The organism is Companilactobacillus furfuricola, from assembly GCF_003946325.1.
Taxonomy (GTDB): Bacteria; Bacillota; Bacilli; order Lactobacillales; family Lactobacillaceae; genus Companilactobacillus; species Companilactobacillus furfuricola.
In genome coordinates this window covers 57,672-104,511 of sequence record NZ_RHNT01000003.1, presented here as the reverse complement: position 1 = coordinate 104,511, position 46,840 = coordinate 57,672, and the positions used below count along the sequence as shown (strand labels likewise).

General features: G+C 38.4%; 51 protein-coding genes and 1 other annotated feature (1 of these 52 running past the window's edge). Of the genes, 47 read left to right on the top strand and 4 right to left on the bottom strand.

Translation table 11 applies throughout. The annotated features are described in order from the left end of the window. Positions 1–1,119 (top strand): transposase (locus EKM78_RS02280; protein WP_211334323.1); only part of this gene is annotated, 1,119 nt, incomplete at its 5' end. A gap of 285 nt (positions 1,120–1,404) precedes the next feature. Here the strand turns inward: EKM78_RS02280 and EKM78_RS02275 are convergent. Continuing rightward, entirely contained in the window at positions 1,405–1,587 is a 183-nt protein-coding gene (locus EKM78_RS02275) for a hypothetical protein (RefSeq protein WP_125768773.1), read from the bottom strand. Positions 1,588–1,874: 287 nt separating this feature from the next. On the opposite strand from EKM78_RS02275, the gene EKM78_RS02270 reads away from it, so the two are divergent. The 14 genes from EKM78_RS02270 to recN all read left to right on the top strand — a co-directional run bounded on the left by EKM78_RS02270 (position 1,875) and on the right by recN (position 12,389). Beyond that, the gene (locus EKM78_RS02270; protein ID WP_125768769.1) at positions 1,875–2,135 is read left to right on the top strand and encodes a hypothetical protein; all 261 of its coding nucleotides are present in this window, start codon (positions 1,875–1,877) and stop codon (positions 2,133–2,135) included. A 92-nt stretch (positions 2,136–2,227) separates the two neighbouring features. Then, positions 2,228–3,922, top strand: coding sequence for a DUF6541 family protein (locus tag EKM78_RS02265; RefSeq protein ID WP_164507157.1), 1,695 nt, complete (start codon positions 2,228–2,230; stop codon positions 3,920–3,922). A 37-nt stretch (positions 3,923–3,959) separates the two neighbouring features. Next, positions 3,960–4,026: a sequence feature (ribosomal protein L21 leader region), on the top strand. Between the two features lie 10 nt (positions 4,027–4,036). Then, the gene (rplU, locus tag EKM78_RS02260) at positions 4,037–4,348 is read left to right on the top strand and encodes a 50S ribosomal protein L21 (protein ID WP_125768763.1); all 312 of its coding nucleotides are present in this window, start codon (positions 4,037–4,039) and stop codon (positions 4,346–4,348) included. A 5-nt stretch (positions 4,349–4,353) separates the two neighbouring features. Further along, positions 4,354–4,698: a ribosomal-processing cysteine protease Prp gene (locus EKM78_RS02255; RefSeq protein ID WP_125768760.1), complete on the top strand. Its 345-nt coding sequence runs from the start codon at positions 4,354–4,356 to the stop codon at positions 4,696–4,698. A gap of 12 nt (positions 4,699–4,710) precedes the next feature. Next, positions 4,711–4,983, top strand: a complete 273-nt coding sequence (rpmA, locus tag EKM78_RS02250; RefSeq protein WP_125768758.1) for a 50S ribosomal protein L27 — start codon at positions 4,711–4,713, stop codon at positions 4,981–4,983. Between the two features lie 130 nt (positions 4,984–5,113). Then, positions 5,114–5,677 carry an elongation factor P gene (efp, locus tag EKM78_RS02245; RefSeq protein ID WP_125768755.1) on the top strand — a complete coding sequence of 188 codons (564 nt, stop codon included), beginning with the start codon at positions 5,114–5,116 and terminating at the stop codon, positions 5,675–5,677. Positions 5,678–5,702: 25 nt separating this feature from the next. Then, positions 5,703–6,119, top strand: coding sequence for an Asp23/Gls24 family envelope stress response protein (locus EKM78_RS02240; RefSeq protein ID WP_125768752.1), 417 nt, complete (start codon positions 5,703–5,705; stop codon positions 6,117–6,119). Positions 6,120–6,124: 5 nt separating this feature from the next. Continuing rightward, a complete protein-coding gene (nusB, locus tag EKM78_RS02235; protein WP_245994738.1) occupies positions 6,125–6,532 on the top strand; it encodes a transcription antitermination factor NusB in 408 nt (135 codons plus the stop codon). A gap of 35 nt (positions 6,533–6,567) precedes the next feature. After that, positions 6,568–7,416, top strand: coding sequence for a bifunctional methylenetetrahydrofolate dehydrogenase/methenyltetrahydrofolate cyclohydrolase FolD (gene folD, locus EKM78_RS02230; protein ID WP_125768748.1), 849 nt, complete (start codon positions 6,568–6,570; stop codon positions 7,414–7,416). Then, the gene (gene xseA, locus EKM78_RS02225; RefSeq protein WP_125768745.1) at positions 7,409–8,761 is read left to right on the top strand and encodes an exodeoxyribonuclease VII large subunit; all 1,353 of its coding nucleotides are present in this window, start codon (positions 7,409–7,411) and stop codon (positions 8,759–8,761) included. Before folD ends, xseA begins: the two co-directional genes overlap by 8 nt. Then, positions 8,754–8,996: an exodeoxyribonuclease VII small subunit gene (locus EKM78_RS02220; RefSeq protein WP_125768742.1), complete on the top strand. Its 243-nt coding sequence runs from the start codon at positions 8,754–8,756 to the stop codon at positions 8,994–8,996. The genes xseA and EKM78_RS02220 overlap by 8 nt, the downstream gene beginning before the upstream one ends. After that, positions 8,996–9,844 carry a polyprenyl synthetase family protein gene (locus EKM78_RS02215; protein WP_125768739.1) on the top strand — a complete coding sequence of 283 codons (849 nt, stop codon included), beginning with the start codon at positions 8,996–8,998 and terminating at the stop codon, positions 9,842–9,844. The genes EKM78_RS02220 and EKM78_RS02215 overlap by 1 nt, the downstream gene beginning before the upstream one ends. Before the next feature lie 8 nt (positions 9,845–9,852). Continuing rightward, entirely contained in the window at positions 9,853–10,680 is an 828-nt protein-coding gene (locus EKM78_RS02210) for a TlyA family RNA methyltransferase (protein ID WP_125768736.1), read from the top strand. A gap of 23 nt (positions 10,681–10,703) precedes the next feature. Further along, a complete protein-coding gene (gene recN / locus EKM78_RS02205; RefSeq protein WP_245994736.1) occupies positions 10,704–12,389 on the top strand; it encodes a DNA repair protein RecN in 1,686 nt (561 codons plus the stop codon). On the opposite strand, the gene EKM78_RS02200 is transcribed toward recN, so the two are convergent. Further along, a complete protein-coding gene (locus tag EKM78_RS02200; RefSeq protein WP_125768729.1) occupies positions 12,381–12,713 on the bottom strand; it encodes a hypothetical protein in 333 nt (110 codons plus the stop codon). The genes recN and EKM78_RS02200 overlap by 9 nt on opposite strands. Positions 12,714–12,891: 178 nt before the next feature. Between EKM78_RS02200 and gmk the strand changes: the two genes are divergently transcribed. The 10 genes from gmk to EKM78_RS02150 all read left to right on the top strand — a co-directional run bounded on the left by gmk (position 12,892) and on the right by EKM78_RS02150 (position 23,677). Beyond that, a complete protein-coding gene (gene gmk / locus EKM78_RS02195) occupies positions 12,892–13,506 on the top strand; it encodes a guanylate kinase (RefSeq protein WP_125768726.1) in 615 nt (204 codons plus the stop codon). A gap of 1 nt (position 13,507) precedes the next feature. Then, positions 13,508–13,762: a DNA-directed RNA polymerase subunit omega gene (gene rpoZ, locus EKM78_RS02190; protein WP_125768723.1), complete on the top strand. Its 255-nt coding sequence runs from the start codon at positions 13,508–13,510 to the stop codon at positions 13,760–13,762. 243 nt (positions 13,763–14,005) lie between these two features. Beyond that, entirely contained in the window at positions 14,006–16,420 is a 2,415-nt protein-coding gene (gene priA, locus EKM78_RS02185; protein ID WP_125768720.1) for a primosomal protein N', read from the top strand. Positions 16,421–16,433: 13 nt separating this feature from the next. After that, entirely contained in the window at positions 16,434–17,387 is a 954-nt protein-coding gene (gene fmt, locus EKM78_RS02180; protein ID WP_125768717.1) for a methionyl-tRNA formyltransferase, read from the top strand. After that, a complete protein-coding gene (gene rsmB, locus EKM78_RS02175) occupies positions 17,380–18,702 on the top strand; it encodes a 16S rRNA (cytosine(967)-C(5))-methyltransferase RsmB (RefSeq protein WP_125768714.1) in 1,323 nt (440 codons plus the stop codon). The genes fmt and rsmB overlap by 8 nt, the downstream gene beginning before the upstream one ends. Positions 18,703–18,721: 19 nt before the next feature. Further along, positions 18,722–19,465 carry a Stp1/IreP family PP2C-type Ser/Thr phosphatase gene (locus EKM78_RS02170; protein WP_125768711.1) on the top strand — a complete coding sequence of 248 codons (744 nt, stop codon included), beginning with the start codon at positions 18,722–18,724 and terminating at the stop codon, positions 19,463–19,465. Beyond that, entirely contained in the window at positions 19,466–21,430 is a 1,965-nt protein-coding gene (pknB, locus tag EKM78_RS02165) for a Stk1 family PASTA domain-containing Ser/Thr kinase (protein WP_125768708.1), read from the top strand. A gap of 8 nt (positions 21,431–21,438) precedes the next feature. Then, a complete protein-coding gene (gene rsgA / locus EKM78_RS02160; protein WP_211334324.1) occupies positions 21,439–22,326 on the top strand; it encodes a ribosome small subunit-dependent GTPase A in 888 nt (295 codons plus the stop codon). A gap of 12 nt (positions 22,327–22,338) precedes the next feature. Next, positions 22,339–23,010 carry a ribulose-phosphate 3-epimerase gene (gene rpe / locus EKM78_RS02155; RefSeq protein WP_125768701.1) on the top strand — a complete coding sequence of 224 codons (672 nt, stop codon included), beginning with the start codon at positions 22,339–22,341 and terminating at the stop codon, positions 23,008–23,010. Between the two features lies 1 nt (position 23,011). Continuing rightward, positions 23,012–23,677, top strand: a complete 666-nt coding sequence (locus EKM78_RS02150) for a thiamine diphosphokinase (RefSeq protein WP_125768698.1) — start codon at positions 23,012–23,014, stop codon at positions 23,675–23,677. Positions 23,678–23,964: 287 nt separating this feature from the next. Here the strand turns inward: EKM78_RS02150 and rpmB are convergent, their stop codons facing one another. Continuing rightward, positions 23,965–24,150: a 50S ribosomal protein L28 gene (gene rpmB, locus EKM78_RS02145; RefSeq protein WP_048703405.1), complete on the bottom strand. Its 186-nt coding sequence runs from the start codon at positions 24,148–24,150 to the stop codon at positions 23,965–23,967. Between the two features lie 177 nt (positions 24,151–24,327). Here rpmB and EKM78_RS02140 point away from each other — a divergent pair, with 177 nt between their 5' ends. The 14 genes from EKM78_RS02140 to rplS all read left to right on the top strand — a co-directional run bounded on the left by EKM78_RS02140 (position 24,328) and on the right by rplS (position 39,642). After that, positions 24,328–24,696, top strand: a complete 369-nt coding sequence (locus EKM78_RS02140) for an Asp23/Gls24 family envelope stress response protein (RefSeq protein ID WP_125768695.1) — start codon at positions 24,328–24,330, stop codon at positions 24,694–24,696. 24 nt (positions 24,697–24,720) lie between these two features. Further along, complete coding sequence (locus EKM78_RS02135; protein WP_125768692.1) at positions 24,721–26,403, top strand: DAK2 domain-containing protein; 1,683 nt, start codon at positions 24,721–24,723, stop codon at positions 26,401–26,403. A gap of 82 nt (positions 26,404–26,485) precedes the next feature. After that, positions 26,486–28,525, top strand: a complete 2,040-nt coding sequence (gene recG / locus EKM78_RS02130) for an ATP-dependent DNA helicase RecG (protein WP_125768689.1) — start codon at positions 26,486–26,488, stop codon at positions 28,523–28,525. A gap of 12 nt (positions 28,526–28,537) precedes the next feature. Then, positions 28,538–29,542 carry a phosphate acyltransferase PlsX gene (gene plsX / locus EKM78_RS02125; RefSeq protein ID WP_125768686.1) on the top strand — a complete coding sequence of 335 codons (1,005 nt, stop codon included), beginning with the start codon at positions 28,538–28,540 and terminating at the stop codon, positions 29,540–29,542. A gap of 18 nt (positions 29,543–29,560) precedes the next feature. Then, the gene (gene acpP, locus EKM78_RS02120) at positions 29,561–29,803 is read left to right on the top strand and encodes an acyl carrier protein (protein ID WP_125768683.1); all 243 of its coding nucleotides are present in this window, start codon (positions 29,561–29,563) and stop codon (positions 29,801–29,803) included. Positions 29,804–29,888: 85 nt separating this feature from the next. Then, positions 29,889–30,578, top strand: coding sequence for a ribonuclease III (gene rnc, locus EKM78_RS02115; protein ID WP_125768679.1), 690 nt, complete (start codon positions 29,889–29,891; stop codon positions 30,576–30,578). 11 nt (positions 30,579–30,589) lie between these two features. After that, positions 30,590–34,135, top strand: coding sequence for a chromosome segregation protein SMC (gene smc, locus EKM78_RS02110; protein WP_125768676.1), 3,546 nt, complete (start codon positions 30,590–30,592; stop codon positions 34,133–34,135). 389 nt (positions 34,136–34,524) lie between these two features. Continuing rightward, positions 34,525–35,628: a signal recognition particle-docking protein FtsY gene (ftsY, locus tag EKM78_RS02105; RefSeq protein WP_425453519.1), complete on the top strand. Its 1,104-nt coding sequence runs from the start codon at positions 34,525–34,527 to the stop codon at positions 35,626–35,628. Between the two features lies 1 nt (position 35,629). Continuing rightward, positions 35,630–35,971: a putative DNA-binding protein gene (locus EKM78_RS02100; protein ID WP_125768669.1), complete on the top strand. Its 342-nt coding sequence runs from the start codon at positions 35,630–35,632 to the stop codon at positions 35,969–35,971. A gap of 12 nt (positions 35,972–35,983) precedes the next feature. After that, on the top strand, positions 35,984–37,423 hold the full coding sequence (gene ffh, locus EKM78_RS02095; RefSeq protein ID WP_125768666.1) for a signal recognition particle protein: 1,440 nt from the start codon (positions 35,984–35,986) through the stop codon (positions 37,421–37,423). Positions 37,424–37,589: 166 nt separating this feature from the next. Continuing rightward, positions 37,590–37,862 (top strand): 30S ribosomal protein S16, encoded by a 273-nt coding sequence (gene rpsP / locus EKM78_RS02090; protein WP_125708131.1) that lies wholly within the window; start codon positions 37,590–37,592, stop codon positions 37,860–37,862. A gap of 66 nt (positions 37,863–37,928) precedes the next feature. Further along, positions 37,929–38,444, top strand: coding sequence for a ribosome maturation factor RimM (gene rimM, locus EKM78_RS02085; RefSeq protein ID WP_125768663.1), 516 nt, complete (start codon positions 37,929–37,931; stop codon positions 38,442–38,444). Next, positions 38,444–39,172: a tRNA (guanosine(37)-N1)-methyltransferase TrmD gene (gene trmD, locus EKM78_RS02080; RefSeq protein WP_125768660.1), complete on the top strand. Its 729-nt coding sequence runs from the start codon at positions 38,444–38,446 to the stop codon at positions 39,170–39,172. Before rimM ends, trmD begins: the two co-directional genes overlap by 1 nt. A 116-nt stretch (positions 39,173–39,288) precedes the next feature. Then, on the top strand, positions 39,289–39,642 hold the full coding sequence (gene rplS / locus EKM78_RS02075; protein WP_125768657.1) for a 50S ribosomal protein L19: 354 nt from the start codon (positions 39,289–39,291) through the stop codon (positions 39,640–39,642). A gap of 442 nt (positions 39,643–40,084) precedes the next feature. Here rplS and lexA read toward each other — a convergent pair whose 3' ends face one another. Then, on the bottom strand, positions 40,085–40,708 hold the full coding sequence (gene lexA, locus EKM78_RS02070) for a transcriptional repressor LexA (protein WP_125768654.1): 624 nt from the start codon (positions 40,706–40,708) through the stop codon (positions 40,085–40,087). Between the two features lie 89 nt (positions 40,709–40,797). Between lexA and EKM78_RS02065 the strand changes: the two genes are divergently transcribed. From EKM78_RS02065 to purL, 8 genes are all read left to right on the top strand, one after another. After that, complete coding sequence (locus EKM78_RS02065) at positions 40,798–41,040, top strand: DUF896 domain-containing protein (RefSeq protein WP_125708141.1); 243 nt, start codon at positions 40,798–40,800, stop codon at positions 41,038–41,040. A gap of 60 nt (positions 41,041–41,100) precedes the next feature. Beyond that, positions 41,101–41,322 (top strand): YneF family protein, encoded by a 222-nt coding sequence (locus EKM78_RS02060; protein WP_125708143.1) that lies wholly within the window; start codon positions 41,101–41,103, stop codon positions 41,320–41,322. Positions 41,323–41,547: 225 nt separating this feature from the next. Then, positions 41,548–42,033, top strand: coding sequence for a 5-(carboxyamino)imidazole ribonucleotide mutase (purE, locus tag EKM78_RS02055; RefSeq protein ID WP_125768651.1), 486 nt, complete (start codon positions 41,548–41,550; stop codon positions 42,031–42,033). After that, positions 42,026–43,156: a 5-(carboxyamino)imidazole ribonucleotide synthase gene (purK, locus tag EKM78_RS02050; RefSeq protein ID WP_125768649.1), complete on the top strand. Its 1,131-nt coding sequence runs from the start codon at positions 42,026–42,028 to the stop codon at positions 43,154–43,156. The genes purE and purK overlap by 8 nt, the downstream gene beginning before the upstream one ends. Before the next feature lie 8 nt (positions 43,157–43,164). Continuing rightward, entirely contained in the window at positions 43,165–43,872 is a 708-nt protein-coding gene (gene purC, locus EKM78_RS02045; protein ID WP_125768646.1) for a phosphoribosylaminoimidazolesuccinocarboxamide synthase, read from the top strand. Beyond that, positions 43,873–44,127 carry a phosphoribosylformylglycinamidine synthase subunit PurS gene (gene purS, locus EKM78_RS02040; protein ID WP_125768643.1) on the top strand — a complete coding sequence of 85 codons (255 nt, stop codon included), beginning with the start codon at positions 43,873–43,875 and terminating at the stop codon, positions 44,125–44,127. Beyond that, entirely contained in the window at positions 44,127–44,804 is a 678-nt protein-coding gene (purQ, locus tag EKM78_RS02035; RefSeq protein ID WP_125768641.1) for a phosphoribosylformylglycinamidine synthase subunit PurQ, read from the top strand. Before purS ends, purQ begins: the two co-directional genes overlap by 1 nt. Continuing rightward, a protein-coding gene (gene purL, locus EKM78_RS02030; protein ID WP_125768638.1) for a phosphoribosylformylglycinamidine synthase subunit PurL crosses the window boundary here: on the top strand, positions 44,805–46,840 show its 5' portion. The gene runs 178 nt beyond the window's last position; only the first 2,036 of its 2,214 coding nucleotides appear in the window; the start codon lies at positions 44,805–44,807; the stop codon falls past the right edge of the window.

Here is a 46,840-nt window from a genome sequence, read left to right as displayed (position 1 = left end):
ATCAGTGAAGTCCTACCAAACTCGACCCAAATTGCAGATAGATTTCATTTAATCGACAATATAAGTTCCTATTTAGAAAGAATGCTTAGACCTGCACTTCCCAAATATATATTTATTAAAAACAATAAAGTACTCAAAAATGCCCCTAAAAAAATCCAAGTGAAGGATGAAACACAGTCATCAAAGGACTTGAAGGGATTGAATTACGATAACACTCCTCCAGTTGACGAAAATGGATCTATCGTCCACTATGATCGACGCGCAATTAGGACTGATTCATTGGAATATAGACGTGAAAGAAAGGATCGTAAGACCAAAAAGAAGTTAATTTTAAAAATCAAAAAAGAAGCATCTTTAAAGGGTATTACTGTTGAAAAAATCGCTTCTAAATATAGGATGAATGTCTCAATAGTCCATAGATATTTAAATATGACTCCCGAAAAGATCGACGAATTTGATACATACGTTGGAAAAAGAAGAAAAACTGCAGTCGATGATTATGCAAATATTATCTATAAGATGATGTCTGCAGGCTACTCAGATATGATAATTTTCTCTTATGTGTTGAGTAAAGGATACAATAAAAACCAAAGTACACTATGGTCTTACATGTATTGTATTAGTAAAAATAATTTCCCAGGAAGAGAAACGGAAAGTCAGCGTCACTTCGGGGGAAAATTAGGATATCTCGACGATATCACCGTAATCAAAAAGGAACATTTGATAGATAATCTGTTCAAAAACAACCCTAAATCTGAATATAAAGATATTATCGAATCAGCCTTTCCAGTAGTTAAAAGAGCTTCAGAGATCTATACAGAATTTCATTTCGCAATAATGGGAACAAACATCAAAGCAATGGATGATTTTTTGGATAAATATGAAACCTCCGAGATATCCTCATTTTGTACAAAAATAAAAGAAGATATCGCAGCCGTAGACGCCGCAATATCTTCACCAATAAGCTCTGGTCTTGTTGAAGGCAATAATAACAAAATCAAGCTTCTAGAACGAATTGTATACGGAAGGACTAATTTTATCAACTTTTTTAAAAAGTGTAGACTAGTCTTTTTGGAATCAACAGGCAACCTAGATCTTGATGAATTTCTTGATGGCTAACCAAAGTACAACAAGAACCGGTTTTACCGCTTAGAATAAGACTCGTATTTGAGATCGTCGAAGTGGTCTTCTTCGAGGAGCTCAAATCGACGTCGGCAGCGTTCCAGTGGCTGTATCCCCGGGCTCCGGAGTCGGCATTGAACGTAGCAACCAAAATACTATTACCACACCCCAACAACCAAACAAACTAACGGACTAACATCAAAGTAAAACGCTTCTGTCTGCCATAGCTCACTTACATCTATACAAAAAAAACAGCACCCAAAGTGCTGTCCATAAAAAATATCATTCTGAAATTTCATTACGACGAGTTCGTATCAATTTCTCCAGCTCATCAAGATCAGTAAGCGTAGACTTCTTACGAATAAAACTACGAGCCGAAGACCGCATAGCAATATAATTAGCTCTCTGCCGATGATTACGATGCCATTTCTCATTGGCTCTCTTTTGTGCTTCTGTTAGTACCATAATTACTCCCCTAAAACTTAGTAATGACAAGATTATAAACAGTTATTACCAAATAAAACAAGGAAATATAAAAATAATTATGTAAAATAATATAAAAAAGTAAAATATATAACAAAAAAATAAGCCAAAATGAATAAACATGCAAAATTGTATTAAATAATTCAATGAATTCTTTTTAATTTATAAAAATGATATTGCAATGTCCTAAAAAAAATTTTAATATGTACAGTGAACGTGTATAATAATAAAGTTGCATTACATTCTAGGGAATTTACGAGGTGGGATACTTGACAAGAAAGTATTCGTTTGTATTTACTGTTATATTTATTGTTGTGGACCTTATTTTTGCTGTACTAGCTAAGCTAGGAAAGATCGACGATCTATTAGGGATCATCATGGGGATTGTTTTGATCGTCGCTCTATACATTATTACGAGATTATTCGCACGGATCAACACTGAGAAAGGTCGGTTGGCTTTATCTTTTTTTAGTGCTATTTTCGTATTTTTAACAGTGGTACCACTTGCAGCAACTTCAATTGCTGTATAATTTGGAAATGTTGTTGGATTAAGACGTTTAGCCTTAATCCTTTTTTATTCCAGTCGTATAATGAATCTATCGAATTTAATTGGAGTATGATCATGAAAAACAAAACATTCAGAACAATAATCTTAGGCGTTATTTTTCTTGTTCTGAGTATTTTTTATACAGTTTTATTTGCACCAAATGGGAACATCCGCTTGATGGATAGTTACGATATGTTATTTCATCTCAATCGGATCGCTAGCCTGGGAAATATTTTCCAATCTCCAGTCAATTTCGACTATTGGGGACACGTTGGAAATATGACAAGTGAGTTTTATCCGTGGGTAATGGTGTTACCAGGATTTTTAATATTTCAGATTATTGGAAATCCAGTGATCGGATTTTTCGTCTTTTTAACACTTATTACTTTTGCAACTTTTGTTAGTGCTTATTATTTTATGAAAAAGTTTTCTGACAATACTTTGCAGTCATTCTTATTTTCAATTATTTACACGTTGTCATTTTTTAGGATGGCTAGTGTTTTTTATCGCGCAGGATTAGCGGAATATACGAGTTATATCTTTGTGCCGATGCTGTTTTATGAGTTTTATCAACTGCTTCGCGGCAATTTTAAGAAGTGGCCATTATTTGCTTTGAGTTTTACTTTAATAGTCTTAACGCATCCACTGACAGCATTTACTACAGTTATCCTGATGATCCCTTTGATCTTGTTGGTGTTATTTACTAAGACAGCGCATAGTTTCAGTTATTGGGGCAAATTGATATTGAGCGGGGTTGGTTCAATCGTCTTGGTTGGACTCACGACAGTTGGCTTCTTTTTGCCGATGATCCAGCAGCAACTTTATGTTTCTGTTAATCGACCAGCTCTCTTAGATTTGTCGGCGACCGCCAAAGTTCCAGCAGCATTGTTCAAAGATGCATTGGGGACAGATTTAAGAAATTATTCATTCGGTGCTATCATGCTGTTCGCCTTTTTACTGCTGGTGATTTTTATTTGGAAAGACAAAGCTAAATACCGGTTGATTGCTGCAGAAATGATCATAGCCTTGATTTTGTCGACAAACATCATTCCTTGGGATCAATTGCAAAATACATTTTTTAATTACATGCAATTTCCTTGGAGATTCTTGAATTTATTTACTTTCTTTGCATCAATTTATATCGCTTATGGAGTGACGAAAATTGTCGACAAACGTTCGCCATTATTGAAGTTACTAGTCATGGTCTTGATTTTAGCTGGATGCGTCAATCAAGTTTACGTCAGTGGGACACAGCTTAATCAAAGAATCACACTGGCCAAACATCCTAGCCATATTACGGTCAGTGATGGTGATAAATATATTAAGAAGTTTGCCCAAAAAGATTATTATCCAGTTCGTAGTCTTTATTTTGCCAAGGACCTCTCTAAACATTACTTTGTTGTTAACGGAGAACGCGAGAAACTTCCGTTTGAGACTACGCAGAATACCTATACTGTGAACTATTTCAGTCAGAAACCAGAGACGATCGATTTTCCAGTCTTGGTATACAAAGGGTTGGATGTTCGGATCAACAATGAGCCAGCCAAATATAAGATATCTGATCGAGGAACCGCTCTGATCGAAACTAAACCTGGACAAAACAAAATTGTCTTGAGATATCGATATTCGGCTGTGGCCAAAGCCTCGTTAGGACTGAATATAGTCGGCTTTATCTTGCTAGCTTGGTTAATTTATAATCAAGGAAGATTTTTACCAGTGAAAAAGGGTGAAACGGTCGAAGAAAAAAGCTTGGAAAAAGTTGAAAAATAAATTGATATCTGATATATTTTATTAGTTGCAATCACTATTGCATCTACAACCGCTCAAAATTAGGTTTAAGCGAAAGCACCTAATTGGCGAGTATTAGAAGGGAGTGTACAATTTATGTACGCAGTAATCAAAACAGGTGGTAAGCAATATAAGGTTGAAGAAAACGAAGCAATCTTTATTGAAAAACTCGATGCTAAAGAAGGAGACACAGTTACATTTGACGATGTAATCTTAGTTTCTGACGGAGATAGCGTTAAAGTTGGAGACCCAGTTGTTAAGGGCGCTTCAGTTACAGGTAAAGTTGAGAAACAAGGTAAGGAAAAGAAAGTCGTTACTTACAAATACAAACCTAAGAAGCACTCACATACAAAGACTGGTCACCGCCAACCATATACAAAAGTAACTATTAACGCTATCAAAGGTTAATAATTATGATCAAGGCAAGTTTTCATCGGAATGCCGATAAAGCGATCGATTCATTTTTGATCCTTGGCCACGCTGATTCCGGTCCTTATGGACAAGATTTAGTTTGTGCTGCTGTATCAGCTGTAACGATCGGTACTATCAACAATCTGGAGAAACTTACAAAGGTTCAGCCTCAAGTGGTTTCAGATGAGGTCAATGGTGGCCATCTTGGCTGCCGCATAACAGGAGCTGTTTCTCATGATACAGCGTTATTGCTTGATAATTTGTCAGAGATATTGAAAGATATCGCGGCTAGTTATCCGGATAATATTACTGTTAGTTCAACACAAAATACGATTGATTTTAATTAGGAGGTAAACTTCATGCTTAAGATGAATTTACAATTTTTCTCTCACCATAAAGGTGGAGGTTCAACAACTAATGGTCGTAACTCAGCAGGTCGTAGATTAGGTGCAAAGCGTGCCGATGGCCAAGCTATTACAGCCGGTGCAATTATTTATAGACAACGTGGTACAAAGATTCATCCAGGTGCAAACGTTGGCCGTGGTGGCGACGACACATTGTTCGCTCTTAAAGACGGTGTTGTTAAGTTCGAAAGACTTGGCAAAGACAAGAAGAAAGTTTCAGTATACTAATATATACCGTATAAAAGAGGACATGGTCCTCTTTTTTTATATAAACAACTACATATTATTGCCATAAAGCTATTAGTATTGGTAAAATAAAGGGAACGTTGCAAATTAACAATTAATTGAGGAGATCAGTATGTCTATTTCAGTAAACGAATTTAAAAATGGATTAACAATTGAAGTAAAAGACGGCATTTGGCGTGTTATCGAATTCCAACACGTAAAGCCAGGTAAGGGTAGTGCCTTTGTTCGTTCAAAGCTTAAGAACTTAAGAACAGGTGCTGTTCAAGAAATGACATTTAGATCAACTGCTAAGGTTGAAAAAGCTCAAATCGAGAACAAGAAGATGCAATACTTGTATGCTGACGGTACTAACCACGTATTCATGGATATGAATACTTATGAACAACTAACAATTCCTGGTGAACAACTAACTGACGAATTGAAATACTTGAAAGAAAACATGGAAGTTAACATTATGATGTACAATGGTGAAACATTGGGTGTCGATCTTCCTAATACTGTTGACTTAAAAGTTGTTGAAACAGAAGCTGGTATCAAAGGTGATACACAATCAGGTGGTTCCAAACCAGCTACAATGGAAACTGGCGTGGTTGTTCAAGTTCCATTCTTCGTTAACGAAGGTGATATGTTGACAATCAATACTCAGGATGGAACATATATTTCACGTGCAAATTAATTTTTAGTTATTGGAGATAAAGTTTATGGCTGATCAAAAATACGTAACACTACAAGATGACGGCAAAGTGCAAGGAAACGTTGAGATTTCTCATCAAGTGATCGAAATTTTATTAGGGATCGCAACGAATCAAGTTGAAGGCGTTTATGAAATGCGCGGTACAATATCTAACCGGATCAATTCATTGTTTGGTAGAATGAATCATGGAAAAGGTGTCGATGTTGTGTTTGAAGACGACAATGTCACTGCTGATGTATTTGTTTATCTTGAATATGGAGTTTCGATTCCTAAGGTATCATTAGAAATTCAAAAGTCAGCTATTGAACAACTTAAATTCATGACGGATATTGATATATCGCAAATTAATGTGCATGTTGTTGGGTTAGTTGCCAAGAAAACAAATGGCGACGTTGAACGTGTAACAACAGACAGTAAGGAATAATACCAGTGAGTATAAACAGACACGAAATCAGAGAACTAGCAGTACAATCACTATTTTCCATCGATACGACGAAAGCTGATGCTGAAACTGCTATCAAGTCGACTTTAGAATTAGCCGACCTTAGTGAGATTCAAGTACCAGATTATTTAACATTCCTAGTATCAGGAACACTCGAACACGAGAGTGAATTGGATTCAGAAATTTCTAAACAATTAAAGAACAAATGGACCGTAGCCCGTTTGTCTCGGATCGACCGTGCAATTTTACGCATGGGATTATTTGAAATGCAAAATAGTCTAGAAGTTCCAAAAAAAGTTGCAATTAATGAAGCCATTGAATTAGCTGGAGATTTTGGCGACAAGGATTCAAAGGCCTTTGTTAACGGCATCTTATCTAACTTTGTTGAAGGGTAGGCTGGTACATAGTACCAGCCTTTTTGGGTAAAATCATGATTAAATTAGATGGAAAAAAAGTCGCAAGTGCTTGCGATGAATCAATGTTAAAACGAGTAGCAGATTTAAAAGCTAAAGGGATCACACCTGGTATTGCTGTTGTTTTGGTAGGCGATAATAGTGCCAGTGCTGTGTATGTTAGAAACAAACAACGTCGTGCTGAAAAATTGGGCATGAAGTCACAATTGATCCACTTTAAGGCTGATGTATCTGAAGAAGAATTATTGACAAAAATCGATGAATTGAACGCTGATCCAGAAATTGATGGATTTTTAGTCCAGTTGCCATTACCAGATCACATCGACGAAGATCGTGTGATCAACGCGATCGATCCAAAGAAAGACGTTGACGGATTTGCTCCAGAAAATGTGGGACATCTTTGGATCGGTGAACCACAAACAAAACCTGCAACAGCAGCAGGTATTTTGATGATGCTTGATTATTATGATGTCGATCTTGATGGCAAGAATGTTGTGATCATTGGACGTAGTAACATTGTTGGTAAGCCAGTTGCAGCAATGATGCTCGATAAGAATGCTACGGTAACTGTAGCTCATTCACATACCAAGAATTTGAAACAATTGGCAAAGACCGCAGATGTTTTAGTTGTGGCAATTGGTCGTGCTAAGATGATCGATGCTGATTATGTCAAAGACGGTGCTATCGTCATTGATGTCGGAATGGATCGCGATGAAAACGGCAAGCTATGTGGGGATGTCGACTTTGATTCAGTTAAAGATACGGCTTCAATGATGACACCAGTTCCTGGCGGTGTTGGACCTATGACGATCACTGCTTTGATGGATCGAGTGGTCGAGCTTGCAGAGGAAAGGGCAAATGAATAACTCGGAACAATATTTAACAGTCACTGCTTTAACACAATACATTAAAAGAAAATTTGACGTGGACCCATATTTGGGCCACGTTTATTTGACTGGCGAACTTTCCAACTTTAAGATCCGTGAGAATGCTCATCAGTATTTCACGATCAAAGATGATCACGCTGTAATCAATGCTGTCATGTTTCGCGGCAATTTTAACAAGATCAAGTTCAAGCCTGAAACAGGAATGAAAGTCCGTGTCAAAGGACACATCTCAGTTTATGAAGGTCGTGGACAGTATCAAATTATTGTTGATTCTATGGAACCGGATGGTTTAGGGTCACTTTATTTAGCATTTGAACAATTGAAGAAGAAACTTTCCCAGATGGGAGTATTCAATTTGCCGAAGAAACCGATCCCGAAGTTTCCCAAACGTATCGCAGTGGTAACTAGTGAGTCAGGTGCTGTGATCCACGATATTATGACCACTGTAAAACGACGTTATCCGATCGTTCAATTAATTTTATTTCCTGCACTAGTTCAAGGTGATACGGCTGCTCCAACGATCGTCCAACGACTCAAGCAGATCAATGAAATGGGAAATTTCGACACGATCATTATTGGCCGTGGTGGTGGTTCGATCGAAGATCTGTGGCCATTTAATGAAGAAATAGTTGCAGAAGCAATCGTTCAGAGTCAGATACCGGTGATTTCTTCGGTGGGTCATGAAACTGATGTAACGATTGCTGATATGGTAGCTGATTTACGTGCACCAACCCCAACTGCAGCGGCTGAATTGGCGACGCCAGTATTACGTGAACAAATCGAAAATATCGAAAACATGCAGTCGCGTATGATCGTAGCTCAGAACAAGATTTTAGATTATTACCGACAAAGAGTGAATAGTTATGCCCAAAATGTCTTTTTACAACATCCAGAGCGTATCTATGAAGTTTATATGCAGAAAGTGGACAATTACACCACGCGTTTAAATCAGATCGTCACGAGTGAATTACGTTGGTATAAAGAGCAACTTTGGAATAAAGAAACTAAATTTGCCCAGCTTTCACCCAAAGAGCAGATCAACAAATATCAAAACCAAATTTCTAATGATGTCCAAAATATGACACTGATCATCAACAAGATGCTTAGTAATAAGCGAAATTATTTTAGTAAGCAAGTTTCTGCCTTAGATTCACTAAGTCCATTGAAGACTTTGAGTCGAGGATATGCGATCGCCACTGATGCAGATGGAAAGGTTTTGAAAAAGACATCTGATTATCAAGTCGATAAAGCAGTTGATCTAAAAGTTGTCGATGGGACTGTAAAAGTAATAACTAAACAAATTAGTGAGGATAACAATGGCTGAGAAGAAAAAGAACTTTGAAGATAATTTGGCAGATCTTGAAAAGATCGTAACAGACCTTGAAGCGGGCAACGTCCCACTTGAAGAAGCTATGGAAAAATTCAAGTCAGGCGTAACTTTGAGTAAAAAACTCGAAAAGACTCTGACAGAAGCAGAGAATACTGTGACTAAGATTATGTCAAAAGATGGTACTGAAACGAATAAGCCAGAAAATGATGAGAAGGACTCTGAAGAATAGTGGATATTAAAAGTTTTACAAAATTTCATGAGAAGATACTACCTGAATTTGACCGGTTTCTGACAGATAAACTCACTTCTGAGATCAAGCAACCGCTCTTATTAAAGTCGATGCTATATTCGCTTAATTCAGGTGGTAAGAGAGTCCGTCCAGTTTTGATGCTAGCAACGGTTTATTCAGCTGGCGTTAAATATGAAGATTTGCACAAATATTTTGATATCGCTGGAGCGATCGAATTGATCCATACTTATTCTTTGATCCACGATGATCTGCCAGAAATGGATAACGATGATTATCGACGTGGCCAACTGACGAGCCACAAACAATTCGGAACTGGTCCAGCCGTGTTGGCGGGTGATGCTTTGTTGACACAGGCATTTTATTGGATCGCTAAATCGGAATTGGACGCTAGTAAACGAATGGCAGCAGTCCGGATCTTGGCTCACAATGCTGGTCCGATGGGGATGGTAGCCGGTCAAATGACAGACATAACCAAGGAAGATAAGCAATTGAACATTGATGAACTGACCCAGCTGCATCACCAAAAAACTGCTGATTTGATCATTGCGGCAGTTACGATCGGTGCATTTTGTGCCGATCACAAAACTTCTAAAGAATTAGTTTTATATGCTGAAAAGATCGGACTAGCTTTTCAAGTTAAGGACGATCTTGATGATGCAGACGATGGTGAAGATATCGATAAAAATACCTTTCCTAATTTAATCGGTAAAGAAGCGACTGAAGAAAAACTGCGTAATTTAGTTAAGGACGCTTTAAATGCCGTATTGAAGGAAGAGAAATTTGATAAGAACTTACTAGTGAGTTTCTTAGATTATTTCAAGAAATAGGAGAAAATATGGCAAAGAAACGTGTAGACGTAATGTTAGTCGAGCAAAATTTATTTGATTCAAGAGAACAAGCTAAGCGATCAGTGATGGCTGGAGAAGTTTATGATGAGGATAATCTTCGTTATGATAAGCCAGGTGAAAAGGTCGATCCAGACAAGATCTTCCACGTAGTCGAAGGGGCTCACAGTAAATATGTTAGCCGTGGAGGATATAAGTTAGAAAAAGCTGTCCAGTCATTTGGAATCGATCTAACAGATCGAATTTGTTTAGATATTGGTTCATCAACTGGTGGATTCACTGATGTTGCCTTGCAAAACGGTGCTAAGTTAGTCTACGCGTTGGATGTTGGCTATAATCAATTAGCTTGGAAACTAAGAAGCGATGAACGAGTCGTGGTGATGGAACGGGTCAATTTTCGTTATAGCAAACCAGAGGATTTCCACGATGGTTTGCCACAATTCGCCATGACTGATGTTTCCTTCATTTCGCTAGAATTGATCTTGCCCCCAATGTTCAACATTATTTTGCCAGGATCAGACGCCGTTTGCTTGATCAAGCCTCAATTTGAAGCTGGTCCTGAAAATGTCGGTAAACATGGAATCGTGCGTGATCACAAGGTTCATCAGATGGTCTTGGAGAAAATTTTGAATTTTGCTAAGTCGACGGGATTTTTAGTCACAGGATTAGATTTTTCGCCAATTAAGGGTGGCGAAGGCAACATTGAATTTTTGATGCACATCCAAAAACCAACTGATCCAGATACACCAGGACAGATCCTCGATTCAGTTTCGATCGAAGAGACGATGAATGCGGCCTATGCAAATTTAAATAAATAGCTGGTGACAAAATGTTAAAAAAATTGATCATTAATAATTTTGCTATTATCAGTCAATTGCAATTAGATTTTAAAAATGGGATGACGGCTTTAACTGGTGAAACTGGTGCCGGTAAGTCGATTATTATTGATGCACTTGGATTATTAGTCGGCAGTCGCTCTTCGGTCGATTTCGTTCGAACGGGCCAAAATAGTTTAACCGTGCAGGGATTATTTGAGGTTTCCAAAAATAGCCCTGTTTTTGGTATCTTGGATGGGTACGGGATCAAGCACGAAGACAACATGCTGATAATTAAGCGTGAGATCAATCGTAAAGGAAGAAACGTTTGCCGTTTAAATAACGAGTTGGTCAAAACCAATGTTTTACGAGAAGTCGGGAAATATTTGGTGGAGATCCATGGCCAGAATCAGTCTCAAGAATTACTAGATGAAGATAATCATATCGATATTCTTGATCGCTATGCTGAGGATGATTTTGCCCAAAAAATCACTAAATACCAGGCAGAATTTCAGGATTTTCAAGCCAAGAAGAGTCGTTTGCGTGCTATCCAGAAGGATTCACAAAATATTGCTCAACGAATTGATATGCTCAAATTTCAGATCGACGAGATCGATACCGCACAAGTAAAGCCTGGTGAGGATGATGAACTAGAGGAAGAAAAGAATCATCTGGAGAACTTTGAAAAGATCAGTTCATCGCTTCAAGGAAGCTATGAATTGCTTTCTGCAGGTGGCAGTGGCGTGGTCGACTCTTTAGGAGAGGTGCGACAGAAGCTAGACAGCATTAAAGAATATGACCCCGCTTATCAAGAATTGTATGAATCGATCGATGGGGCATACTATCAAGTTCAAGACGATATGGCAACGATCTCCGATGAGATCGACGGATTAGATTTTGATGAATATCGTTTAGATAATATCCAAAAGCGTCTGATCGTTTTGGATGGTCTGAAGAAAAAATACGGACCGACTTTAGATGAAGTGATCCAATTTGGCAAAGATGCACATGATGAATTGTCTAAAATCGATATGGATGATAACTCTGAGGAAAAATTGACTCAAGAAATCGCCAAACAGCAAAGCGGGCTTTTAAAATTAGGCCAAGATATCTCAAAGAGTCGACACCAAACAGCTAAATCACTGACAAAGTCTATCAACCAAGAATTAAAAGATTTATACATGAAAAACGCTCGCTTTGATGTTGATTTTAGTATCTTATCGGCTGACAACATGAATGAGAAAGGTATCGATCAGATACGTTTTACATTAAAGACTAATGTTGGTGAAGATTACAAACCATTAGTTAAAGTAGCTTCGGGTGGTGAACTATCGCGAGTTATTTTAGCCTTTGAATCGATCATCGCAGAAAAGATGAATGTTGAAACGATCGTCTTTGACGAGATCGATACTGGTGTAAGTGGGAGAGTGGCTCAGTCGATCGGTGATAAGATCTATCGGGTCGCCCAATCATTACAAGTATTGTGTATTACTCATTTGCCACAAGTGGCAGCGATGAGTGATCAACAATTACAAATACAAAAAAAGACCGCTAATAATAAAACTGAGACAGAAGTTTCATTATTAAACAGTCAAGAAAGAATTGAAGCTATTTCATTAATGCTTGCGGGTACTAAAATTACTGATCTCACTCGAGAACATGCCAAAGAATTACTGGAGCTAGCACAAGGGGAGCAAGAGAAATTAGATTGAATTTGCTTGGTTGATAGATTTAACATCGTTTAAATTGAAGATCTTATAAAATCCTGAATTTATCTGCATGATATATTTATTTCTGTTGACAGCCTTGATTAGCTTGCCTTGAAACTGCTCTTCGTTTAACATAGTTACTACAATTAAATATTTGTTTTGTAGGCTTTGTTTGGCGAATAGGTCGAGTTGATCAGCGGGCATTTGGGGTAATTTTGAAGGAGTAACGCCAAAATTAACGTCGAAAGTTCGATCAATGAAGTCAGTGGTAGTTTGGATTATATCTTTAGTAAATTGATGGTTGTAAAAACGAGATTGAAGTTGCATTATTTATTCCCCCGAACATTTGTTTGTATTTTTATTATACGAACAAATGTTCGCATCAACAAGCTTTCTTTATATTTTCTTAACTATTTTTTTTCGTTATGCCGGTAAACCCTTGAAATGAATGTGATTCTATTGCAAGATAGAAACAATATATATAATTAGATAGTAGGGAAAGTTAATGTCATCTAAAGGAATGTTAATAGTGTTGTCTGGCCCATCAGGTGTAGGTAAGGGAACAGTTCGTAAAGCTATGTTAGAAGAATCATCGATCAAATTTGATTACTCAGTCTCCATGACTACCAGAAATATGCGACCTGGTGAAAAGGACGGAGTGGATTATTATTTCCGGACTAACGAAGAGTTTGAGAAGGAAATTAAAAACGGTGGTATGTTAGAATATGCCAAGTACGTTGATCATTACTATGGTACGCCGTTGAAATACGTTAACCAGAAATTGGATGCTGGGATCGACGTTTTGTTAGAAATCGAAGTTAACGGTGCAATGCAAGTACGTGAAAAGATGCCCAATGGTGTGTTCATCTTTTTGACACCACCAGACCTTCCAAGTTTGAGACAACGGATCACTCATCGTGGAACTGATGACCAAAAGACGATCGATAAGCGAATGGAACAGGCCAAGAAAGAAATTGCGATGATGTCAAACTATGATTATGCCGTAGTTAATGATAAAATACCTAACGCAGTCAGAAATATTGAAGGTATAATAAGAAGTGAACACTTAAGTGTGCCTCGAGTTATAGATAAATATAGAAAGATTATAGGAGAAGACTAATATGATAAGTTATCCATCAATTGATAAACTATTAGACAGAGTTGATTCACGTTACTCGCTAGCTGTTTTAGCTGCTAAGAGAGCACACGAACTTGAAGCAGGAGACATCGAATTGTTTAACCACTACGAGTCGCCAAGAACTATTGGTAAAGCATTCGAAGAAATTGCTGATGGTAAAATCGAAATTGACCCAGATTCAATCCTTCTTGAAAAAGAAGCCGAAAAGGTCGAAGAAGAGAAAAAAGACGAGAAATAATTTTTTTGTTCCTTCACAGATTGTCTAGCAGATAATTGTGGAGGAATTTTTTGTTTATTTAGGAGTAAAGTAACGATGTTGTAAGCAGGTGCCATTGTGTTACAAATAAAGCTCGAATCTGCCACGAATCGGTAAATATTTATTATAATTAGTTTATGAAACTCAGTGTTGAAATGTGGCATTCTTGCTGAAATGACAATGAGTGTGGTTAAAATACCGAATTTTTTATGAAAGGATTTTTTTATGTCTGTTGCAGAAGTTATTGTTGATGTTCCCACTATGCAAACTAATCGGCCATTTGAATACTTGATCCCAGATGCATTAACAGATGTAGTTATACCAGGTGTGCGGGTCGAAGTTGGATTCGGTCGAGGCAAGCGAAAGATCCAAGGTTTCGTTTTGAATGTTAAGTCCTCGAGTGATTTTACTGGAAAATTGAAACCGATTATTCGTGTGATCGATGTTAGACCAGTTTTGTCGACCGAGATGATCGATTTGTCCTATTGGCTAGCTGACCAGACATATGCCTTTCAGATTTCTTGCTTGCAAACAATGTTGCCTAGCGTGATGCGGGCTAAATATAAGCAATTTATTCAAGCTGCCAAGGGATATGAAGATGATCCTGAAGTGCAGACCATTTTGAACGGTCATTTATTGGTTGAAATGACGAACGACACTACTGAAGAACGGATCAAGCAAATTGCACATTTGAAACGTGAGAATAAGATCGAGATCGAATATGTTGTAGAAAATAAGGCTAACTCCTTAACTCGACAAGCTATAACGACTGATCTGTCTGCAGAAGATATTGTTAATAGAAAAAACGAACTACGCGCGAATGCCAAAGCTCAGATCCGCTTGTATGATTTTTTAGTCGAGCATTATCAGGATCTTCCGATCGAGACTAGTGAGATCGAGAAGAAATTTAATATCACCCGACCAACACTAAAGACGGCACAGAAACATCAAATTATCAAATTTGTTGAAATAACTAAACGCCGCAAGCCTGTGGGTATCAAACCAGATATTCAAAACATTCCTTCATTGACAGAGGAACAATCAGCAGCCGTTTCGACAATCAATAGTGCTATTGATGCTAAGCAATCTGAGACATTTCTGATTGAAGGTGTCACTGGCAGTGGTAAAACTGAAGTTTACTTGCAAGCTATCCAAAAAGCAGTTGAGCAAAATAAAACAGCCCTAATGCTGGTCCCAGAAATATCATTGACGCCACAAATGGTCAATCGTGTGATCGGACGTTTCGGAAATGAAGTTGCGGTCTTACACAGTGGCCTTTCTAATGGTGAAAGATATGACGAATGGACTCGGATCGAAAATGGCGAAGTTAAAGTCGTGGTTGGTGCCAGAAGTGCAGTTTTTGCACCATTGACCCATATTGGGATTATTATTATTGATGAGGAGCATGAAGCCAGTTATAAGCAAGATGATAATCCCCGTTATCATGCTCGTGACGTAGCAAAGTGGCGTAGCCAGTATCACGACTGTCCGTTGGTCTTAGGGAGTGCAACACCTAGTTTAGAGTCTCGAGCTCGTGCCGAAAAAGGCGTCTATCATTTGATCAAAATGACTAAGCGGATCAATGATCACCCGTTACCTCACGTCCAAATCGTTGATATGCGCAATTCCGAAAATTCAGCTGCAAAAGGTGATTTATCACCATTATTACTAGATAATTTATGGCGAGCGCTCAAACATAAAGAACAAGCGATCGTCTTATTGAATCGCCGTGGCTATTCATCGTTTTTGATGTGTCGTGAATGTGGCTTTGTCTTGAAATGTCCAAATTGTGACGTTTCTTTGACATACCATAAGAATCTCGGTCGTATGAAGTGTCATTACTGTGGACATGAGGAAAATGTTCCCCATACTTGTCCTAATTGTAAGAGTAAGAAAATCGGTTTCTACGGAACAGGTACAGAAAATATTGAACGTCAACTCAATGAGAAGTTTCCTGATGCCAGAGTTTTACGCATGGATGTCGATACAACACGCAAGAAAGGTGCCCATGCGGCCATTATCGAACAATTTAGCGATCATCAAGCGGATATTTTATTAGGTACGCAAATGATTGCTAAAGGTCTGGATTTTCCTGATGTTACCTTAGTTGGTGTGATCAATGCTGATACGACTTTGAGTATCTCAGATTATCGGGCAAGCGAGCGGACTTTTCAGCTCTTAACTCAAGTTTCTGGTCGAGCTGGACGAGCTGATAAGGAAGGACACGTTATCATTCAGACTTATAATCCGGATCATTATGCGATCAGAGATGCAGCAAAGCAAGATTATGAAACATTTTTTAAACAAGAAATGTATTTACGGCACCAATCAGGATATACACCATATTATTTCACGACTTTGATCAGTGTTTCGCATCAAGATGAAGGCCAGGCACTCAAACAGAGCTACTGGTTGAAACGACAATTGTCGTCAGTTCTTTCGGACAAATCGATTTTACTTGGCCCAAGTCCGACGATGATTTCTCGAAAACAGAACAAATATTTTTATCAAATTATTGTAAAATATAAACGTGAGCCTCAACTGCATCAGAAATTATTACAGATTTTATCTGATACACAGGCCGAATCCAGAAATGGATTTACCATTGCAATAGATAATGAACCACAACACATAGATTAACGGAGGTATATGTATGACGAATGTAATTTTTCTAGGGACACCAGATTTTTCTGCAACTGTATTGAAAGGATTGATCGCAGCTGATTACGATGTTGCTGCTGTAGTCACTCAGCCTGATAAACCAGTTGGTCGTAAACAATTGTTACAAGAGAGCCCAACTAAAGTCTTAGCACGTTCGGAGAATATTGAAGTTTATCAACCAGCCAAGTTGTCAGGAAGTGAAGAACTTGAAGTCTTAAAGAAGATTAAGCCGGACTTTATTATTACTGCCGCATATGGTCAATTTTTACCAACTTCATTTTTGAATACAGCCAAGATTGCAGCTATCAATGTCCACGGATCATTACTTCCTAAATACCGAGGTGGGGCACCGATCCAATGGTCGTTAATGAATGGTGATAAAGAAACTGGTATTTCGATCATGTACATGGTCAAAGCAATGGATGCCGGGGATGTTATTAGTCAAGCCAAAATTCCGATCGAACCTGAGGATGACAATGGTACTTTGTTTGAAAAATTAGCGATCGTCGGTCGAGATCTATTACTCGAAACAATCCCTAACATTATTTCTAAAGATATCAAGCCAGAGGTCCAAGACGAATCTAAAGTAGTCTTTTCACCAAATATCTCAAAGGAACAAGAGCATCTAGATTTTACTCGATCTGCTGAAGAAATTTTCAATCACATTAGAGGATTGAGTCCTAAACCAGGCGCTTGGGTCAATCTTGATGGTAAAAGAACTAAGCTTTATAAGAGCGAACCAGTCAAATTGGACTCACCAAGTCCAGCTGGAACAGTAGTTCAAAGAGATCATAAGAATCTCGTCATTGCTTGCGGCGATGGTAATGGCTTATCAGTCAAAGTTATTCAACCTGCTGGCAAGAAAGCAATGGATATTGCTAATTATCTAAACGGAGTTGGCAAAAATATAAAAGAAGGGCAAGTAGTGGTCGACGTTAATGAATAATTCCCGTGCACTAGCCGTAGAAGTTTTACTCAAAGTTTTAAGAAATAAAGCCTATTCAAATATTGAGATCAACAATGTTTTGAAGAACAGTGATCTATCAGATGCTGATTCTCGTTTGATGACAAATATTGTTTATGGCGTTTTACAGCATAAATATATTTTGGAGTATCAATTAAAACCATACATTCAAGATAAAAAAGTCGAACAGTGGGTCATGATCGTATTGATGACGGCTATTTATCAAATGCAATATTTAGACAAAATTCCTGAACATGCGATTTTTAATGAATCAGTCGAAATTGCTAAAGTTAACGGTAATAAGGGCGTTGGTAATTTTGTAACAGCCGTATTGAGAAATTATCAACGTCATGGCTTTCAGGAATTGCCAAAGGGCAAGTCTAGCTATGCTTTGAGTTTAAGATACAGTACCCCAGTTTGGTTAGTGGATCTGTTGGTCAAGCAACAGGGGATGAACAAAGCTATTAATGTTTTGGAATCGATCAACCAAGCTTCAGATATATCGATCCGTGTGAACACTAATAAAACCACAGTTGAAGACGTCAAGGAAAGACTAGCTAGACAAGGATTTGAAATGAAACAAAGTCCGATCTCTTCGGTCGGCCTAACTTGCAAACATGGTAATTTAGTCAATACCCAAGAATTTGTCGACGGCTTATTTACGATCCAAGATGAAAGTTCGATGACTGTTGCACCAGCTTTAGGTGTTCAACCAAATGACGAAGTACTAGACAGTTGTGCAGCACCTGGAGGCAAGACAACACATTTGGCTAGTTATATCAAAGATGGATCAGTCATGGCATTAGATATTCATAAACCTAAAACAAAATTGATCAAAGAAAATAGCCAGCGACTAGGTTATGAGAATATAATTAAAACTAAGGCACTGGATGCTAGAAAAGCTAAAGATAATTTTGAACCAGGATCGTTTGATAAGATCTTAGTCGATGCTCCTTGCTCTGGTTTAGGTTTGATCCGTCGTAAACCGGAATTACGTTATTTTAGAAAACCAGAAGATTTACTGGACTTGCAACGTATTCAATTACAAATTTTAAATAGCTTAACAGGCTTATTAAAAGTCGATGGAACAATGGTATTCAGTACTTGTACCTTTGATGCAGAAGAAAACGAAGACGTTGTGATGAAGTTTTTGCAAGACAACGATAACTTCGAAGTTGTACCAGTTAAGCATGAGTCATCGTTAGATAAGAATGTTCACGATGGCGTTTTAAAATTATTTCCAGATGATTATTTCACAGACGGCTTTTTCGTAGCCGCCTTAAGACGAAAAAAATAATGAGGTAAGGTCAATTTCTATGGATTATGCATTACTGACAGATGTTGGAAAGCTTCGGGAAAATAATCAAGATTATGTGAACGTATTTAAGAACCAAAAAGACATTATTTTTGGTATTGTCGCTGACGGAATGGGTGGCCATCGTGGTGGTGACGTTGCTTCAGATATGGCTGTTTCCCATTTGGGACACACATTCGAAGAGACAAATATTTCGGACGTTGATGATTTGCGCGAATGGATCATCAAAGAAATAAGTAAGGAAAATGATCGAATCATCTCAGTTTCTAATCAATTTGACGATTTAAATGGGATGGGCACAACTATGGTTGGAGTCTTTTTCACTTCCGATAAGATGATGGTCGTTAATGTTGGCGATTCTCGTTGCTATATTTTTCATCAAGGGAAATTGGAGCAATTGAGTGTTGATCATTCATTAGTTCACGAATTAGTTGAGACGGGACAGATCAGTCCTGAAGAAGCTGAAAATCATCCACAAAAGAATATCATTACGCAAACGCTCGGCGTATCGCAAACTGTTCAACCACGGATCAAGAATTTTGATCTAATTGACAATGCAATTATTTTATTGTGTTCTGATGGATTGACAAACATGGTTTCAGATGCGGAAATTGCCGACGTCTTGTCTCGTGACATTAGTCTTGATGAGAAATGCCATATTTTGATCGACAAAGCTAATGAAGGCGGCGGACGTGATAATATTACTGCTTTACTTTTTGCCTCGGAAACTGGGGGTAATAAGTAGATGGATAAAGGTTACCTAGTTGGGAATCGTTACGAGATAATCCGTACCCTTGGTGAGGGCGGTATGGCCAATGTTTATTTAGCTAACGATACCAAAACAAATCAAAAGGTAGCCGTTAAAGCTTTACGTTATGATCTACAAGATGATGAATCTGTTAAAAGGAGATTTGAACGTGAAGCCAAGGCTACCGGAACATTATCACATCCAAATATAGTTAGTGTCTTGGACGTTTGTAATGATAATGGTAATCAATACATCATTATCGAATATGTTCACGGCCCCAATTTGAAGAAGTATATCCGCGACCACTTTCCGATTCCTTATCATGAAGTTGTTTCCATCATGGAACAAATCACTTCTGCGGTGGCAGTTGCCCATGCTCATGGGATCATTCATCGTGATTTGAAGCCGGAGAATATCTTAGTCGATGACTCTAAAGATCCGATACAGGTTAAAGTGTCTGACTTTGGTATCGCACTAGCATTAAGTGACAGATCAATTACTCGTACTAACTCTTTGTTAGGTTCAGTTCACTATATGTCTCCGGAACAAATCAGAGGTGGCTCGGCTACTGAATTATCCGACATTTATGCCTTAGGTATTATTTTGTTTGAATTACTTGCAAAGACAGTACCGTTTAAAGGAGATACTGCCGTAGCTGTAGCTTTGAAGCATTCAAAAGAGGAAATACCAGATCTAAAGAATATTGATCCTGAAATCCCTCAAGCATTAGTCAATTGTATTTTAAAGGCAACGGCTAAAGACCCTAAACAAAGATATCAATCAGTCAACGAAATGCATGATGACTTATCGACTTGCCTTTATCCTGACCGTGCAAACGAGAAGAAATTTGTACCAGTCAGTCCTATGGAAGCTAATCCTTTAGGTGAGACAAGGATCATGCCACCTTTGCATTCAGATCCACCCGAACAGGAACAAAAGCCGGCGAAGAAATCAAATCGGCGTAAACGAAATATTTGGATCGCAAGTATTGTAGCGTTTGTAGTCTTGCTAGGAGTAGCGATCTTGGCGCTGCGGAACAATCAAGAGACTACCGTTCCTGATCTGAGCAACTTGACCGTGAAACAAGCCAAGGTGATGCTTAAGGGGTCTAATTTGCAAGTCGGTGATATTACCAAGGAAAATGATGACGACGTTGAAGCAGGTCATGTGATCAAGTCGGTCCCAAACAAAGGACTAAAGTTGAAGAATAACGCGAGTGTTAATTTAGTCATTAGCTTAGGAGCTACTTATTACAACATGCCAAATCTGGTCGGTAAGCAGTATGATGATGTCTCTGATAATTTAAGTAAACGTGGTTTTGAAGTGAAGTTGAAGTATCTAGCAAATAACAACTACACTTCAGGAACGATCTTGAAGCAAAGTATTCAATCTGGTAAGAAAGTTATAGCTAAGAATAAAACTTTGACCTTAACCTTGGCTAAACCACAGCCTACCAAGAAAAAAGTTATCCGGGTTCGTGATTTAAGTGGCTATAATCTAAAGAGCATCCAAGATTATGCCAAAGAGATCAATGTTACATTAGACGTTTCATATGATAATTCGGATACTATAGCTGAAGGACTATTGATCGATCAAAGTCCAGAAGCAAATAGCGTGATCAATTCAGGCGATACTTTATCAGTCACTATGTCGAAGGGACCAGAAGCCTCAAAGAACACAGATACAGATGCCAAAGATAATACTTCGTCAAATAATAATAGTACTAAAACAGTCACAAGAAATATTACGATCCCATATAGTAACGATGGGACCGGATCGCCTAATAAAGTAACGATTTATCTAGGTGATTCAACGCACAACATTTCTAATCCTTACCGGACTACGAGCATTACTTCGGACACACCAGTAGTATTAAGTTTTAACTTAAAAGATGGACAAACAGGGAACTACACAGTCGAGAGCAATAATGCAACGATCTTGAGTGGTTCAGTAAGTGGGTAGCACGCATGATCAGAGAAGGAAGAATAATTAAATCCATCAGTGGTTTTTATGATGTGATCGATTCAAAAAGCGACAAACTCATTCGAACGAGAGCACGCGGCAATTTCCGTAAGCGAGGCATTAAGCCGATCGTGGGTGACATGGTTTCATATGAAGACGGCGGAGATTTAGGCTATATTATGGAATTACTTCCAAGAACGAATAGCTTAGTCAGGCCACCAATTGCAAATGTTGATCAAGCCATCGTGGTGACATCAGCAGTTGAACCGAAATTTTCCAGTAATTTATTAGATAAGATTTTGGTCAACATTGAACACAATGACATTCAGCCACTGATTTATTTAACAAAGACAGATTTGATCAATGATGATCGATATCGTGAGCTCAAAGAAATTTTATCGGGTTATGATATTGCTGACTATCAGATCTTTGATGATAAGGACAGTTACAATGATCAACAGATCAAGGCTCTTGAGGCTACTTTTCAAGATAAAGTAACGGTTTTTACCGGCCAATCTGGTGCAGGTAAATCGACACTTTTGAATCATATTAATCCGGAATTAAATATTGCGACAGCAGCAATTTCGCAAACGTTAAATCGGGGAAAGCACACAACTAGACAAGTATCTCTTTTTGAGATCTCAGGCGGTTTAGTTGCTGATACGCCAGGATTCTCATCCTTAGAATTGATCAACATCGATAAGAATGAGTTAGCAGATCTGTTTCCCGAATTCGTGAAATACAGTCCTGAATGTCAATTTCGGGGATGTAATCACGTGAATGAACCAGGCTGCAAAATAAAAGAATTAGTAAAATCTGGTAAAATAATGAAAAGTAGATATGAAAATTATTTATACTTTTTAAATGAAATAAATTCTTACAAGAAAAGATATTAAAGGGGTAGTTTTATGACAAAAATGATCGCACCATCAATCTTAGCAGCCGATATTATGAATCTTGAAAGAGATGTAAAGGTCGCTGAAAAAGCCGGCGCTGACCTATTCCACATTGACATCATGGACGGACATTTTGTACCAAATATGTCATTTAGTCCTAGTGTCGTTGCTGGAATGAAGAAAGTTACTGACAAGCCACTAGATGTACATATGATGCTTGACAATCCTGATGAATATATCAAACCTGTTGTCGAAGCAGGGGCTGATACAGTCTTGATCCATGCTGAAAGCACACCACACATTTATCGCTCAATTGAATTGATCAAGAGTTTAGGTGCCAAAGCCGGAGTAGTTCTTAATCCAGGCACATCAGTTGAGGCAGTTAAGAATTTGTTCCCAATTATTGATCAAATCTTAGTGATGACTGTAAATCCAGGATTTGGTGGCCAAAAGTTCATTCCTGGAATGATCAATAAGATCCAAAGACTAGATCAATTGCGTCAAACTACTAGTGACGACAATTTCTTGATCGAAGTTGACGGCGGTATCAACGATACAACCATTAAACAATGTTCAGAAGCAGGAACAGATATTTTTGTTGCTGGATCATATTTATTCAATGGCGAATCAGAAGCTGATTTTGCTAATAAGATCCAAAATCTCAAAGATTTAGCGTCAGAATAATATGCAACGAGTAAATATTCTCTTAGGTGGCCCTAAAAGCGAATATCCTGACGAATTATTGAATGACCCGTCATCTCTACCAGGACCATGGATAGGAGCCGACAGAGGCAACGTATATTTGATTTCCAAAGGAATTACACCTAAAATGGCGATCGGCGACTTTGATTCTAGCAGTAATAAGGAAAAAGCTGAGATCAAAGCTAGTATTTCCGAAGTGAAGAAGTATCCACCTGAAAAAGACGATACCGATGCACAATTGACTATATTGGCAGCCCACCAGAAATATCCGGCCGAGGAATATTGCATCTATGGAGCCACAGGAGGAAGAATTGACCACTTCCTTGCCAATTTATACTTACCGTATGATCCCAGGTTTGCCGATTTTTATGACAAAATGTATTACAAATCTGCTACCAACACTATCAGATTTTACAAACCTGGAGAACACCAAGTAAGTCACGAAAAAGGCATGAAGTATGTAGCTTTCGTCCACCTAGGCCCAGTGAAGAATCTAAACATCAAAGACGCCAAATACACCCTAACAAACTACACAGCTGATCACGCTGTAAGTTGGGCTAGCAACGAATTCATAAAACCAACTATCGATTTCAGTTTTGAAAGTGGAGTAGTGGCAGTGATTCAAAGCAAAGACAAAGCGTCAAATTAACAAGCACAAAGACACTCAAAACGTGATAATCCCTTCATGATCATCAGATGAAATAACATCAATTCATCTGGTATTCATGAAGGGATTTTTTTGATGGCGTCTGCAGTCTTGAATGGACAATTATTTCAAAAGATTTATATAAACAAATTTTTAGCTCTTTTTAAGTTCTTCTAAAACTAATCAAACACACAAGTACTAAAATTAATTAGACAATTTTGAACACAATAACCAAACAAAAAAAGACCAGCTATTATTAAAATAGCTAGTCTCTTTAAGATGATTAAAAATTATACACGAGTAACTTTTCCTGATTTCAAAGCTCTTGCTGAAACCCAAACGCGTTTAGGTTTACCATCAACTAAAATACGAACTTTTTGCAAGTTTGGCTTCCAAGAACGTTTTGATTGATTGAGAGCATGTGAACGTTTGTTACCGAACACAGTCTTACGGCCTGTAATAATATCTTTTGCCATGGGACCCGACCTCCTTTGGCTACATGTTTTCTTTTAAAATATCACCTGACTAATTTACCATAATGACTCAAGCAAATCAATAGCATAATTATCTTAGCCTTAAATCTTTAATTAAAAATCTCGCTATGATAAAATTTTAATGTTTATAGTACATTGGTCCAGATAGGAGGATCTAGAATGGCAGTTACAATTAATACAAAACATGGACAGATCGAAATTTCAAATAGTACAGTTGCATCGATCGTCGGTGGGGCCGCATCAGATATCTACGGAATCGTTGGTATGGCTAGCAAGAATCAATTACGTGATGGTGTGAACACGATCTTAAAACGTGAAGATTTTTCACGAGGTGTCGTTATCCATCAAGAGGAAAACAAACTTGCAGTTGATGTATATATCATTGTGGGCTACGGTATTAAAATATCTGAGGTCGCAAAGAATTTAAAAGAAAAAGTAAAATATAATTTAGAGACAATGCTTGGAACACCAGCTGGCACTGTAAATGTATATGTACAAGGAATCAAAGTTTTAGACGATATTAAATAGTTTTTGCTGGTTGGAGGAGAAATTTTGAGTATAGAACGTATTACTAAGAAAGAATTTTCTGATATGGTGCGAGTTGCTGCACATCGACTAGAGAAGAATGCGAAATTTGTTAATTCTTTAAACGTCTTTCCCGTTCCTGATGGGGATACCGGAACAAATATGAGCCTAACAGTCCAAAGTGGTTTCAAATCTGTTAATGAATCAGATGCTGACACAGTTGGCGGACTTGGTAAAGCTCTAGCAAAAGGATTATTAATGGGAGCTCGTGGTAATTCAGGTGTTATCACATCACAAATTTTCAGGGGATTTTCCAAGAGCATCGCTGAAAAAGACGACTTATCTGCTGCCGATTTAGCAAAGGCTTTTGATGACGGCGTTAAAACTGCTTATAAAGCTGTTATGAAACCAGTTGAAGGAACAATCTTGACGGTAGCCAAATATGGTGCAAACGCTGCTGTGGAAGCTACTAAGACTTCTGATGATATTGCTGTGATCATGAAGGCTTGCGTGGAAGGTTCTAAAGAAGGTTTAGAGAAGACGCCTTCACTTCTACCGGTTCTTAAAGAAGTTGGCGTAGTCGATTCTGGTGGCCAAGGATTAGTGTTTATTTATGAAGGCTTCTTAGAAGCTTTGACTGGCGAGAAATCATCAGAAGAAGAATATACTCCTGATGAAAAAGAAATGAATGAAATGGTCAATGCCACTCATCATCAGTCAGTTCAAGGACAATTCACTAATAAAGATATCCATAATGGATATTGTACAGAAATGATGGTTGAACTAGGACAAAACCCTACGTCAGATGAGAAATTTGATAACAACACGATGCGTGATTATTTGAGTAAAATCGGTGATTCATTGATCGTTGTTTCCGATGACGAAGTAGTTAAAGTTCATGTTCACACTAACTTTCCACGTAAGGTTTGGGAAGAAGGACGTAAGTTCGGTTCATTAGTCAAAGTTAAAATCGATAATATGCGTATCCAACATGAAACAATCGTTGATCAAGATCAACCAGAAGTTGCGGTTGCCACAAAACCAGCTGAACCGATCGATTATGCAGTTATTGCGGTTTCATCTGGTGAAGGATTGTCAGAACTTTACAAGAGTTTAGGTGTCACATCGATCGTTAGCGGTGGTCAAACGATGAATCCATCGACAAATGATATCGTTGATGCAATTAACGCAGCCAATGCTAAACGAGCAATTATCTTACCAAATAACGGAAACATCGTCATGGCAGCTAAGCAAGCTGCTGGACTAGTAGATATTCCCGTTGCCATTGTACCTTCAAAGACAATTTCTCAAGGTATGACGGCCATGCTTTCATTCAATCCTGAGGCGGACTTAGATGAAAACGAAGAGAACATGGAAGACTCTTTGGATACTGTTAAGAGTGGTCAAATAACTCAAGCGATCCGTGATACAGCTATTGACGGCTTAGAGATCACCAAGGGTCATTACATGGGTATCGTCGATGGCAAGATCGTTGTTGATGATGAGAATATTGTAAAAGCAACTGAAGAAATGCTCGACAAGATGATCGATGAGGATAGTGAAGTCATTACTATCTTAGTAGGTCAAGACGGAAACGATGATGATGCTCAAGCAGTTTCTGATTATTTAGATGAGAAATACGATGATTTGGAAACTGAGATCCATCAAGGTGATCAACCAGTATATCCTTATTTGGTTGCCGTTGAATAAATAATTGCCAGAGATCCAACTAATTCAGTTTAAGAATTGGTTGGATTTTATTTTTCATATTAAATCGTAGAGGAGGAAATGTATGAATTTACAAGAGGTACCAGTCTCACAATTGTCAGGTGTGGGCGCCAAACGTTTGGCAGCCATCGAGTCGCTAGGTATTCATTCCATATATGACTTATTATTCTATTTTCCTTTTCGCTACGAGGATATGGAAGTTAAGAGTTTAGCTGATGCAGTCGATCAAGAGAAAATTTTGTTGAAGGGTATCGTCGCCAGTGATCCGGTTGTGGTGCAATTTGGTTACCGCAAGAATCGGTTGAATGTTCGGATCTTAGTTGAGAATGAATCGATCATGATCACTTTTTTCAATCAACCGTGGCTCAAAGATAAATTTGAGACTGGTAATGAAGTGGCAGTTTATGGCAAGTGGAATGAGAGCCGTCGGGCACTAACGGGGATCAAAGTTTTGGGCAATAGCAATGCTGATGGTTCAATTGACTCGGTTTATTCGGTCAATAAGAATATTCATCAGAAGACCTTGGTTAAATTGATCAAGCAAGCTTATGATCAATATCACCAGGAAATCGTTAACGTCATCCCAGACCATATTCGTCAAAAATATAAACTGTTAGATGATGAACAAATTGTTTCAGGGATGCATTTTCCTAAATCAGAAGAACAAGGAGAGCTCGCTCGACGTTCGGCTAAATTTCGAGAGTTCTTCTTGTTTGAGTGTGGTATCCAAAGCGTGAAGGCCAAAGACCGCGACACTGCTGACGGCCTAGTTGAGCCATATGATCAAGCCTTTGTCCAAGGATTTTTGGATGATTTACCATTCGAATTGACTAGTGCGCAAACTAGGGTAGTTAATGAAATTTTGAGTGATATGAATTCTAAGCATCACATGAATCGCTTGCTACAAGGTGACGTAGGTTCAGGGAAGACGATCGTTGCCGTGATCGCCATGTTAGCTTCCGTTACAGCTGGATTCCAAGCTGCCATTATGGCACCGACGGAAATCCTAGCCCAACAGCATTTTGACAAGATCAGTGATCTATTGACGCCATTAAAGATCAAAGTTGGGCTACTGACGGGATCACAAACTAAAAAAGAACATGATACGATTGCCGAAAACGTTAAACAAGGGCAGATCAATGTGATTGTCGGAACTCACGCTTTGATCCAGGATAGTGTTCATTATAAGAATTTAGGTTTGATTGTCATTGATGAACAGCATCGATTCGGTGTTAACCAACGAAAAGCTTTACGGCAAAAAGGCAACAATCCTGACGTCTTGGCGATGACCGCAACGCCGATCCCTCGGACTCTAGCTATTACTACCTATGGAGACATGGATGTTTCGCGAATTGACGAGCTGCCAGCGGGACGAAAATCAATTAAGACTTATTGGATCCGCAGTCAGAAAATCGAGCAAATGTATCATTTCGTTGAGAAACAATTGCAAGATTCAGCTCAAGTTTACGTAGTAACCCCCTTGATCTCAGAATCGGAAAAAATTGATTTGAAGAACGCCGAATTGATTTTTGATAAATTCAACGAATTATTTGCTCCTAAATATCGGATCGGCTTGTTACATGGTCAAATGCCAAATGATCAAAAAGAAGCTGTGATGGATGAATTCAGCCAACAAAGAATCGACGTTCTCGTATCAACGACGGTTATTGAAGTTGGGGTCGATGTTCCTAATGCCACAGTCATGGTTATTTATGATGCGAACCGTTTTGGGCTCTCGCAGTTACATCAATTACGGGGACGCGTGGGTCGAGGAGACAAGCAATCATACTGTATTTTGATAGCTGACCCTAAGAATGAAGTAGCCTTGGAACGAATGAAAATATTAACTTCGACTAACGACGGTTTTGTATTAGCTGAGGAAGATTTGAAGATGCGAGGTTCCGGTGATATTTTAGGCAGTAAGCAATCGGGATTGCCTGATTTCAAAGTCGGAGATCCAATCAATGACTTCAACATATTGGAAACTGCTCAACAAGAAGCTGAACTTTTGTTTAAGGACCAAAATGCCATAGAAAAACCAGAAAATAAAGTGTTAAAATTATTTTTGAGTGTTGAATTTGAACAACTTAATAACTTTGATTAGTGAGGAATAATAATGAAGATAGCTGTAGACGCAATGGGTGGAGATAATGCACCCCAAGTTGTGGTTGAAGGTATTGAAAAAGCCAGGGATGAATGGTCAGATATCGAGTTTGTCCTATATGGTGACGAAGTAAAAATCAAGAAATACTTACAAAACGATAAAAATATAACAATTGTACCAACCGATGAGGAAGTCTTAGGAACTGATGAACCAGTCAAGGCTGTTCGTACAAAGAAGAATTCTTCAATGGTTCGAGCTGCTAAATCAGTTAAAGACGGTGAAAATGATGCAATGTTTTCATTGGGTAACACGGGTGCTTTATTAGCTGCAGGGATCTTTATTATTGGTCGGATCAAGCAAGTTGAAAGACCAGCTTTGATGCCAACTTTACCAGTAACTAATTCTCCTTTAGGTGTGAATGTACTAGACGTGGGAGCAAACGCTGAAGCCAAACCCGCATATCTTCAACAATGGGCTGTCATGGGATCGATTTATGCACGCGATGTTAAGAATATCAAAGAACCTCGGATCGGACTTTTGAACAATGGTTCAGAAGCTGACAAGGGTGATACTTTGCATAAAGAAGCTTATGAGTTGTTATCCAAGACTGATGAGATCAACTTTATTGGTAACGTTGAATCAAATGATATTTTAGCAGGAGTAGCTGATGTTATCGTTACTGATGGATTCACAGGAAACGCCGCCTTAAAAGCTACTGAAGGAACTGCAACTATTTTGTTGAAACAGCTGAAAAAAGCTTTAATGAATAATGGCCTTTATACTAAGATCGGTGCTGCTATTGTTGCGCCTTCACTTCGTGGTATCCGTGACATGTTTGATACTTCTCATGCAGGCGGTGCTGTATTGTTGGGGCTCAAATCTCCTGTCATCAAGGCTCACGGTGCAGCGGATGTTGATACAATATTCTATACAGTTAAACAAATTTATGATATGTTGCTAAATGATACAATCAATAAAGCAAATACTTATTTCGAAAAAATGCAAAGTAATAAATAGATTACGAGGAGAACTTACATGAACGAACAGGAAATTTTTGATAAGATCACAGGACTATTAGCTGACAAGTTTGAGGTTGATAAAGCTAGTATCACGAAAGAAACATCATTCACCAAAGATTTGGATGCGGACTCAATCGATTTAGTTGAATTTGTCTTGGAACTTGAAGAAGAATTCGGTTCAGAGATCCCAGATGAAGATGCAGAAAAGATCACAACTGTTGGTGACGCAGTTTCATACATCTTAAGCAAACAAAAATAAGGCCATTGGTCTTATTTTTTTTATGGAATGAATTATTTAGACGTAAAATTTAGTATAATTAGAAGTATTTGAAGGGAGTCGAATAATGTTAGATCCTAAATTTTTTGAATTCATAAAAGAAGAGTTTGGTATTACGTTCAACGACAAGAAATTAGTTGAAAGAGCTATGACCCATTCTTCATACGATAATGAGCATCGTGACCTTAACATTGGTGACTATGAACGCCTTGAGTTTTTGGGTGATGCCGTTTTGGAGATCAACATTTCAGAATACTTATTCACTCATTTTCCAGAATTGCCTGAAGGTAAATTAACACGTTTACGCTCCGACATCGTAAGAACAGACAGTTTTGCCAGATTTGCAAAACAAGTTCAGATCGATAAATACTTGCAGATCGGTCGTGGGGAAGAGAAACAAGGAGCGCGCCAACGTCATACGTTATTGGAAGATATTTTTGAGGCGTTTAATGGGGCACTTTACTTGGACCAAGGCAATGAAGTAGTTGAGCAGTTTTTGACGCAAGTAGTATATCCACACATTGCCTCAGGGGAGTTTTCTGAAGATACAGATTTCAAAACACACTTGCAAGAGAAACTCCAAAAGTCAGGAGAAGTTGATATCAATTATCGGGTCATCGATGAAGAGGGCCCTGATCATGACAAACAATTCGAGATCGAATTAGTCGTAAATAACAAAGTACTATCCAAAGGCTACGGTTACAGCAAAAAACACGCGGAACAAATGGCTGCAAAACGTGCATTAGATGAATTATAGGAGTTTAATTTATGCCATTAAAATCATTAACTATCAACGGATTCAAATCGTTTGCTGACAAAACTAAAATCGAATTTACTTCGGGTATTACTGGTATCGTCGGTCCAAATGGTAGTGGAAAATCAAATATCACTGAGGCGATCCGTTGGGTAATGGGCGAGCAGTCAGCTCGTTCTTTGCGTGGCGATAAAATGGTCGATGTTATTTTTGCCGGTAGCGATACTCGGCCACAAATGAATCGAGCAGAAGTAGTTTTAGAGTTTGATAATTCTAACCACGAATTAAAATCACCACAAGAAAATGTTACGATCAAACGAAAATTGTTCCGAAATGGAGATACTGAATTTTCGATCAACAACAAGAGCTGCCGCTTAAAAGATATTACCGAGATGTTTTTAGACTCAGGGATGGGCAAGCAATCTTTCTCGATCATTTCTCAAGGAAGGGTTGAAGAGATCTTTAATAGTAAGCCTGTCGAACGTCGTTCGATCATTGAAGAGTCGGCCGGTGTGGCTTTATTCAAGCAGAAGAAACAGCAAGCGGAATCGAAGCTTTCGGATACTACAGATAACTTACATCGTGTTTCTGATATTGTTTCTGAGTTAGCTAAGCGAGTCGAGCCCCTGAAAGAGCAGGCTAGTATCGCTAAAGACTATAAGGAACAAAAGGGTCGCTATGATGCCCTATACCAACAAATTTTGACTTTGGAAGTCAAGGATCTAGCTGCTCAAAAGAAACAAGTCCAGTCTAAATCAGATCAAGTTAAATTAAGCCTCAGAAATATCGATCAAGACGTTAAGAAGTCCAATCTGAAATTGAATCAAAATCGGCAAATCGTTGAAGAGATTGCTTCTAAGATCGACCAATCTCAAAGTGATTTAGTTGAACAAACTCAACGTTTAGAGAATTTAAATGGACAAATAGCCGTTTCTGACGAAAGAAACGGTTTTAATACGTCTAGTAAAAAGTCGATCGATCAGCGAATAACTGATTTATCAACTGATAAACAAAATAAGGCTGAGCAATTACAACAAGTTCAAGTAAAGATTGCTGAATATCAACGATCGATCGATGAACTATCCAAGCAACTAAAAGAGGTTCAAAAGTTACAAAACAAGACGCCTGAGGAACTCAACAAGAATATCACTCAGGCTCGAAACGAGTACGTTAATGCACTGCAGCAACAAGTTTCTAACAGCAATGAGCAAAAATTCTCCAATAAACAATTAACGCGAATAGCTGCTAGTTCTGCAGATCAAGAAAACAAATTAGCTGAAATCGTTAAGTTTCTAAATGACGCTAATGATAAGATCTCAAACGTTAATGACCAGATCAATCAGCTAGATTCTGAAAATGAAGACTTGATCCAAAAAGGCCAGTCGATCTCAGATTCGATCGAGGACGTAACTAGCAAGGGCCAAAATGAAAATCAAGAGTATTTGAAATTGCTCGAAGCCATGCAAGAAACGAAAGCTCGCAAGAATGTTTTAGAGAACATGGAGCACGAACACGCTGGTTTTTATGATGGTGCTAAAAATGTTTTGAATCATTCAAAACAAATTGGTGGAGTGATCGGTGCTGTTGCTGAATTGATCGAAGTTCCTCAAGAGTATCAGGTGGCTATTGAGACAGTTGCCTCTAGTCAATTGCAATCGATCATTACTGAAGATGAAAGTTCAGCAAAGAAGGGGATAAGTTTTTTGCGGAGCAGTCGCGGTGGCCGTGCAACTTTCTTGCCACTAAATATCATTCGACCACGAAATATTTATCCCAACGATTTAAGCCATGCACAAAATGTTTCTGGATTCATTGGTGTAGCTGCTGATTTGATCACCTATCAAGATCGAGTTGCTAACGTAATCAAAAATATTTTAGGCACTGTTTTGGTTGCTAACAATATTGACGCAGCTACGAAAGTTTCGGCAGCAGTCGGACGAAAATATCGAGTCGTTACTGTGGACGGAAATGTTGTCAATGCTGGTGGATCAATGACCGGTGGACAACAACGTCGTTTCAATACTAGTATTTTGACGCGTAAAGAAGAGCTAGAACAATTAACTAAGAAATTAGGCGCTCAAGAACTAACGCTCGATCAGAAACAGCAAAACGTCCAACAGTTGCGTCAGAAACTTATCGACTTGCGAGACGAGAATCGTTCGATCAGTGATGAATTGCAAAAGTATAATGATGCTAAATCAGAGCTCGAAAGTACTTTGGCTAGTCATCAAAGCGAGAAGAAACATCTGGAAGAACAACAGTCTGCTTTACAATATAATCAAAAGCGTACCCAAGAGGAGCGTTTGGAAATCGAGCAGGAATTGCAAAATCAAGTTGATTTTGCTAAACAACTTAAACAACGTCTGAGCGATCTACAAAAAGAGATCGATGATAAGCAGACAGTCCTAAATGATTTTGATGCTGAACTAGAAAAAACTAATAAACGGGCACAAGATTTACAGACAAAGTTGATGGTGGCTAAGAACAGTCATCAAAATGAAGCTGATCAAGCTAAACGTTTAGAAGCAGAACTCTCGAGTGTAAATACTCAAATATCTCAACTCACAAAACAATTGGAACAGCTCAATTCTGAAAGTGAACAATTGAATATGAGTAACACGGAGATCAAAGCCAAGATCGTTGAAATCACTAAGTCGATCGAATCACTTAAACACGACCTAAAAGACTTGCAACAACGCCGAGAAAAAAAGGGTCAGGAAACGGAACAACTTAATGAAGCTGCACAACGGAATTTTGACCTCCAAAAACAAGCTTCGGATGAGCAAGAAAATTTGGCGATCCAACTTACTAAGATATCTAATAATATCAATAGTCGATTAGATACCTTGGAAAGCCAATATCAGATTACTTATGAAGCCTCACTTAAAGAGATCGAAGAAGTGGACTTAGATACTGAAAAATTACGACATGATGCTCATTTATTGAAGATGGGTATTGATGAATTAGGACCAGTCAATTTATCAGCTATCGAAGAGTATGATAGTGTTAAAGACAGGTACGAATTTTTAACTACGCAACAAGATGATTTAGTCAAAGCTCGACAACAATTATTGGATACAATGTCAGAGATGGACCATGAGGTGATCACGCGTTTTAAGCGAACATTCGATGATGTTTCAGCTGCCTTTGAAGTTATCTTTCCAGAAATGTTTGCTGGTGGACGTGCTAAGTTAGTGCTAACTGAGCCAAATGACATGTTACAAACGGGTATCGAGATCATTGCTCAACCACCAGGGAAGAAATTTCAGCGTTTGAGCTTATTGTCAGGTGGGGAAAAAGCCCTGACGGCGATCACCTTGCTATTTGCCATTATTAAAGTCAATCCGGTACCATTTTGTATCTTGGATGAAGTTGAAGCTTCACTTGATGATGCCAATGTTTATCGCTTTGCCAATTACTTGAATCGATATGATGACAATACTGAATTTATCGTGATCACACATCGTAAAGGGACAATGATGAATGTAAATCGCCTATACGGTGTCACAATGGAGGAATCCGGTGTATCTAGGATCCTTTCTGTTGAGGTCAAAGAATAGGAGAAAATATGGGACTTTTCGATAGGATTAAAAAAGCCTTCACAGGCAATAATGACAAAGAAAAAGAAGAAGAAAAAGCAACAGAGGTTGATCAAGAAGTCACAAAAGAGTCGACCGACCAAGGTGAATCAACAACATCTGATACTAATGAACAAGCAGAAACGACCAAAGCCGACCAATCAGATGAATCTCAAACAGACGAAACTTCAGCAGGATCAGGAAATACTGAAGTCAAGAAGTCAGAATCGATATCAACAAAACCTTCAGCTGACGAGACCAATGATCAAGAAGTTACTTCCGATTCGAATAAATCAGCTGAAGAGCTTAACGAACATACACCAGAAGCTGTTGATGAGGTCTCTAAATCAGTTGAAGAATCAGATGAAAAAATTACGGATGAAGCAGTTCATGATTCAGCTGAGTCTGTAAAGTCAGCTGAATCTCCAGTAAATCCAGATAGCCAGACAACTTCAGAAACATCAGAAGAAGTAACTGGATCCGATGAAGAACAGTCAGAGGAAACAGAAGAACAACAAAACGAAAATTCAGAAGTTCAAGAATACGATGAAGGCTTAAAGAAGAGCCGGACGACATTCTCAGAACGTTTTAACAAATTCCTTGCTAACTTCAGAAGTGTTGATGAAGAGTTTTTTGATGACCTGGAAGAACTGTTGATCGAATCGGATGTTGGTTATGAGACCGCTTTGCGGATTTCTGATGAGTTGAGAGAAGAAGTGAAATTGCGCAACGCTAAGAAGCGTTCTGACGTATCAGATGTTATCGTTGAAAAACTCGTTGACATGTACGATGAAGAGGGCAAAGAAGAAGACAATGCCCTACATTTTAGTCAAGATGATAAACCAACCGTATTTTTATTCGTTGGCGTAAATGGCGCAGGAAAAACAACTACTATCGGCAAACTAGCTCATCGTTTCCAATCGCAAGGTAAGAAAGTTCTTTTAGCAGCTGGTGATACCTTTAGAGCTGGCGCTATCGAACAATTGCAACGCTGGGGTGAACGCGTCAACGTACCAGTTGAAGCCAAACCAGCACAAACTGATCCAGCTTCAGTGGTCTATGATGCATTACATCGAGCCATAGATGAACATTATGATATTTTATTAGTCGATACAGCTGGTCGATTACAAAACAACCAAAATTTAATGCGTGAATTAGAGAAAATCAAACGTGTTATTAGTCGTGAGATCCCTGAAGCTCCGCAAGAAGTACTATTAGTACTTGATGGCTCAACCGGACAAAATGCTTTGAGTCAAGCCAAGCAATTTAAAGAAACGACTGACGTTTCAGGCATTGTCTTAACTAAACTTGATGGAAGTTCACAAGGTGGTATTGTTTTAGCTATCAGAAATGAATTACATCTTCCAGTCAAGTTGGTTGGTTTAGGAGAACAAATGGATGATCTACGTGACTTTGATGCTGAGAAATTTATTTATGGATTATTCAAAGACTTAATCGTCGGTTCCGGAGATTAATATGAATATAAAGAAAACAAATGAAATCAATTTGTTGTATAATTTTTATCATTCATTGCTAACTAAAAAACAAGATAAATATATGAATTTATATTATGTTGAAGACTTTTCGTTAGCGGAAATTGCTGAGCAGTTCGATGTTTCACGTCAAGCAGTTTTGGATAATATACATCGCTCAGTGGCCTTATTGGAAAGATTTGAGCAAGAATTGAGTCTTGTAGAAAAGACAACTGAGATCGAATCGATTGCCAGTGAATTGAATCAAATCGTGTCAACAAAGTATAAGAATGATAAAGAATTATTGTCGTTGGTACGGCGTATCTCGAAAATAAATGAAATGTAATAGGAGTAAAATATGGCTTTTGAAGGTTTAAGTGAACGACTTAATAAAGTTTTTTCAGCCTTAAAGGGTAAGGGAAAACTTAGTGAAGATGACGTTAGATCAGTCACACGTGAAGTTCGAATGGCATTGCTTGAAGCTGATGTTAATTTTGACGTAGTCAAAGATTTCGTCAAAAAGGTTAAAGAACGTGCCCTCGGTGCCGAAGTAATGGCTAGCTTGTCTCCATCACAACAAGTAATTAAGATCGTTGATGAAGAATTAACTAAACTCATGGGTACTGAAGCTGTCCCATTAAACAAAGCACCGCATATCCCAACGATTATTATGATGGTCGGTCTTCAAGGTGCTGGTAAGACAACGACTGCCGGTAAGTTGGCACGTCGCTTGATTGATAACGACAAAGCCCGTCCATTGTTCATTGCTGGAGACGTTTATCGTCCAGCTGCTATTGAACAATTACAAACAATTGGTAAACAATTGGATGTTCCGGTATATGAAGAAGGAACAGACAAGGATCCTGTCGAAATTGTTAAGAATGGTCTTGCTCAAGCTCACGAAAATAAAAATGACTATGTGATTATCGATACCGCTGGTCGTTTGGAAATCGATGAGCAATTGATGGATGAGTTGCAACGGATCAAAGATTTGGCACATCCAAATGAAATTTTATTCGTCGCTGATTCTATGACAGGTCAAGTTGCCGCCAAAGTTGCTGCTGGATTTGATCAGCAATTGGATATCACTGGTGTTGTTCTAACTAAGTTGGATGGTGATACTCGTGGTGGTGCTGCACTTTCAATTAGATCAGTTACTGGCAAGCCAATTAAGTTCATTGGTCAAGGTGAAAAACTTGATCAATTAGATGTCTTCCATCCAGATAGAATGGCCAACCGTATTTTGGGAATGGGTGACATGCTTACCTTGATCGAGAAAGCCCAAAAGGATTACGATGAAGAACAAGCCAAAGATATGGCTGAAAAGATCAAAGAGAATAACTTTGATTTTAACGACTTCATTGATCAAATGGATCAGATCCAAAAGATGGGACCGCTCGATGAGATCATGAAAATGATCCCCGGAATGGCTAATAATCCGGCTTTAGCAAATGTCAATATTGACGAGAAAGACATTGCTCACTTAAAGGCGATCGTCTACTCAATGACACCGCAAGAACGAGAAAATCCGAAACTCTTGAATCCATCAAGACGTCGAAGAATTGCTACTGGATCTGGACGCTCTGTCCAAGAAGTAAATCGCATGATCAAGCAATTCAAACAGTCGCAAGATATGATGAAGCAAATGAGCAAAGGTAACATGAAGGGCATGGACCAATTAATGGGCAATGGTGTTCAAGGACGTCTTGGTAAGATGGCTATGCACTCCATGGTTCGTAAACAAAAGAAGAACAAAAAGAAGCGCTTGAAGAAGGTCAAGAGATTTAAATCAAAATAATCTAAGATCGCATTGCTGCTAACTTCTTATGGTTTGGTCCATTTCCGCTGGAAATAACCACATTATCTGCGATATAAAAAAAAGATGATCTGTAAAGAAAAAAACTTTACACTTCATCTTTTTTTGTGTATACTAACAAAGTTAAGAATTTTAGGAGGAAACATTAATGTCAGTTAAGATTAGAATGAAACGCATGGGTAGTAAATTAAGACCTTTTTATAGAATCGTTGTTGCAGATTCACGTTCACCACGTGATGGTCGCTTCATCGAACAAGTTGGTTACTACAACCCAATTTCACAACCAGAAGAATTGAAGCTTGAAGATGACAAGATCATGGACTGGTTACAAAAAGGTGCACAACCTTCAGATACAGTTCGTAACTTGTTGAAACAACATGGTTTGATGCAAAAGTATCACGAAAGCAAATTTTCAAAATAATTAGGATGTGGGATCAGATAAAACTTGCTTTTATCAGATCCTATTTCTTTTTAAATGGAGCATTAAATGTCAGATAAACTTTTCCGTGTTGGCAAAATTGTCAATACGCATGGAATTAAGGGTGAAGTACGCGTGATCTCGATCACAGATTTTCCCGAGGAAAGATTTAAATCAGGAGCTCAATTAGTGATCAAGACTAATTCGGGCAATCAAGAAGTAACGGTTGAGTCATCGCGTCCTCACAAGAATTTCACTTTATTGAAATTTAAAGGATTAGATAACATCAACGACGTAGAGCAATATAAGAACGACGAATTGTTCGCGAATGACGAGATCACACCCGAACTTTCCGATGGTGAGTTTTTGTATCGACAAATAATTGGTCTGAAAGTAATCGATAACCAATTAGGTGAAATTGGTAAAGTTACGGAGATCATGGAATTAGGACCGAATGATGTTTGGGTAGTTAAGGGGCCTAAATATGATGAAGTTTTGATTCCATATATAAAGAGTGTAGTAAAAAAAGTCGACTTGGATAATCAAGTTATCGAAGTTGAAATACCGGATGGACTGATAGATTAATGGATATTTCAGTATTAAGTATTTTTCCAAGAATGTTTGATGCCCTTAATGAATCAGTTATTGGTAAAGCTCAGGAAAAAGGTCTCTTAGATTTGAACGTGATCGATTTTCGTGACTTTACTACCGACAAACAAAATCATGTTGACGATGCACCATACGGCGGCGGAGTGGGTATGTTATTGCAAGCTCAACCGATTTATGATGCGATGAACCATCTTGACAAACAAAAACCAGGTAAAAAAAGAGTTGTGTTGCTTGACCCAGCAGGCAAAACTTTTGATACTAATATGGCACGATCGTTTGCTCAAGAAGAACACTTAGTCTTTATCTGCGGTCATTATGAGGGTTTTGACGAACGGATCAAAGATTTAGTGACGGATGAAGTGTCGATCGGCGATTATATTTTAACTGGTGGGGAACTGCCAACTATGAGTATGATCGATGCCACGATGCGCTTCGTACCGGGAGTATTGGGGAATAATTTTTCAGCTGAAGAAGAGTCATTCTCACATGGACTTTTAGAGTATCCTCAATATACTCGTCCTGCCGATTTCCGTGGCAAAAAGGTCCCCGAAGTATTAACTAGCGGCAATCACGAAAAGATCCGTATTTGGCGCTTAAAAGAAGCTTTACGGAAAACCTTGATCAGACGTCCTGACTTATTAGAGACAATTGATCTATCTAATGAAGAGAAAAAGTTGCTGAACGAAATCCGTTCAGAAATGTAGTTTACAAGCTGCTACAAATAATGTAATATAGTAAAAGTGTTTAAACACAATCAACGATGTTCCGCTGTGTATTATAAGAAAGATATGCATGAGTGTCGGATAGGGAGAAAAGTTTAATGAAACCATTAATTGAAGAAATCACAAAAGAACAACTTCGTTCTGACATTCCTGACTTCCGTGCCGGAGACACAGTACGTGTCCACGCTAAGGTTGTTGAAGGTTCTCGTGAACGTATCCAGTTATTCGAAGGTGTTGTAATTAAGAGACACGGTTCAGGTATCAGTGCTACATATACTGTTCGTAAGATGTCAAGTGGTGTTGGTGTTGAAAGAACATTCCCACTTAACACACCTCGTGTTGAAAAGATCGACGTTGTAAGATATGGTAAAGTACGTCGTAGCAAACTTTACTACTTACGTGATCGTACAGGTAAGGCTGCACGTATCAAAGAACGTCGTCGTGATATCTAATTTGATATTCACATTTAAAACGTGTGCGCATTTTGATAATGTGCATGCGTTTTTTGTTTGGAAACGAGTTCCAGACGACAACGGCCTCCGGTTTAGCAACTGTCAGCAGGCACGGCTTCGCCGCACCTTAGGTGCTGCCAGTCCCTAAATCCTCAGCAGCTGAACGTCGTCTTCCACTCTCTTATTTTGGAAACGAGTTCTAGACGACAATGGCCTCCGGTTTAGCAACTGTCTCGCCGCACCTTGGATGTTGCCAGTCCCTAAATCCTCAGCAGCTGAACGTCGTCTCCCACTCTCTTGTTCAGACGACAAGAGCCTCCGGAATAGCTACTGTCAGCGGACAAATGCCATTTAAGTAATGTCCATTCGTGATTTATTGTTGCTAAATATGGCAAAATAAAACCCCCGTAAGATAATTTCTTACGGGGGTAACTATCGTTATTTAAAAAATTTGGGGTCTGTATAAACCAACCACTTTTCCAACAATTTCAACATTGTCAAGAATAATTGGGTCCATAGTGTCGTTTTCAGGTTGTAAACGGTAATGACCGTTTTCGGCGTAGAATCGTTTGCAAGTTGCTTCGATCTCTTCAGTCATGGCGATTACGATCTCACCGTTATTAGCGGTATTTTGTTCGTGGACGATCACTTGGTCGCCATCGAGGATTCCGATGTTGATCATACTTTCACCGTGGATCTTCAACATGAACAACTCTCCTGAATCTCTGGATAGGTCTGGTGGGAGTGGGAACGTTCCATCAAAGTCTTGTTCAGCAGTGATCGGTTGACCGGCAGCAACAGTACCGATAATTGGGATCTCTTTAGGTTTAATGCCAATTAAGTTCAAACCAGCGATCGTCAGTTCTAACGCTCTAGGTTTAGTAGGGTCTCTTTGGATGTAGCCCTTTTTCTCTAGTCGGGATAAATGGCCGTGGACGGTAGAAGTCGATGAAAGATCAACTGCTTCACAGATTTCACGAACTGTGGGTGGATACCCGTGTTCGTCCAAATAATCATGTATGCATTCAAGGATTTGTATTTGTTTTGATCCTTCGTTTTTTGACATTAGAACACCTCATTGTTAATATCTTAAATAGATTGTATCAAAATCAATGGTATAATTCAAACAAGTGTTCGGTTATTGGAGTGTGAAATATGACAGATCAAGAAAAACTGATTGCAAAATTGAATGACTTGGCTCATAAGGCTAAGGCAGGTACCATTACCAAAGAAGAAGAAGAGCAACAACGTGCCCTTAGAAAAGAGTACTTAGAGAACTTCCGAGCTGGCTTTAAGACTCAGATCGAAAACATGCGGGTCTTCGACAAAAAGGGGAATGAGGTTACACCTGAAAAAGTTCGTAAAATTCAACGTGAAAAAGGCTTAAGAGACGATTAGTCTTTTAATTGATCTTGAAGTAATGTAATATTATTAGGGTATGGAAAGGATGAATTGCGTATGTGGCCAATAATTATTGCTGCGATCATCGGTATCCTAGTTGGGGTTGTTATCGGGTTTTTCATTGCCAGATGGTATATGAAGAAGTACTTCCAAGATAATCCACCAATTAGTGCTGACATGGTCAAACAAATGATGTCGCAAATGGGGCAAAAGCCTTCACAAAAGAAGCTTAATCAAGTTATGGCATCAATGAAAGCACAACAAAAGAAAAATAAATAATATTTTTATCTCCCGGTACAGATTGACTGTACCGGGATTTTTTTTATACCATTTTAAATTTATCATTAAAATACGAACTAAATATATATAATTTTTTTAATACGGATTTATTAATTATAATAAACGAACATTCTAGAATAAATTAACAATATCATACGTAAATTACTTGAAAATGAAAATTAATCTTGATAGACTTAAAACATGCAGAAAGGAAGAAGATGACTTATGAAAGACGTAGCAGTTATTATGGGGTCGATTTCTGACCTTAAGACAATGCAAGCATCAATTGATGTTTTGGAAGAACTGGGTGTCAGTCATTCAGTTAATGTTATTTCAGCGCATCGTATGCCTGAAGAAATGATCAATTTTGGTAAGACGGCATCAGATAATGGATACAAAGTAATTATTGCTGGTGCCGGGGGAGCAGCTCACTTACCAGGAATGATCGCAGCTACAACGATCTTACCGGTTATCGGAGTACCAGTTGACTCGCACGCTTTAAAAGGGATGGATTCATTGTTGTCGATCGTGCAAATGCCTGGTGGCGTTCCAGTAGCTACTATGGCGATCGGTAAAGCAGGAGCAACTAATGCTGCTTTATTGGCAACAAAGATTTGTGCTTTGAATGAACCTAGTTATCAAGAGTCCTTGATCAAATACACAGAATCGATGAGAAATAAGTCGATAGAAAGTGGGAAGCAACTTGGATAAACTTCACTTACCTGGAGAATCAATCGGAATCATCGGAGGCGGTCAGTTAGGCCAAATGATGGCCGCTTCCGCAAAAGAGAAAGGTTTTAAAGTTTTAGTTTTAGATCCAACGCCAAATTGTTCGGCAGCTCAAGTTGCTGACGAACAGATCGTAGCTGAATATAGTGATTTACCAGCTTTGATCAAATTGGCGCAACGTGTTGATGTTTTGACCTATGAATTTGAGAATGTCGATGCTGAGGCCATTGCCATCGTTAAGAAATATACTGACGTTCCTCAGGGAACGAAAGCATTGGTTGTAACTCAAAATCGTATCCGGGAAAAGGACTTTTTGTCTGAAAATGGCTTTCCAGTGGTGAAGCACCATATCGTCAAATCGATGGACGAATTTCGTCGCTCGATCGATGAGATCGGTCTGCCAGCTATCTTGAAAACTGTTGAAGGTGGATATGATGGAAAAGGTCAGATCCGTATTGAAGATCAAAGTTATTCCGAAGACGATATCCAAGAATTATTAAATACCGGTATTTGTATTTTGGAACAGCAGATCGACCTCTTTAAGGAAGTTTCAGTGGTGATCTCTGGTAACCAAAAGGGAGAGCATTCTGTTTTTCCCGTGATCGAGAATGAACACCATAACAATATTTTGCACATTAGTAATTGTCCGGCGATGATCAAACATGAAACACAAGCAAAATGCTTACAAGTAGCGCGTGAGATTGCTAAGGAACTTAATCTTGTTGGAACGATGTGTATCGAATTCTTCATTTCAACTGATCATGAGGTTTTTGTAAATGAAATTGCTCCAAGGCCTCATAATTCGGGACATTTAACTATCGAAAGTTGCAATGTCTCACAATTTGATACGCATATTTTAGGGATTTGCAATTGGCCGATGCCTAAAGTCAAACTTTTTAATTCAGCAATTATGGTCAATTTACTTGGTCAACACATTTATCGAGCAAAGAAGAAGATTCAAGATCATGTGGAATGGTATTTTCATGATTACGGCAAGGATGTTGCAAAGCCAAACCGGAAGATGGGACATATCACCATTTTGACCGACGACATTGAAGCAACTAAAGATGAAATTCACAATGATCCAATTTGGAAAAGAAAATAGGAGATATTATGTCAGAGCAATTAATTTATTCAGGTAAAGCTAAAGATGTTTTCAGTACCGATAACGATTCAGAATTATTGATGGTCTACAAAGACCAAGCCACTGCCTTTAATGGTGAAAGAAAAGAACATATCCCTGGTAAAGGACAACTTAACTGCAAGATCTCATCTTATATTTTTGATTACTTGATCAAAAACGGTATAAAGACACATTTAGTTAAGAACTTGTCTGATCACGAACAATTAGTTTTAAAAACTGAATTGATTCCTGTCGAAGTTGTTTTACGCAACAAAATAGCAGGAAGCTTTGCTAAGAAATTTGCTCTCGAAGAAGGAAAGAATCTACCTGAACCAATTATTGAATTTTATTACAAGAGTGATGCTTTAGATGATCCTTTTATCAATGATAATCAGATCACATCGCTTGAAATTGCTACTGAGGATGAACTTAATTACATCAAGGACCAAACTCGCAAGATAAATCAGCTTTTGATTAAATTATTCGCTCAAGATTCACTTGATCTAGTTGATTTTAAACTGGAATTTGGTCGTGTAAATGGGGAGATCATCCTAATTGATGAGTTTTCTCCTGATAACTGCCGCTTGTGGGATCACAATACCCATACTTCATTGGACAAAGATGTTTTCAGAAAGAATCAAGCTGATTTAGTGGAAACATACCAAAAGGTACTTAACAGACTAGAAGGAGCTAAATAAATGACTTTAGTAAAAGTATACGTAACGTACAAGAAATCGATCCTTGACCCTCAAGGTGAGGCAGTTAAAAAAGCCGTTCACGGAATGGGTTTTAATGATGTCCAAGATATCCGTATGGGAAAGTATTTCGAGATCACTGTTGATGGCGATTCACCAACAGTCAAAGAAGATATTGAGAAAATTTGTGATGACCTACTGGCAAATCCTAATATGGAAACTTACCGTTATGAATTCGTACAATCGGAGGAAGTCTAATGAAATTTGCTGTAGTTGTATTTCCTGGTTCCAATTGTGATAAAGACCTTTACTTCGCAATTAAAGATGGGATCAATGAAGAAGTAGAGCTGGTTAATTTTCAAGAAACTTCTTTGTCAGGATTTGATGCAGTTTTGATCCCTGGTGGATTTTCATATGGAGATTATTTGCGCAGTGGCGCTATTGCTGGTCATGCACCGATAATCCCTGCTATCAAACAAATGGCAGCAGAAGGGAAACCAGTTTTAGGCATTTGCAATGGTTTTCAAATTTTGACAGAGATCGGATTATTGCCGGGAGCTCTCATCAAAAACAACCATAATCGGTTCATTTGTGAAACTGTCTCATTACAAGTAATAAACAATCAAACACAATTTACTTCAGAATATTCGGCAAACCAAGTGATCGATATTCCCGTAGCTCATGGTGAAGGAAATTATTACTGTGATGAGCAAACTTTAAATGAATTAAAGCAAAATGACCAAATTGCCTTTAAATATCAATCAGATATTAATGGAAGTGTTGATCAAATTGCTGGGATCACTAATAAAGAAAAGAATGTGTTAGGGATGATGCCACACCCCGAACGAGCACTGGAAACTTTAGTTGGATCAGACGACGGTTTGAAAATGTTCCAATCAATTTTAAAAAATCATATGGATAGGGTGAATCAATAAATGACAGAACCAACAGCCACAATGATAAACGAACAAAAGCTTTACAAAGCTTGGGGATTAAGTGAAGCTGAATTTAAGATCATTTGCGATGATATTCTTCATCGTTTGCCGAACTACACCGAAGCAGGATTATTTTCAGTAATGTGGAGCGAACATTGTTCATATAAGAATTCAAAGCACGTTTTGAGAAAATTCCCCAATAAAGGTAAACGAGTTTTGGCTGGCCCAGGAGAGGATGCCGGTATTATCGATATTGATGACAATCAAGCAGTCGTTTTCAAAGCTGAAAGTCATAATCACCCATCTGCTGTTGAGCCTTATCAAGGAGCAGCTACTGGTGTCGGTGGTATCATTCGTGACATTTTCTCGATGGGGGCAACTCCTATTGCTATGCTTAATAGTTTGAAATTTGGTAATTTGACTGATGAACATACCAAGTATTTAGCTAGTGAGATCGTTGCCGGTATCGGTGGATACGGAAATTGTATCGGTATCCCGACTGTTGGCGGTGAGATCTCTTTCCAAGATAGATATAAGAATAACCCTGTCGTAAATGCAATGTGTGTCGGCTTGATCAATAATTCGGATATTAAATATGGTAAAGCTAAAGGTGAAAACAATTTAATTATTTATGTTGGTGCCAAGACTGGTCGAGATGGGATCCACGGGGCAACTTTTGCTTCCGATGAGTTCACTGATGAGAACAAGTCTCAACGTTCCGCTGTTCAAGTGGGCGATCCCTTCATGGAAAAGCTTTTGATGGATGCTTGTATTGAATTAGTTCAAGAGCATTCTGATTGGATCATGGGTATTCAAGACATGGGAGCTGCTGGCTTAGTTTCTTCAACAGCCGAAATGGCTTCGAAAGCCTCCAGTGGTCTAGTATTAGAACTCGATCAAGTTCCACAACGAGAAACAAATATGACACCTTATGAGATCATGCTTTCAGAATCACAAGAAAGAATGGTGTTGTGTGCTAAACCAGAGTATCGAGATGAAATTATTAAATTTTTCAATAATACGGGCTTAGATGCAGTGGTCATTGGCAAAGTTACTTCTGACAAACAGTATAAGATCTATCAGCACGGCGAACTTGTAACAGACATTCCTGTAGCTGGTTTGGTCGATGACTCTCCTGAATATGTTCATCAAGGACAAACTCCAAAACGCTTACTGTCAGATAATTATCATGATCAGTATCAACCTAAAGTCGATTCTTTAGCTAAGACTTGGTTGAAGATGTTGAAGCAACCAAATATTGCTTCAAAAGAATATTTTTACAAGACATACGACTCACAGATCAAGGCAAATACCGTAGTAAAACCTGGTAGTGATGCAGCAGTCGTTCGCGTTAGGGGCACTAGAAAAGCTTTAGCGATGACTAATGATGGTAACTCTAAATTAGTTTATGTTGATCCATACGTTGGTGGCCAAATTGCAATAATCGAAGCTTCTGCTAACTTGATTGCTTCAGGTTCAGAGCCCATTGGGATCACTGATTGCTTGAACTATGGAAATCCTGAAAAGCCAGAGATTTTTTGGGAATTTAATCGTAGCGTTGAAGGGATGGCATCCGTTTGTGAGAACTTAGAATTACCAGTTATTTCTGGTAATGTTTCCCTTTACAACGAATTCAATGAAGAAGCAATTTATCCAAGTCCAATGATCGGCATGGTTGGTCTAACTAAAGACTTGGATAATGTGACCACACAAGGATTCAAAAATCCTGGAGACACGATTTACTTAGTAGGAACTACCAAGGATGATTTTAATGGATCAGAACTTCAATTGATGCAAACTGGCGATGTTAACGGTGGCTTGAATTCAATTGATGTATCCAAAGTGAAAGCTATCCAAGACAACATGCTAAAAGCTATTCAGCAAGGTTTGATCGCTAGTTGTCACGATGTGTCAGAAGGTGGTTTAGTAGTTGCTTTAGCTGAAGCAGCTTTTGAAAATCAATTAGGGTTTGACGTTAAAACGGACTTATCAAGTGAAGCTGTCTTTTCTGAAACCACGGGAAGATTTTTGATCAG

What these genes read in the sequence shown, in the direction of transcription:
- EKM78_RS02275 (WP_125768773.1), bottom strand. Translation starts at nt 1,587, where the DNA reads ATGGTACTAACAGAAGCACAAAAGAGAGCCAATGAGAAATGGCATCGT.
- EKM78_RS02265 (WP_164507157.1), top strand. Translation starts at nt 2,228, where the DNA reads ATGAAAAACAAAACATTCAGAACAATAATCTTAGGCGTTATTTTTCTT.
- rplU (WP_125768763.1), top strand. Translation starts at nt 4,037, where the DNA reads ATGTACGCAGTAATCAAAACAGGTGGTAAGCAATATAAGGTTGAAGAA.
- EKM78_RS02255 (WP_125768760.1), top strand. Translation starts at nt 4,354, where the DNA reads ATGATCAAGGCAAGTTTTCATCGGAATGCCGATAAAGCGATCGATTCA.
- rpmA (WP_125768758.1), top strand. Translation starts at nt 4,711, where the DNA reads ATGCTTAAGATGAATTTACAATTTTTCTCTCACCATAAAGGTGGAGGT.
- efp (WP_125768755.1), top strand. Translation starts at nt 5,114, where the DNA reads ATGTCTATTTCAGTAAACGAATTTAAAAATGGATTAACAATTGAAGTA.
- EKM78_RS02240 (WP_125768752.1), top strand. Translation starts at nt 5,703, where the DNA reads ATGGCTGATCAAAAATACGTAACACTACAAGATGACGGCAAAGTGCAA.
- folD (WP_125768748.1), top strand. Translation starts at nt 6,568, where the DNA reads ATGATTAAATTAGATGGAAAAAAAGTCGCAAGTGCTTGCGATGAATCA.
- xseA (WP_125768745.1), top strand. Translation starts at nt 7,409, where the DNA reads ATGAATAACTCGGAACAATATTTAACAGTCACTGCTTTAACACAATAC.
- EKM78_RS02220 (WP_125768742.1), top strand. Translation starts at nt 8,754, where the DNA reads ATGGCTGAGAAGAAAAAGAACTTTGAAGATAATTTGGCAGATCTTGAA.
- EKM78_RS02210 (WP_125768736.1), top strand. Translation starts at nt 9,853, where the DNA reads ATGGCAAAGAAACGTGTAGACGTAATGTTAGTCGAGCAAAATTTATTT.
- EKM78_RS02200 (WP_125768729.1), bottom strand. Translation starts at nt 12,713, where the DNA reads ATGCAACTTCAATCTCGTTTTTACAACCATCAATTTACTAAAGATATA.
- gmk (WP_125768726.1), top strand. Translation starts at nt 12,892, where the DNA reads ATGTCATCTAAAGGAATGTTAATAGTGTTGTCTGGCCCATCAGGTGTA.
- rpoZ (WP_125768723.1), top strand. Translation starts at nt 13,508, where the DNA reads ATGATAAGTTATCCATCAATTGATAAACTATTAGACAGAGTTGATTCA.
- priA (WP_125768720.1), top strand. Translation starts at nt 14,006, where the DNA reads ATGTCTGTTGCAGAAGTTATTGTTGATGTTCCCACTATGCAAACTAAT.
- fmt (WP_125768717.1), top strand. Translation starts at nt 16,434, where the DNA reads ATGACGAATGTAATTTTTCTAGGGACACCAGATTTTTCTGCAACTGTA.
- rsmB (WP_125768714.1), top strand. Translation starts at nt 17,380, where the DNA reads ATGAATAATTCCCGTGCACTAGCCGTAGAAGTTTTACTCAAAGTTTTA.
- EKM78_RS02170 (WP_125768711.1), top strand. Translation starts at nt 18,722, where the DNA reads ATGGATTATGCATTACTGACAGATGTTGGAAAGCTTCGGGAAAATAAT.
- pknB (WP_125768708.1), top strand. Translation starts at nt 19,466, where the DNA reads ATGGATAAAGGTTACCTAGTTGGGAATCGTTACGAGATAATCCGTACC.
- rpe (WP_125768701.1), top strand. Translation starts at nt 22,339, where the DNA reads ATGACAAAAATGATCGCACCATCAATCTTAGCAGCCGATATTATGAAT.
- EKM78_RS02150 (WP_125768698.1), top strand. Translation starts at nt 23,012, where the DNA reads ATGCAACGAGTAAATATTCTCTTAGGTGGCCCTAAAAGCGAATATCCT.
- rpmB (WP_048703405.1), bottom strand. Translation starts at nt 24,150, where the DNA reads ATGGCAAAAGATATTATTACAGGCCGTAAGACTGTGTTCGGTAACAAA.
- EKM78_RS02140 (WP_125768695.1), top strand. Translation starts at nt 24,328, where the DNA reads ATGGCAGTTACAATTAATACAAAACATGGACAGATCGAAATTTCAAAT.
- recG (WP_125768689.1), top strand. Translation starts at nt 26,486, where the DNA reads ATGAATTTACAAGAGGTACCAGTCTCACAATTGTCAGGTGTGGGCGCC.
- plsX (WP_125768686.1), top strand. Translation starts at nt 28,538, where the DNA reads ATGAAGATAGCTGTAGACGCAATGGGTGGAGATAATGCACCCCAAGTT.
- acpP (WP_125768683.1), top strand. Translation starts at nt 29,561, where the DNA reads ATGAACGAACAGGAAATTTTTGATAAGATCACAGGACTATTAGCTGAC.
- rnc (WP_125768679.1), top strand. Translation starts at nt 29,889, where the DNA reads ATGTTAGATCCTAAATTTTTTGAATTCATAAAAGAAGAGTTTGGTATT.
- smc (WP_125768676.1), top strand. Translation starts at nt 30,590, where the DNA reads ATGCCATTAAAATCATTAACTATCAACGGATTCAAATCGTTTGCTGAC.
- EKM78_RS02100 (WP_125768669.1), top strand. Translation starts at nt 35,630, where the DNA reads ATGAATATAAAGAAAACAAATGAAATCAATTTGTTGTATAATTTTTAT.
- ffh (WP_125768666.1), top strand. Translation starts at nt 35,984, where the DNA reads ATGGCTTTTGAAGGTTTAAGTGAACGACTTAATAAAGTTTTTTCAGCC.
- rpsP (WP_125708131.1), top strand. Translation starts at nt 37,590, where the DNA reads ATGTCAGTTAAGATTAGAATGAAACGCATGGGTAGTAAATTAAGACCT.
- rimM (WP_125768663.1), top strand. Translation starts at nt 37,929, where the DNA reads ATGTCAGATAAACTTTTCCGTGTTGGCAAAATTGTCAATACGCATGGA.
- trmD (WP_125768660.1), top strand. Translation starts at nt 38,444, where the DNA reads ATGGATATTTCAGTATTAAGTATTTTTCCAAGAATGTTTGATGCCCTT.
- rplS (WP_125768657.1), top strand. Translation starts at nt 39,289, where the DNA reads ATGAAACCATTAATTGAAGAAATCACAAAAGAACAACTTCGTTCTGAC.
- lexA (WP_125768654.1), bottom strand. Translation starts at nt 40,708, where the DNA reads ATGTCAAAAAACGAAGGATCAAAACAAATACAAATCCTTGAATGCATA.
- EKM78_RS02065 (WP_125708141.1), top strand. Translation starts at nt 40,798, where the DNA reads ATGACAGATCAAGAAAAACTGATTGCAAAATTGAATGACTTGGCTCAT.
- EKM78_RS02060 (WP_125708143.1), top strand. Translation starts at nt 41,101, where the DNA reads ATGTGGCCAATAATTATTGCTGCGATCATCGGTATCCTAGTTGGGGTT.
- purE (WP_125768651.1), top strand. Translation starts at nt 41,548, where the DNA reads ATGAAAGACGTAGCAGTTATTATGGGGTCGATTTCTGACCTTAAGACA.
- purC (WP_125768646.1), top strand. Translation starts at nt 43,165, where the DNA reads ATGTCAGAGCAATTAATTTATTCAGGTAAAGCTAAAGATGTTTTCAGT.
- purS (WP_125768643.1), top strand. Translation starts at nt 43,873, where the DNA reads ATGACTTTAGTAAAAGTATACGTAACGTACAAGAAATCGATCCTTGAC.
- purQ (WP_125768641.1), top strand. Translation starts at nt 44,127, where the DNA reads ATGAAATTTGCTGTAGTTGTATTTCCTGGTTCCAATTGTGATAAAGAC.